General features: G+C 62.5%; 61 protein-coding genes (2 of these 61 cut by a window edge). 41 read left to right on the forward strand and 20 right to left on the reverse strand.

What is annotated here, in order from left to right; all coding sequences use genetic code 11:
• From J2X44_RS04055 to J2X44_RS04130, 16 genes are all read left to right on the forward strand, one after another.
• Positions 1–1034, forward strand: the 3' portion of a protein-coding gene (locus J2X44_RS04055; protein WP_052182494.1) for a Rieske 2Fe-2S domain-containing protein. 379 nt of this gene lie to the left of the window's left edge; only the last 1034 of its 1413 coding nucleotides appear in the window; its start codon lies beyond the left edge, outside the window; the stop codon is at positions 1032–1034.
• Positions 1031–1525: an aromatic-ring-hydroxylating dioxygenase subunit beta gene (locus tag J2X44_RS04060; protein WP_105998637.1), complete on the forward strand. Its 495-nt coding sequence runs from the start codon at positions 1031–1033 to the stop codon at positions 1523–1525. The genes J2X44_RS04055 and J2X44_RS04060 overlap by 4 nt, the downstream gene beginning before the upstream one ends.
• A gap of 49 nt (positions 1526–1574) precedes the next feature.
• Positions 1575–2531, forward strand: coding sequence for a PdxA family protein (locus J2X44_RS04065; RefSeq protein WP_037557633.1), 957 nt, complete (start codon positions 1575–1577; stop codon positions 2529–2531).
• Between the two features lie 72 nt (positions 2532–2603).
• Entirely contained in the window at positions 2604–3209 is a 606-nt protein-coding gene (gene gstA, locus J2X44_RS04070; RefSeq protein ID WP_037557634.1) for a glutathione transferase GstA, read from the forward strand.
• Between the two features lie 188 nt (positions 3210–3397).
• Positions 3398–4228, forward strand: a complete 831-nt coding sequence (locus tag J2X44_RS04075) for an alpha/beta fold hydrolase (RefSeq protein WP_231732772.1) — start codon at positions 3398–3400, stop codon at positions 4226–4228.
• Between the two features lie 19 nt (positions 4229–4247).
• Positions 4248–5171 (forward strand): catechol 2,3-dioxygenase, encoded by a 924-nt coding sequence (locus J2X44_RS04080; protein WP_037557638.1) that lies wholly within the window; start codon positions 4248–4250, stop codon positions 5169–5171.
• 9 nt (positions 5172–5180) lie between these two features.
• Positions 5181–5606, forward strand: a complete 426-nt coding sequence (locus tag J2X44_RS04085) for a heme-binding protein (protein ID WP_037557639.1) — start codon at positions 5181–5183, stop codon at positions 5604–5606.
• On the forward strand, positions 5607–7118 hold the full coding sequence (locus tag J2X44_RS04090) for a 2-hydroxymuconic semialdehyde dehydrogenase (RefSeq protein WP_052182496.1): 1512 nt from the start codon (positions 5607–5609) through the stop codon (positions 7116–7118). It begins immediately after the preceding gene.
• A gap of 2 nt (positions 7119–7120) precedes the next feature.
• On the forward strand, positions 7121–7924 hold the full coding sequence (locus J2X44_RS04095; RefSeq protein WP_037557713.1) for a 2-keto-4-pentenoate hydratase: 804 nt from the start codon (positions 7121–7123) through the stop codon (positions 7922–7924).
• Between the two features lie 27 nt (positions 7925–7951).
• Positions 7952–8887, forward strand: coding sequence for an acetaldehyde dehydrogenase (acetylating) (locus J2X44_RS04100; protein WP_037557641.1), 936 nt, complete (start codon positions 7952–7954; stop codon positions 8885–8887).
• A complete protein-coding gene (gene dmpG, locus J2X44_RS04105) occupies positions 8884–9927 on the forward strand; it encodes a 4-hydroxy-2-oxovalerate aldolase (RefSeq protein ID WP_037557643.1) in 1044 nt (347 codons plus the stop codon). The genes J2X44_RS04100 and dmpG overlap by 4 nt, the downstream gene beginning before the upstream one ends.
• The gene (locus J2X44_RS04110; protein WP_037557645.1) at positions 9924–10694 is read left to right on the forward strand and encodes a 2-keto-4-pentenoate hydratase; all 771 of its coding nucleotides are present in this window, start codon (positions 9924–9926) and stop codon (positions 10692–10694) included. Before dmpG ends, J2X44_RS04110 begins: the two co-directional genes overlap by 4 nt.
• Positions 10694–10900, forward strand: a complete 207-nt coding sequence (locus J2X44_RS04115; RefSeq protein ID WP_037557646.1) for a 2-hydroxymuconate tautomerase — start codon at positions 10694–10696, stop codon at positions 10898–10900. The genes J2X44_RS04110 and J2X44_RS04115 overlap by 1 nt, the downstream gene beginning before the upstream one ends.
• 5 nt (positions 10901–10905) lie before the next feature.
• Positions 10906–11184, forward strand: coding sequence for a 2Fe-2S iron-sulfur cluster binding domain-containing protein (locus J2X44_RS04120; RefSeq protein WP_037557647.1), 279 nt, complete (start codon positions 10906–10908; stop codon positions 11182–11184).
• 14 nt (positions 11185–11198) lie between these two features.
• Positions 11199–12704, forward strand: a complete 1506-nt coding sequence (locus tag J2X44_RS04125; RefSeq protein ID WP_037557648.1) for an aldehyde dehydrogenase — start codon at positions 11199–11201, stop codon at positions 12702–12704.
• A gap of 11 nt (positions 12705–12715) precedes the next feature.
• Entirely contained in the window at positions 12716–13948 is a 1233-nt protein-coding gene (locus J2X44_RS04130) for an NAD(P)/FAD-dependent oxidoreductase (RefSeq protein WP_231732771.1), read from the forward strand.
• Positions 13949–13959: 11 nt separating this feature from the next.
• On the opposite strand, the gene J2X44_RS04135 is transcribed toward J2X44_RS04130, so the two are convergent.
• On the reverse strand, positions 13960–14745 hold the full coding sequence (locus tag J2X44_RS04135) for a 1,6-dihydroxycyclohexa-2,4-diene-1-carboxylate dehydrogenase (RefSeq protein WP_037557649.1): 786 nt from the start codon (positions 14743–14745) through the stop codon (positions 13960–13962).
• Between the two features lie 173 nt (positions 14746–14918).
• Between J2X44_RS04135 and J2X44_RS04140 the strand changes: the two genes are divergently transcribed.
• Genes J2X44_RS04140 through J2X44_RS04150 form a run of 3 tightly spaced genes read left to right on the forward strand, consistent with a single transcriptional unit; the run spans position 14919 to position 17601 of the window.
• Positions 14919–15935, forward strand: coding sequence for a dihydrodipicolinate synthase family protein (locus tag J2X44_RS04140; protein ID WP_037557715.1), 1017 nt, complete (start codon positions 14919–14921; stop codon positions 15933–15935).
• Entirely contained in the window at positions 15932–17107 is a 1176-nt protein-coding gene (locus J2X44_RS04145; protein ID WP_037557650.1) for an aromatic ring-hydroxylating dioxygenase subunit alpha, read from the forward strand. The genes J2X44_RS04140 and J2X44_RS04145 overlap by 4 nt, the downstream gene beginning before the upstream one ends.
• Positions 17104–17601: an aromatic-ring-hydroxylating dioxygenase subunit beta gene (locus J2X44_RS04150; protein ID WP_037557651.1), complete on the forward strand. Its 498-nt coding sequence runs from the start codon at positions 17104–17106 to the stop codon at positions 17599–17601. The genes J2X44_RS04145 and J2X44_RS04150 overlap by 4 nt, the downstream gene beginning before the upstream one ends.
• Before the next feature lie 68 nt (positions 17602–17669).
• Here J2X44_RS04150 and J2X44_RS04155 read toward each other — a convergent pair whose 3' ends face one another.
• Positions 17670–18536 (reverse strand): alpha/beta fold hydrolase, encoded by an 867-nt coding sequence (locus tag J2X44_RS04155; protein WP_037557652.1) that lies wholly within the window; start codon positions 18534–18536, stop codon positions 17670–17672.
• Positions 18537–18704: 168 nt separating this feature from the next.
• Here J2X44_RS04155 and hpaH point away from each other — a divergent pair, with 168 nt between their 5' ends.
• Positions 18705–19505 (forward strand): 2-oxo-hept-4-ene-1,7-dioate hydratase, encoded by an 801-nt coding sequence (gene hpaH / locus J2X44_RS04160; RefSeq protein WP_037557653.1) that lies wholly within the window; start codon positions 18705–18707, stop codon positions 19503–19505.
• Positions 19506–19512: 7 nt separating this feature from the next.
• Here the strand turns inward: hpaH and J2X44_RS04165 are convergent, their stop codons facing one another.
• Positions 19513–19689 carry a hypothetical protein gene (locus J2X44_RS04165; protein WP_310249376.1) on the reverse strand — a complete coding sequence of 59 codons (177 nt, stop codon included), beginning with the start codon at positions 19687–19689 and terminating at the stop codon, positions 19513–19515.
• Between J2X44_RS04165 and J2X44_RS04170 the strand changes: the two genes are divergently transcribed.
• From J2X44_RS04170 to J2X44_RS04210, 9 genes are all read left to right on the forward strand, one after another.
• Positions 19621–20277, forward strand: a complete 657-nt coding sequence (locus J2X44_RS04170) for an aldolase/citrate lyase family protein (protein WP_310249366.1) — start codon at positions 19621–19623, stop codon at positions 20275–20277. The genes J2X44_RS04165 and J2X44_RS04170 overlap by 69 nt on opposite strands.
• Before the next feature lie 133 nt (positions 20278–20410).
• Positions 20411–21034, forward strand: coding sequence for a UbiX family flavin prenyltransferase (locus J2X44_RS04175; protein ID WP_231732769.1), 624 nt, complete (start codon positions 20411–20413; stop codon positions 21032–21034).
• A complete protein-coding gene (locus J2X44_RS04180) occupies positions 21034–21606 on the forward strand; it encodes a hypothetical protein (RefSeq protein WP_052182497.1) in 573 nt (190 codons plus the stop codon). Before J2X44_RS04175 ends, J2X44_RS04180 begins: the two co-directional genes overlap by 1 nt.
• On the forward strand, positions 21603–23156 hold the full coding sequence (locus J2X44_RS04185; RefSeq protein WP_037557655.1) for an FAD-binding oxidoreductase: 1554 nt from the start codon (positions 21603–21605) through the stop codon (positions 23154–23156). The genes J2X44_RS04180 and J2X44_RS04185 overlap by 4 nt, the downstream gene beginning before the upstream one ends.
• Positions 23157–23189: 33 nt before the next feature.
• Positions 23190–24650, forward strand: coding sequence for an aldehyde dehydrogenase family protein (locus J2X44_RS04190; RefSeq protein ID WP_037557719.1), 1461 nt, complete (start codon positions 23190–23192; stop codon positions 24648–24650).
• Entirely contained in the window at positions 24650–26128 is a 1479-nt protein-coding gene (locus tag J2X44_RS04195; RefSeq protein WP_052182498.1) for a non-oxidative hydroxyarylic acid decarboxylases subunit C, read from the forward strand. The genes J2X44_RS04190 and J2X44_RS04195 overlap by 1 nt, the downstream gene beginning before the upstream one ends.
• Positions 26125–26364, forward strand: a complete 240-nt coding sequence (locus J2X44_RS04200; RefSeq protein WP_037557656.1) for a non-oxidative hydroxyarylic acid decarboxylases subunit D — start codon at positions 26125–26127, stop codon at positions 26362–26364. Before J2X44_RS04195 ends, J2X44_RS04200 begins: the two co-directional genes overlap by 4 nt.
• Before the next feature lie 12 nt (positions 26365–26376).
• Positions 26377–27837: an FAD-binding oxidoreductase gene (locus tag J2X44_RS04205; RefSeq protein ID WP_037557721.1), complete on the forward strand. Its 1461-nt coding sequence runs from the start codon at positions 26377–26379 to the stop codon at positions 27835–27837.
• 23 nt (positions 27838–27860) lie between these two features.
• The gene (locus tag J2X44_RS04210) at positions 27861–28202 is read left to right on the forward strand and encodes a cytochrome c (RefSeq protein ID WP_037557657.1); all 342 of its coding nucleotides are present in this window, start codon (positions 27861–27863) and stop codon (positions 28200–28202) included.
• Here the strand turns inward: J2X44_RS04210 and J2X44_RS04215 are convergent.
• The 3 genes from J2X44_RS04215 to J2X44_RS04225 all read right to left on the reverse strand — a co-directional run bounded on the left by J2X44_RS04215 (position 28168) and on the right by J2X44_RS04225 (position 30948).
• Positions 28168–28701 carry a TIGR02444 family protein gene (locus tag J2X44_RS04215; protein WP_058456271.1) on the reverse strand — a complete coding sequence of 178 codons (534 nt, stop codon included), beginning with the start codon at positions 28699–28701 and terminating at the stop codon, positions 28168–28170. The two genes, J2X44_RS04210 and J2X44_RS04215, sit on opposite strands and share 35 nt — an antisense overlap.
• Before the next feature lie 72 nt (positions 28702–28773).
• Positions 28774–29643, reverse strand: coding sequence for an IclR family transcriptional regulator (locus J2X44_RS04220; RefSeq protein WP_152567708.1), 870 nt, complete (start codon positions 29641–29643; stop codon positions 28774–28776).
• Between the two features lie 219 nt (positions 29644–29862).
• A complete protein-coding gene (locus J2X44_RS04225; RefSeq protein WP_235211618.1) occupies positions 29863–30948 on the reverse strand; it encodes a DMT family transporter in 1086 nt (361 codons plus the stop codon).
• 58 nt (positions 30949–31006) lie between these two features.
• Between J2X44_RS04225 and J2X44_RS04230 the strand changes: the two genes are divergently transcribed.
• Complete coding sequence (locus J2X44_RS04230) at positions 31007–32212, forward strand: CaiB/BaiF CoA-transferase family protein (RefSeq protein ID WP_037557658.1); 1206 nt, start codon at positions 31007–31009, stop codon at positions 32210–32212.
• Between the two features lie 74 nt (positions 32213–32286).
• Here J2X44_RS04230 and J2X44_RS04235 read toward each other — a convergent pair whose 3' ends face one another.
• From J2X44_RS04235 to J2X44_RS04265, 7 genes are all read right to left on the reverse strand, one after another.
• Positions 32287–32940, reverse strand: a complete 654-nt coding sequence (locus J2X44_RS04235) for a GntR family transcriptional regulator (protein WP_161786582.1) — start codon at positions 32938–32940, stop codon at positions 32287–32289.
• 191 nt (positions 32941–33131) lie between these two features.
• Entirely contained in the window at positions 33132–34445 is a 1314-nt protein-coding gene (locus J2X44_RS04240) for a site-specific integrase (RefSeq protein WP_231729164.1), read from the reverse strand.
• Positions 34446–34490: 45 nt separating this feature from the next.
• On the reverse strand, positions 34491–35204 hold the full coding sequence (locus tag J2X44_RS04245) for a tRNA (guanine(46)-N(7))-methyltransferase TrmB (protein ID WP_310088095.1): 714 nt from the start codon (positions 35202–35204) through the stop codon (positions 34491–34493).
• Positions 35205–35256: 52 nt separating this feature from the next.
• Entirely contained in the window at positions 35257–36480 is a 1224-nt protein-coding gene (gene metK / locus J2X44_RS04250; protein WP_310088096.1) for a methionine adenosyltransferase, read from the reverse strand.
• 51 nt (positions 36481–36531) lie between these two features.
• Positions 36532–38286 carry an apolipoprotein N-acyltransferase gene (lnt, locus tag J2X44_RS04255; RefSeq protein ID WP_310088097.1) on the reverse strand — a complete coding sequence of 585 codons (1755 nt, stop codon included), beginning with the start codon at positions 38284–38286 and terminating at the stop codon, positions 36532–36534.
• Positions 38287–38319: 33 nt separating this feature from the next.
• Positions 38320–38727: a DUF2141 domain-containing protein gene (locus J2X44_RS04260; RefSeq protein ID WP_310088327.1), complete on the reverse strand. Its 408-nt coding sequence runs from the start codon at positions 38725–38727 to the stop codon at positions 38320–38322.
• Positions 38675–39427, reverse strand: coding sequence for a sterol desaturase family protein (locus J2X44_RS04265; RefSeq protein WP_310088098.1), 753 nt, complete (start codon positions 39425–39427; stop codon positions 38675–38677). Before J2X44_RS04265 ends, J2X44_RS04260 begins: the two co-directional genes overlap by 53 nt.
• Positions 39428–39472: 45 nt before the next feature.
• Here J2X44_RS04265 and crtY point away from each other — a divergent pair, with 45 nt between their 5' ends.
• The 6 genes from crtY (at position 39473) to J2X44_RS04295 (ending at position 44832) form a co-directional block, all read left to right on the forward strand.
• Entirely contained in the window at positions 39473–40630 is a 1158-nt protein-coding gene (crtY, locus tag J2X44_RS04270; RefSeq protein ID WP_310088100.1) for a lycopene beta-cyclase CrtY, read from the forward strand.
• A complete protein-coding gene (locus J2X44_RS04275) occupies positions 40627–42111 on the forward strand; it encodes a phytoene desaturase (protein ID WP_310088102.1) in 1485 nt (494 codons plus the stop codon). Before crtY ends, J2X44_RS04275 begins: the two co-directional genes overlap by 4 nt.
• A 99-nt stretch (positions 42112–42210) precedes the next feature.
• Positions 42211–42792: a TIGR00730 family Rossman fold protein gene (locus J2X44_RS04280; RefSeq protein WP_310088104.1), complete on the forward strand. Its 582-nt coding sequence runs from the start codon at positions 42211–42213 to the stop codon at positions 42790–42792.
• Positions 42792–43751, forward strand: coding sequence for a phytoene/squalene synthase family protein (locus tag J2X44_RS04285; RefSeq protein ID WP_310088107.1), 960 nt, complete (start codon positions 42792–42794; stop codon positions 43749–43751). Before J2X44_RS04280 ends, J2X44_RS04285 begins: the two co-directional genes overlap by 1 nt.
• On the forward strand, positions 43748–44317 hold the full coding sequence (gene pnuC / locus J2X44_RS04290; RefSeq protein WP_310088109.1) for a nicotinamide riboside transporter PnuC: 570 nt from the start codon (positions 43748–43750) through the stop codon (positions 44315–44317). The genes J2X44_RS04285 and pnuC overlap by 4 nt, the downstream gene beginning before the upstream one ends.
• Complete coding sequence (locus J2X44_RS04295) at positions 44317–44832, forward strand: ATP-binding protein (protein WP_310088111.1); 516 nt, start codon at positions 44317–44319, stop codon at positions 44830–44832. The genes pnuC and J2X44_RS04295 overlap by 1 nt, the downstream gene beginning before the upstream one ends.
• A 194-nt stretch (positions 44833–45026) precedes the next feature.
• On the opposite strand, the gene J2X44_RS04300 is transcribed toward J2X44_RS04295, so the two are convergent.
• Positions 45027–46559 carry a class I adenylate-forming enzyme family protein gene (locus tag J2X44_RS04300; protein WP_310088113.1) on the reverse strand — a complete coding sequence of 511 codons (1533 nt, stop codon included), beginning with the start codon at positions 46557–46559 and terminating at the stop codon, positions 45027–45029.
• Between the two features lie 87 nt (positions 46560–46646).
• On the opposite strand from J2X44_RS04300, the gene J2X44_RS04305 reads away from it, so the two are divergent.
• From J2X44_RS04305 to J2X44_RS04320, 4 genes are all read left to right on the forward strand, one after another.
• Positions 46647–47360 carry a response regulator transcription factor gene (locus J2X44_RS04305; protein WP_310088114.1) on the forward strand — a complete coding sequence of 238 codons (714 nt, stop codon included), beginning with the start codon at positions 46647–46649 and terminating at the stop codon, positions 47358–47360.
• A 95-nt stretch (positions 47361–47455) separates the two neighbouring features.
• Positions 47456–48988 carry an acyl-CoA synthetase gene (locus J2X44_RS04310; RefSeq protein WP_310088116.1) on the forward strand — a complete coding sequence of 511 codons (1533 nt, stop codon included), beginning with the start codon at positions 47456–47458 and terminating at the stop codon, positions 48986–48988.
• A gap of 2 nt (positions 48989–48990) precedes the next feature.
• Complete coding sequence (locus J2X44_RS04315; protein ID WP_310088118.1) at positions 48991–49599, forward strand: 2-hydroxychromene-2-carboxylate isomerase; 609 nt, start codon at positions 48991–48993, stop codon at positions 49597–49599.
• A 13-nt stretch (positions 49600–49612) separates the two neighbouring features.
• Entirely contained in the window at positions 49613–50416 is an 804-nt protein-coding gene (locus J2X44_RS04320; protein ID WP_310088120.1) for a crotonase/enoyl-CoA hydratase family protein, read from the forward strand.
• A 105-nt stretch (positions 50417–50521) separates the two neighbouring features.
• Here the strand turns inward: J2X44_RS04320 and J2X44_RS04325 are convergent, their stop codons facing one another.
• Genes J2X44_RS04325 through J2X44_RS04350 form a run of 6 tightly spaced genes read right to left on the reverse strand, consistent with a single transcriptional unit; the run spans position 50522 to position 54296 of the window.
• Entirely contained in the window at positions 50522–51211 is a 690-nt protein-coding gene (locus tag J2X44_RS04325) for an ATP12 family protein (protein ID WP_310088122.1), read from the reverse strand.
• Positions 51208–51444, reverse strand: a complete 237-nt coding sequence (locus J2X44_RS04330) for a hypothetical protein (RefSeq protein ID WP_310088124.1) — start codon at positions 51442–51444, stop codon at positions 51208–51210. Before J2X44_RS04330 ends, J2X44_RS04325 begins: the two co-directional genes overlap by 4 nt.
• The gene (locus tag J2X44_RS04335) at positions 51441–52061 is read right to left on the reverse strand and encodes an FMN-binding negative transcriptional regulator (protein WP_310088125.1); all 621 of its coding nucleotides are present in this window, start codon (positions 52059–52061) and stop codon (positions 51441–51443) included. Before J2X44_RS04335 ends, J2X44_RS04330 begins: the two co-directional genes overlap by 4 nt.
• Complete coding sequence (locus tag J2X44_RS04340; protein ID WP_310088126.1) at positions 52061–53287, reverse strand: RluA family pseudouridine synthase; 1227 nt, start codon at positions 53285–53287, stop codon at positions 52061–52063. The genes J2X44_RS04335 and J2X44_RS04340 overlap by 1 nt, the downstream gene beginning before the upstream one ends.
• On the reverse strand, positions 53284–53664 hold the full coding sequence (gene crcB / locus J2X44_RS04345; protein ID WP_310088127.1) for a fluoride efflux transporter CrcB: 381 nt from the start codon (positions 53662–53664) through the stop codon (positions 53284–53286). Before crcB ends, J2X44_RS04340 begins: the two co-directional genes overlap by 4 nt.
• Before the next feature lie 50 nt (positions 53665–53714).
• Positions 53715–54296, reverse strand: coding sequence for a thermonuclease family protein (locus J2X44_RS04350; RefSeq protein ID WP_310088128.1), 582 nt, complete (start codon positions 54294–54296; stop codon positions 53715–53717).
• A 227-nt stretch (positions 54297–54523) separates the two neighbouring features.
• Between J2X44_RS04350 and J2X44_RS04355 the strand changes: the two genes are divergently transcribed.
• Positions 54524–55354 carry the 5' portion of a MarR family winged helix-turn-helix transcriptional regulator gene (locus tag J2X44_RS04355; RefSeq protein ID WP_310088129.1) on the forward strand. The gene runs 222 nt beyond the window's last position, so 831 of the gene's 1053 nt are visible here — the first part of the coding sequence; it begins with the start codon at positions 54524–54526; its stop codon lies off the right edge, out of view.

Genomic DNA, 55354 nt, shown 5'->3' on the forward strand with positions numbered 1-55354 from the left:
CCTATAATCCCGCGGGCCAACTCCTCGACGTGACAGATGAGGCTGGGGGTGGCTACGCGCCGGGCTTCAAGCGGGAAGACTATGGTCTAGAACATGTTGCGCGCATCGAGATTTACCGGGGCTTCATTTTCGCCAGTCTCAACCCCGAGGTCGTTCCTCTTGAGGACTATCTCGCGGGCGCGAAGACATTCATCGATCTCATGGTTGATCAGTCGGTCGAAGAGAAGCTCGAAGTTCTTCCAGGCGCTACGCGCTACCGCTATCGAGGGAACTGGAAGCTGCAGGTCGAAAATGGCCTCGACGGCTATCATATCGGCACGGTGCACGCGAATTACTTCATGACGGTCGCACGCCGGGTCGACGGGACATCGAAGAACGATACCAGGGCGTTCGATTTCGGTCGCTGGGCTCAGCTCGAGGGCGGCTCTTTCTCCTTCGACAACGGCCATTGCGTGCTCTGGAATGACTATGCAAACTATCAGGACCGGCCGAATTACGAAATCCTGGACTGGTTGAAGCGCGAGCGCGGCGAAGAGCGCGCTACCTGGATGAACGGCCGGATACGCAATCTGGAGCTGTTCCCTAACGTCTTCCTCATGGACCAGACGAGCACCCAGATCCGTATCATCCGGCCCATCTCGGTGGATGAGACCGAGGTGACAACCTACTGCATAGCTCCGGTGGGTGAGAGTGACGACGCCCGCGCCTTGCGCATCCGCCAGTATGAAGATTTCTTCAATGCAAGCGGCATGGCTACGCCGGACGACCTGACCGAGTTCAACAATTGCCAGGTCGGTTTCGGTGGCGGGGCTGGCCGGATGAACGACATGTCGCGGGGATCGACACGGTGGGTGCAAGGCGTCAGCAGCCACGGCGAAGCCCTGGGCGTCGACGCCATCCTTAGCGGCACGGCGGTGGCCGACGAGGGGCTTTACGTCGCGATCCACGACGAATGGATATTGCGCATGCGCGGAGCCATTGCGAGCGAAGAGGCCGAGCGCGCGTTACCCCCGAAGCCGGAGATGGCGAAATGAGCAGCGAAGTTGCGCAATGGACCGCGATCCAGCGATTTCTCGGGCGCGAAGCGGCCGCTCTCGATGCCAAGGATTGGGATAGCTGGATCGATCTATATCATCCCGATGCCGAATATTGGGTCCCCGCGTGGGATGACAGCGGCCGATTGACCGAGGACCCAAGGCGCGAGATTTCGCTGATCTATTATCCGACCCGGGCAGGGCTCGAGGACCGCGTCTATCGCATTCGGACGGGCCGGTCGTCGGCCAGTTCGCCGGCCCCGCGCACTTCCCATATCTTTAGCCTGCTCGCGGTCGACCATGAGGACGACATCATTCGGGCGCGGACGAATTGGTCGGTGACCTCGGTCTTGGAGGATCGGCCGACCGTCTACAGTGGGTCGGCCATTTACGATCTCGAACCGATGGGCGACGCCTTTGTGATAAAACGCAAATATACCGTCGTCATCAACGACCTCGCGCAGACGATGCTCGATGTCTACAGCATTTGAGGTCGGCGTAGCGTCGCAGCAGGCCGGATTCCGGCCCTGCATCGGTACCATGGTCGGCGAGCCGGCAGGCATCGGACCCGAGGTTACCGTTCGCGCCTGGGCGTCAGGCCGCGTGCATGAGGTGTCGGTTCCCCTATTAGTGGGGTCGGCGGCCTCGGTCGAACGAGCGCTTGACCTGACTAAAGTGTCGGCCCGCCTGCGTGTCATGCGTTCGCTCGAGCCGCTCAGCGACGACCCGGCAGTCATCGATATCCTGGATACAGGTGCGCTGGACGACCGCGCGCTCCCCTTCGCGAAAGATACGCTCGAATCGGGCATTGCGACCGCCAAGTGGCTAGCCGAACTCGATGCGCTCGCGCGCGACGGGGTCTTCGCCGGCACAGTGATGGGTCCGATCAGCACCGGATCGCTTAAACTGGCGGGAAAGCTGGATATGGTGATCAGCCCGACGCCGGGCGAGAGTTATCTGCTCCTCCTCACCGGACCGCTCCGTGTCGCCCACCTCACCGATCATATGTCGATTCGGGCGGTCTGCGACCTCATCACGCCCGAGTTGATCGATACCGCCCTACAGCAAATCGACGCGGCGCTTCGAAGCTGGGGCGTCGCCAACCCCAGGATCGTGGTCGCGGGTCTCAATCCTCATGCCATCGGCGATGAGGAAGATCGTGCCATCGGTCCTGGAGTCGCGCGCGCGCGCGCGCGCGGCATCAATGTCGATGGACCATCCGCGCCCGATACCGTCTTTCGCCAATGTATCGAAGGCCGATACGATCTCGTGCTAGCGATGTTTCACGACCAAGGCCACATAGCCGTCAAGACATGGGGATTCTCGGGAAACTGCGTGATCATGATGGGGCCACCCTATCTCCATATGTCGGTCGCACACGGCACGGCATATGACATTGTGGGAACGGGCAAAGCCGATCCATCGATGATGCTGAGTGCCATGCGGACTTGTGGGGTGCTGACCGCCGGAAAGGGCTTTTCCGAGGTGGATCGCTGACGCGCCGGCCCAACTCCGGCGTGAAGCACGGCCATTCGCGCGCTGTGCTCAAGTCGTCCACAAGGATATGAGATGCTCCTTTACTATGCGCCTGGCCTTTGCTCGCTGGCACCGCACATCGCGCTGCGCCGGATAGGGGCAGAGTTCGATATTGAAAAAGTCGACATGCCCACGCGCAGAACCGAGCATGGCGCCGACTTCCGGTCGATAAAGCCTTCGGGAAAAATCCCTGCTCTCCTTCTGGATTCGGGCGAGCTTCTCACAGAGACGATAGCGATCCTTCTCTATGTTGCCGACCTGGCACCGCGCGCGGGGCTCGCCCCGCCGGCCGGAACAATCGCTCGCTACACGCTGACGGACAGCCTGAGCTTCATCGCCTCCGAGCTGCACAAGAGCTTCGTGCCGCTCTTCTCCAAAACCGCGGGGCCGGAGATCCGCGCTGAGGCAAAGCGGGACGTCATGCACCATCTCCAAGCGCTCGACCTGGAATTGACCGACAAGAATTATTGCTTCGGGGACGCCTTCACCGTGGCCGACGCCTATCTCTATTGCATCCTCGGGTGGCCCTCTCGAGTGGAGATCGGTCTCGCGGGCTTCCCCGCTTTGACGCGCTACCGCGCCCGGATGGAAGAGGAGCCCGGTGTCCTCGAAGCCGTGCGAGCCGAGAGCCTGAAGTGACCGGATCAGAGGCGCCGGTTTCATTTACCGGTTGCAAACGCGTTTCCCATGGTGCAAAACATTGTCCCAAGAGGGCTGCGACATGATGGCCCGTGGAACGGAGATTGAGTGATGCTTGAAGCCGTTTGGGGGCAGGTCGCCCGACATGATGATTACATGGTTGCTGGCCAATGAGTTCGGCGCCCGACATGGTCCGGCCCGAAATCGGCAAGACATTCGTCGCTGACGGGATCAAAACCAACTATCATGACACCGGCGAGGGCAGGCCGGTCCTCCTCGTCCACGGTTCGGGCCCCGGGGTCACGGCATGGGCGAACTGGCGGCTTAATATGCCCGAGATTGCTAAGGAATTCCGGGTCATTGCTCCCGACATGATTGGCTTCGGCTACAGCGACTCGGTGGGTCGGATCACCGACAAGGCCATCTGGACCAATCAACTGGTCCGTCTTCTCGACGACCTGGAAATCGACCAGGTCTCGATGGTCGGAAATTCCTTCGGCGGCGGCGTGACGCTCGCCTTCATGATCGCCCATCCCGACAGGGTCGATCGTGCCGTTTTGATGGGAGCGGCTGGACTTGAATTCCCGCTCACGCCGGCGCTCGATTTCGTCTGGGGTTATGAGCCATCCCGCGAAATGATGCATGAGTCGCTGAAGATGCTCGCATGGGACCAGAGCCGGCTGACCGACGATCTGATCGACTCCCGTTATCACGCGAGCATCCGCCCAGGAGCGCATGAGCCCTATCATGCGACGTTCGGCGGTTCCGACCGGCAGGCCAATATTGCTATGCTGTCGAGCCGCGAGGAAGATATCGCCGCGCTTCCCCATGAAGTGCTCGTCCTGCACGGCAAGGCCGACCAAGTCATTCCGCAAGAGGTGTCGCTGCGCCTCGGAAACCTGATCACACACTCAGACGTCCGCTTCTTTGGAGAGTGTGGCCATTGGGTACAGATCGAGCGGATGGCCAGTTTCAATCGCGCCGTGATCGAATTTTTCAGTCACGGCCTAAAATTTTAAATTTCCCGGGAGAGCGGTGATGGCAATTACAGGCGTGATGCGACCAGGCTTTGTCCAGATGCGCGTCCTCGATCTCGAGGAGGCCATCCCCCATTATCGCGACCGGATCGGGCTGGAACTCGTCGGTCGTTCGGGTGACCGGGCATTTTTCCGCGGGTTCGACGAATTCGATCGACACAGCGTCATCCTGCGCGAGGCGGATATGCCCGGTCTTGATCGGATCGGCTTCAAGGTTTGCCGCGACAGCGACCTCGAAATATTCGCAGACCGTTTGCAAGCCACCGGCGTCGACGTCGAATGGATCACCGCGGGCGAGGAAGAGGGCGTCGGACGCAAGCTGCGCTTCGCGGTTCCTACCGGGCATATCTTCGACCTTTACGCCGACATGGAATTATCGGCAGACGGTCCTCCCACAAAGAACCCGGACGTCTGGCACAGTGAGCCGCGCGGCATGCGCGCTATGCGATATGATCACTCGGCGCTCAACGGCATCGATGTCGCGGGATCGGCGCGAATCTTCGTCGAAGCGCTCGATTTTTCCGTTACCGAGGAACTCGTCGACGAAGCGAGCGGCACTCGGCTCGGCATCTTCCTGAGCTGTAGCAATAAGGCTCACGATATCGCGTTCCTTGCAGGCCCCGAGGATGCGAAAATCCACCATACATCGTTCCGCCTGGAATCCTGGAACGACGTCGGAAATGCTGCCGATATCATCAGTCGCTATGATATCTCACTCGATATCGGCCCGACGCGCCACGGTATCACGCGTGGTCAGACCATATATTTCTTCGACCCTTCGGGAAATCGGAACGAGACCTTTGCCGGCGGTTATGATTATTACCCCGATAATCCTCGCCGGTCGTGGGGCGTCGAACAGGCGGGCAAGGCGATTTTCTATTATGAAAAGGCGCTCAACGACCGCTTCATGACCGTCAATACCTGACTTCCTGCGATGGTCGAAAACTACCACACGATTGCACACGGGTCCGCCTTGGAGGCGGTCGCCGCTGCCGTAGGGCATGGCACCGCCGGCGGAACGCCCGTGGTCGCTGCGGTCGTGGGCGCGTCGGGGGAACTGGTCGCGTTCCTGAAAGGCGGCGCGGCTCCCTTTCACTCCGAAAAGATCGCTCAGGACAAAGCCTTCACGGCCGCAAGTTTCAAAGTGCCGACGGCAGCGGTCTACGAACTGGTCTCGGGCTCCGAAGCCTTATGCAACGGCATCGCGCATCAGCCGCGGGTCGTGATGTTCGGCGGCGGTGTCCCGATCATAGTCGATGGGAATTGCATCGGGGGAATTGGAGTCTCGGGCGGCTCCGAGGAGTTCGACATCGCCTGCGCCCGGGCAGCCGCCGCCTCGATTGGTGCGAAGGAGTTCTGAATGGTACAGGTTCAACAGCTTGCGGTCGAACCGGAAGAGAGAAACCGACCTGTCGCTGCGGATATCTTGAACTTTATCGACGGACGGTTCGTAAAGGGCGGCTCGGGGGCGACGTTCCCCAACATCGACCCCGCCACCGGTCGGGAGACGGGGCGCGTTCATGAGGCGACCCGTGAGGATGTGGATCGCGCTGTAGCGGCGGCCAAGCGTGCGCTCACAGGACCTTGGGGCAAAATGACAACAGCCGAGCGCATTCGGCTCATCGCTGCTGTTGCGGATGAGATCGAACGGCGCTCGGAAGACTTTCTCGATGCAGAAGTGGCCGATACGGGCAAGCCGAGAGCGGTCGCGGCGCACATCGATGTTCCGCGCGGCGCGTCGAACTTCCGGATGTTCGCCGACATCGTCACGACCCTCCCGACAGAATCGTTCGGTACCCCGACGCCTGACGGGAGCGGTGCGATCAATTACGCTGTGCGTAAACCGAAGGGTGTCATCGCGGTCGTCTGCCCGTGGAATTTCCCGCTCTTGCTGATGACCTGGAAAGTCGGCCCGGCGCTGGCCTGCGGGAACACCGTGATCGTCAAGCCGTCCGAAGAGACGCCGCGGACGGCAGCCCTTCTCGGCGAAGTGATGGACGCGGTCGGAATGCCCACGGGGGTCTACAACGTCGTCCACGGCTTCGGCCCCGGCGCAGCAGGCGAGTTCCTCACCGCCCATCCGGACGTCGATGCCATCACCTTCACAGGCGAAACCGGCACCGGGCAGGCCATAATGAAGCAGGCTGCCGTCGGCGTTCGCGACATCAGCTTCGAACTCGGCGGCAAAAATCCAGCGATCGTCTTCGCCGATGCCGATCTTGAGAAAGCAGCCGAAGGCATTTCGCGCGCCGCCTTTCTGAATAGCGGGCAAGTGTGCCTGGGGACCGAGCGTGTCTATGTCGAGCAATCCGTCTTCGAACCTTTCGTAGCCAAGCTTGCCGCTGCCGCTCGCGCACTGAAACCCGGGAACAAGGGTGATCCGCATTACCTCGGGCCGATGATCAGCGAAGAACATCGGCAGAAAGTGCTCGGATATTATGAGCGGGCGATCGCCGAAGGGGCAATCGCCGTTACGGGCGGCGGGGTACCCAACGTCGATGCCGCGGCGGCGGGCGGGTTCTGGGTCGAACCCACAATCTGGACCGGCCTCGCTCATGATTCGACCGTCATGCGGGAGGAGATTTTCGGTCCTTGCTGCGGGATCATTCCCTTCGACACCGAAGACGACGCGATAAGTTGGGCGAACGACACGGATTATGGCCTGTGCGCTACCGTCTGGACAGAAAATCTCTCTCGAGCTCATCGCGTCGCGGCGGCAATGTCCGTCGGCGTGTGCTGGGTGAACTGCTGGTTCCTGCGCGACCTGCGCACGGCATTCGGCGGTTCGGGGCAATCGGGAATAGGCCGCGAGGGCGGAGCGCACAGCCTCGAATTCTACACCGAGCTCGAAAACATCTGCGTGAAGATATGATCATGTCCGAACAAAATACACTTGACCCTGACATCATTGAAGAAGCAGCGATCGCCCTGCGAACGGCGGCCGAAAAGCGCTCGCCGATCCCCCCGCTTCGCGAAAGCCTCAGCGGCGGTGGCGTCGCGGCGGCCTATGCGGTGCAGGAATTGAACACCCGCCACGCACTCTCCTCGGGGCGCCGTCTCGTCGGACGCAAGATCGGGCTTACCTCGCGGGCGGTCCAGAAGCAGCTCGGCGTGGACCAGCCCGACTATGGCATGCTCTTCGCTGATATGGATGTGCCCGAGGGCGAGCCGATCGGGCTCGGGCGGGTCATCCAGCCAAAGGTCGAAGCGGAAATCGCGATCGTGGTCGGGCGCGACCTCCTTCAGCCCGACCTTACGATCGCCGAACTGATCCGGGCGGTCGAATATGTCGTGCCCGCGATCGAGGTCGTGGACAGCCGCATCGCCAATTGGGACATCCGGATCTTGGACACCATCGCCGATAATGCTTCGAGCGGTCTGTTCGTGCTTGGCGCCGTTCCGCGCAAGCTCGACGGGCTCGACCTACGCGCGTGCGGGATGGTGATGGAATGCCGCGGCGAGCCTGTTTCTGTCGGCGCGGGCGTCGCCTGTCTTGGCAGCCCGATCAGTGCCTCCTTGTGGCTGGCGCGCGTCATGGCACGCGAAGGCCGTCCGCTTCTTGCCGGAGATGTTCTTCTGTCGGGCGCTCTCGGACCCATGGCAACCGTCGCGGCCGGCGACGTCGTCGAGGCCAGAATCAATGGAGTCGGGACCGTCAAAGCGGCGTTTGCAAGCTGAGGCGATCAACCGGAAAGGGATAAAGAGATGGCGAAGACGAAATGCGCGATCATCGGATCGGGCAACATCGGCACCGATCTCATGGTCAAGATATTGCGGGGCTCGAGCGAACTCGAACTTGCCGTTGTGGTAGGAATAGATCCCGCCTCCGAAGGCCTTGCGATGGCGCGCGCGCGCGGCGTAACCACGACCCACGAAGGTATCGATGGACTGCGCGCGCTTACGAATTACCCTGACATCGAGCTCGTTTTCGACGCGACCTCAGCCTATGCGCATGTCGAACATGCCAAGGCCCTCGCAGCGGATGGAAAGCTTGTCGTCGATCTGACGCCCGCCGCGCTCGGCCCTTTCGTGGTACCGCCGGTCAACGCAGCGGTCTCCTCGGGCGCTCGCAATATCAATATGGTCACGTGCGGCGGACAGGCGACGATCCCGATTGTCGCTGCGGTGTCGAGCGTCACGCCGGTCCATTATGCGGAAATCGTCGCGTCGGTTTCGTCCCGGTCGGCCGGACCCGGTACAAGGGCCAATATCGACGAGTTCACGCGCACCACGGCCAAGGGCATCGAGGTTGTTGGGGGAGCGGCCAAAGGCCGCGCGATCATCATTCTCAATCCGGCCGACCCGCCGATGATCATGCGCGACACGATCTTCACCCTGACCGACTTGGTTGACGAGAGCTTGGTCTGCGATGCCGTCAAGGCGATGGTCGCCGAGGTCCAGCGTTATGTGCCAGGGTATCGATTGAAGCAGGACATTCAGTTCGAACGGTTCGGATCGAACCGGCCGCTAAAGATCCCGGGCTATGGCGAATTCGAAGGAATGAAGACCAGCGTCTTCCTCGAGGTCGAAGGCGCCGGCGACTATTTGCCAAAATATGCCGGCAACCTCGATATCATGACCGCTGCGGCAAAGGCTGCCGCCGAAGTCCTCGTGCGTCAGACGGGGAGAATCGCAGCATGACCTTCGATCCATCCAGCCAGTCGCTTTACATCCAGGATGTAACGCTCCGCGACGGGATGCATGCCATCCTTCACATGTATGGCACCGACAGCGTGCGAGCCATTGCAAAGGCGCTCGACGCAGCCGGGGTCGATGCCATCGAAGTCTCGCATGGCGACGGCCTCAACGGGACATCCTTTAATTACGGGTTTGGGGCCCACACCGATTGGGAGTGGATCGAGGCAGCGGCTGATGTCATCGAACATGCGGTGCTGACGACGCTTCTGGTTCCGGGCATCGGAACGGTCGAGGAACTGAGGCGCGCGCACAGTCTCGGCGTCCGCTCGGTGCGCGTCGCTACCCATTGCACCGAAGCCGACGTTGCAAAGCAGCATATCGGGATTGCGCGGGACCTCGGCATGGACGTCTCTGGCTTCCTGATGATGAGCCATATGATCGATCCCGAAGCGCTCGCGCAGCAAGCCTTGCTCATGGAGGGATATGGCGCCCATTGCATCTATGTAACCGACAGCGGCGGAGCCCTCGACATGGACGGCGTCCGGACCCGCTTCGAAGCTTACGATCGGGTCCTCAAGCCCGAAACGCAGCGCGGGATGCATGCGCATCACAATCTCTCGCTCGGCGTCGCAAACTCGATCGTCGCGGCGCAGGCCGGCGCGGTGCGCATCGACGCCAGTCTCGCCGGCATGGGTGCCGGGGCGGGCAATGCCCCCCTCGAGGTTTTCATCGCCGCCGCCGATCGCAAGGGCTGGAAGCACGGGTGCGACGTGATGGGCTTGATGGACGCCGCGGAAGATATTGTGCGGCCACTGCAGGACCGCCCGGTGCGCGTCGATCGCGAGACTCTCAGCTTGGGCTATGCAGGCGTTTATTCCAGTTTCCTGCGCCATGCCGAAAAGGCGGCCGAACAATATGGTCTCGATACCCGCCAGATCCTGGTCGAGCTCGGCAGGCGGCGGATGGTCGGCGGCCAGGAAGATATGATCGTCGATGTCGCCCTCGACCTCGTTCGGGACCAGGAACTGGCGGTGTCGCAATGAGCGATTTGGCAAGTCTGGCCGAAATCCTGGACCGGGCCGCGCACGAACGCGTGGCTACGCCGCAGTTGACCCATGCCCGACCCGAGCTGACGGTTGAGGACGCTTATGAAATCCAGCGACTGTCCATCGATCGTCGCCTCCAGCGCGGCGAGCGGCGTGTCGGCGTCAAAATGGGTCTCACGAGCCGGGCCAAGATGCAACAAGTGGGCGTCGACCAGATGGCTTGGGGCCGACTCACCGACAAGATGCTGATCGAGGAAGGGGGCAGCCTTGCGCTCGCTAACTTCGTCCACCCACGCATCGAGCCGGAAATCGCCTTCCTGATGTCGGCTCCCCTCGCCGGTAGGGTTACGATGGCCCAGGCGCTCGCCGCGGTTGCCGCGGTGGCGCCTGCGATGGAGGTGATCGACAGCCGATACGAGAATTTCAAGTTCGCGCTCGCCGATGTCATCGCTGACAACAGTTCTTCCTCGGGCTTTGTCGTCGGAAGCTGGAACGACCCGCACCAGGATATCTCGAATCTCGGGGTCATTCTCGAAATCGACGGCGAAGTCGTCGAAGTGGGGTCCAGCGCCGCCATATTGGGGCATCCGCTACGATCGCTCGTTGCGGCCGCGCGCATGGTGTCGGAGGGCGGCGAGCGCATCGAGGCCGGGGATATCGTCCTGGCGGGCGGGATCACAGCTGCTCCGACCCTTGCCAAGGGTCAGTCGATCCGCACGACTGTCCAGAATCTCGGATCAGTTTCGATCAGGGTTGATGCCTGATGCCGATTATCGAGGTCACCTTGCTCGAGGGACGAACGCCGGAGGCGAAGGAAGCTCTCGTCGCGGCGCTGACCGACGCCGCCGTATCCGCCGTCGGGGCGCCGATCGAGTCGGTTCGCGTCATCCTGCGTGAGGTTCCCGCAGCACATTTCGCAGTTGGCGGCCAGTCGTTCGCCGCGCGGCGCGCGCGCGAGTCCGGGGGATAGTCGCTATGCGCCCGCATCTCGTGGAAATCGTGGGAGGCAGCGCCTTTCCATGCCCGGACGGGGAGCGCGTGCTCGTTGCCATGGAGCGCAGCGGAGCGAGCGATATCGGCGTCGGATGCCGGGGCGGCGGCTGCGGAATCTGCCGGGTACGGGTTATCGAAGGCGCGCATCGGCTCGGCAAGATGAGCAAGGCGCATGTATCGGACGCGGAGCTCCAGGCGGGTTATGCCCTTGCTTGCCGGCTCTATCCTCTCGGTCGTCTGACGATCGAAGTTGTGGAATAAGGTGGAGAAGCGACATGTCGACAAATCTGAAGGCGATTGAAAGCAACTATGGCATTCGCGACGAATATGGCCATCTGATTGGCGGAGAATGGGTCGGGGGCGCCAGCGGCAAGACAATCGCGCTGCTCAACCCTGCTACGGGTGAGACGCTCGCCCGAATTCAAGCTGGGAACGCCGCCGATGTTGGTCGGGCCGTGGCGGCGGCAAAAGCGGCCTTTCCCGCATGGTCCCAGAGCAGCGCGGCGGAGCGGCAGGACCTTCTTTACGAAATTGCGCGCCGCCTCAAGGCGCGCCTTGAAGAATATGCCGTCCTCGAAACGCTGAACAACGGTAAGCCCATCCGCGAGTCGCTGTATTTCGACCTGCCCAACGCGATCGGCCAGTTCGAACTCTTCGCGGGTGCCGCCTACGGCCTGCATGGCCAGACGCTGGACTTTCCCGATGCGATCGGCATCGTGCACCGCGAGCCGCTGGGCGTCTGCGCCCAGATCATACCGTGGAATGTTCCCCTGCTCATGATGGCGTGCAAAATCGCGCCGGCTCTGGCGGCGGGCAATACGGTGGTATTGAAGCCGGCCGAAACGGTATGCCTCTCGGTGCTCGAATTTTTCGTGGAGATGGCCGATATTCTGCCGCCGGGTGTGGTGAATGTCGTCACGGGTTATGGGGCCGACGTCGGAGAGGCGCTCGTAACCCATCCCGACGTGCGCAAAGTCGCTTTCACGGGATCGGTCGCGACCGCGCGCCGCGTGATCCAATATGCCTCGGCGAATATCATTCCGCAGACGCTCGAACTCGGCGGAAAATCGGCGCACATCATTTGTGCCGATGCCGATATCGACGCGGCTGTCGAGAGCGCAACGATGTCGACCGTCCTTAACAAGGGCGAGGTGTGCCTCGCCGGGTCGCGCCTCTTCCTTCACGAGGCAATAGAGGAAGAGTTTCTCGAGAAATTTCGTGATGCGCTCGGCAACATCAGGCAGGGCGATCCGCTGGACCCTGCCACGCAGCTCGGAGCGCAGGCTTCGACTATGCAAATGGAGAAGATCGAATCCTACCTCGCGCTCGCGATCGAGGAAGGGGCGACGGTCTTTGCCGGCGGCGCGCGTTCGGCGGATGCCGGGCTCGCGAAAGGGCATTTCGTCCAGCCGACAATCTTCACCAAGGTCGCAAACGACATGCGAATTGCGCAAGAAGAGATCTTCGGTCCTGTTACCACAGTGCAAAGCTGGCGCGACGAGGACGAGATGATGGCGCGTGCCAATGACACGAGCTTCGGCCTCGCCGGCGGCGTGTGGACCCGCGACCTCGCGCGCGCGCATCGCATTGCAAGGAAGCTTGAAACCGGGACGGTATGGATCAACCGATATTATAACCTCAAACCAAACATGCCGCTCGGCGGATACAAGCAGAGCGGGTTTGGCCGGGAGTTTAGTCACGAGGTGCTCAACCACTATACCCAGACGAAGTCGGTGATCGTGAACCTCGACGAGGGCAAGCTTGGAATGTTCGATCAATAGGGTGACCAATAGTGATCAATAGCATTGCGGTCGTCGGCGCAAACATGGCCGGCGCAAGGGCGGCGGAATCACTGCGCAGCGCAGGTTATGACGGCCATATTCATCTCATCGGCGAGGAGCCGTGGCGCCCTTACGAACGGCCGCCGCTTTCGAAGGAGTTTCTGTGGGAAGGCGGAACGCCTTCTGGAAGCTTCTATCTTCATGACGAGCATTGGTACGCCTCGAACAAGGTCGAGCTCCGCCTGGGCGTGCGAACAACGGCGATCGACCTGCGCGCCGGCGCGCTGAGGCTCGCGTCCGGCGAAGCGGTTCAGGCGGACCGCATTCTCCTGGCAACGGGCGGCGCCGCTCGCCGCCTGCCTTTGCCAGGGGCCGAGGCTGCCAATGTGCACCATCTTCGCACCCTTGGCGACGCCGCCGGCCTTGCCGCCGATCTGCGGCCCGGCGCGCAGATCGTGATCATCGGAATGGGCGTCATCGGCGCCGAGGTTGCTGCCAGCGCGCGGCGAATGGGCTGCAATGTTACCGCTGTTGAGCCGTTCGCTTCGCCGATGATCCGGGCACTCGGGGACCATTTTGGAGCTTGGCTCGGCGAGCATCACCGGATGCAGGGCGTTCGTGCGCTCTACGGCCGATCGGTCAAAGGTCTTCGCCTGAGCGGCGCGAAAGTCTGCGCCGTCGAGCTCGATGATGGCGAAGAACTTGCCTGCGACGCAGTTGTTGTGGGTATCGGGATCGTCCCGGCCGTCGAACTGGCAGCGGATGCCGGCCTGATCGTCGGCAATGGGATCGTAGTCGACGCGCAATGCCGTACCAGCAATCCCGTCATCTTCGCCGCGGGCGACGTCGCCGAGCAACCCGACTTCTTCGGCGGCCGCGTGCGAATGGAGACCTATCAGAATGCAGCCGAGCAGGGCGCAGCTGCAGCGGCCGCCATGCTCGGTCAACCCGTCGAATATTGCCGCCCGTGCTGGTTCTGGAGCGACCAATATGATCTGAACATACAAGTGACCGGGCGCATCGACGCGCAGCAGCAGCTCATCATGCGCGGGAGGGTGGAGGATGATGCCTTTTGCGCATTCTTCCTCGCAGGAGATCTCGTCATGGGCGCGCTGACCGCGAACCGGTCGGCAGATATGGGAGTCGCCAAGCGCCTTGTCGAACGCCGCGCGCGCGTCGGACCGGCGGAGTTGGCCGATGTCGATGTCCCGCTGCGCGAAATATTGAAGAAGTCTGCTTCCTAGGTCCCCGAACTTCAGCCTATCCCGCCTCCGGCAACATAGAGCGTCTGTCCGGTGATGTAGGAGGCCTCGGGGGCGCCGAGAAAACAGATGGCGGCAGCTATCTCGTCGACCTCGCCAAAGCGCGCCATCGGGGTATCGCGCAGCGTCTGCCTTACGACAGCCTCGAACCCTGCCTTGTCTGCCTCGGTGGGCTCGGCCGGATTTCTGGGTGTGACTCTCGTGACGTTCACGCCGCCTGGCGCCACGCAATTGACCCGAATGGGCCTGTCTTCGAGATCCTGGGCAAGCGCCACGGTCAGCGCAGCAACGCCGCCCTTCGCTGCGGCATAGGGCAAGCGGTTGATCCCACGCGTCGCGACCGAGCCGACGTTGACGATCGCACCCTGGCCCGCCGCCAAAAGATGCGGGAGCACGGCATGACAGCACCAGATCGTAGGCCAGAGCGAACGGTTGATCTCAGCCTCTATCTCCTCCGCGCAATAGTCCCAGAAGGGCTTGGCCCAGATCGTGCCGCCGACATTATGGACCGCGACATCGACGCGCCCATGCCGCTCGATCACATTCCCGTAAAGCGAACAGGCGCCGTCTCTTTTCTCAAGGTCGTGAATTTCACCATAAGCGTCGAGCCCGTCGGAACGAAGGCCCGCAACGGCCGCCATCGTGGCGTCCTCGGCGCGGTCAGCGATGGTCACTGTCGCGCCTTCCCGGGCCATTCGGGTCGCAACCGCCAATCCGATGCCTTGGGCTCCGCCCGTAACCACGGCAATTTTATCGGCATATCGCCCGGAGGAAATCATCGTGAGCTCTCCATTATTGCGCAACTAAAATTGATAAATATCAACTGGATAGAATTGTTACGCAATGGTTGATTCAGGAATTACATGTCGCAGCTTGCAAACACAAGGAGTAATGCATTACACTATGAACAACGAAAGGGCCGTGATTCTGCAGGTCCAAAAGGAGAGGGATGATGCGCAGCCGGCTGCTCCGACCCGATGATATCAAAGGCGCCTGGGCCATCGTGCCGACGCCCGCTACCGAAAACGCCTCGGACTGGCGCTCAGAGAACACGGTCGACCTGGATGAAGCCGCGCGGGTGGTGAACGGGCTGATCGACGCTGGAATTGACGGCATTCTCAGCATGGGAACTTTGGGAGAGGCGGCAACGCTCACCCACGGCGAAAAGCTCGATTATATGCGAGCGATTGTCGATGCGGCCGGCGGCCGCGTTCCCGTGTTCGTGGGCACGACCTGCCTTAACACGCGCGATACGATCGCCCTGACCCGGGAAGCGCTTGCGCTTGGCGCCGACGGGACCATGCTTGGCATTCCGATGTGGTGCGCGCCCGCGCTCGACGTTTCCGTGCAATTCTATCGCGACGTCGCCGAGGCCGTCCCCGAAATGAATATCGCCATTTACGCCAACCCCGAAGCGTTCAAGTTCGATTTTCCGCGGGCATTCTGGGCGCAGGTCGCGGAAATTCCCCAGGTCGTGACCGCGAAATATATCGGGGTCGGTACGCTGCTGGCCGATCTCGCGGCCGTGAAGGGCAATATCAAGCTACTCCCCATCGATTTCGATTATTATGCGGCGGCGCGGATGGTCGACGAGATCGATGCCTTCTGGTCCAGTGGCGCCGTTTGCCATCCGCTCGTGACGACGAGTTTGCGCGATATTGTCGCGAAGGCGAGGGCAAGCGGCGACTGGGCGGCCGCGCGGGCGCTGCAGGCGCGTCTGGGCCCCACCGCCGCGCCCCTGTTCCCGAATGGGAGCTTCAAGGAATTTTCAACGTATAACATCGGCCTCGAGAAGGCCCGAATGGACGCTGCAGGGTGGATGAAAGCGGGACCAGTTCGGCCGCCCTATCATCTCGTACCCGAGCCGTTTCTGGCCGGGGCGCGCAAATCCGGCACGATGTGGGCCGATCTGGGACGCGAGCTGGAACGCGAGCAATCCACGCCATTATCATTGGAGGCAATCCCATGACGAAGCTAGATTTGGACTGGCCTCACAATTTCAATGAGATTCCGAAGGAAGTTTTTGTACGCAAGGACGTTTACGACACCGAACTGCAGCGCATTTTTCATGGCGAGGAGTGGCATCCGGTTTGCCATGAGAGCGAGATCCCGGAACGGGGGGATTTCAAGACGTTTCGTCTCGCCGGTATTCCCCTGCTGATCGCGCGCGGCGATGATGGTATCGTTCGCGCCTTCTTCAACGCCTGCTCGCACCGCGGGAACCAGCTCGAAACCGCTCCGATGGGTAACAAGCAGGAATTCGAATGCCCATATCATCGCTGGCTGTTCAGCACGCGGGGGGACCTGGTCGGGTGTCCGAACCAGCGCGAGTTCGTGCCTGGCTTCAACCGCTCCGACTATCCCTTGGCCCAACCCCGGATGGAGAGCGTCTACGGCGTCGTGTTCGTCACCATGTCCGCTCGAACCGAACCCCTTCTCGAATGCCTCGGATCGATCGTGGAAACGCTCCGCGAGCTCGTGGGGGGGGACGGCCGCCTCAAGCTGCTCGGCTACCAGAAGGTCCGGTACAACACGAACTGGAAGTCCTATACCGACAATGACGGCTATCATGCACCGCTCCTGCACCAGGCCTTCAATCTCCTAAACTGGCAGGGCGGTAAGGGGCGCCAGTTCACCAGCACGAAACGGGGCCATATAGGCTTTGAATCCGAGCTGTCGGTTGCCCGTGGCGATACGATGCTCGAAGATCCGTCGATCATCGAGTTCAAGGGGCAGGACCCCTCCGTCGGATCCCGGATCGTCAGCCTCTTTCCGACCTTCGTTGCAACGAAGCATTTGGACGTTATCAACCTGCGGTTCGCGACGCCCATCGATCATGAGCGGGTCGAAGTGCATTACGCTTATTTCGCGCATGCCGATGACGATGAGGAGATGGTGCGGCACCGCTTGCGCCAAAGTTCGAACCTCTTGGGTCCGAGCGGCCTGATCAGCATGGAAGACGCGTCGATTTTTCACCGGATTCATATCGGGAACCACACGCCCGGCGCGGCCATCTTTCAAAAAGGTGTCCGTGACAAAGAGAAGATCGAGGACGAGTTCCTTCAGAACGACGAGAGCGGAAATCTTCCGAGATGGGAATATTATCGGGAAATAATGGGTTTCGAAAGGCGCGCAGCATGACCTTGGCGCCCGAAAACTTTAATCGCGCGCTCGACGACTTGCTCGTCGCGGACGCGGACGCACTCGACAGCAAGGATATGCAGCGCTGGCTATCCAACTATGTGGAAGAGGACGACGCATCCTATATCTGTCTGTCGCGTGAAAATGAGGAACAGGGGCTCGCGCTGGGCTTCATGTACGACGACTGCCACGCGCGCCTGCTCGACCGAGTGACCTATATCACGAAGATATGGGCCGGGACATTTCAGGACTATCGAACTCGGCATTTCGTTCAGCGCGTCGCGGCGGACCGAATTGATGATAACACCTGGAAAGCGCGGTCCAACTTCAGCGTGTTCATGACGCCCGAAGACAGCGGCGTGTCCGAAGTCCTCGCGACGGGGCAATATGAGGATCTCGTTCGAGAAGGCGCGGATGGAGATCTTAAGCTTCTTTCCCGTCGCACCCTCCTCGATACGACGGTACTACCCCGCTATCTGGTCTATCCGATCTAGTCACACCTGGGAGCGATGGTGAGAGCCAGCGCCCTTGGATATGTACGTCATCGGGGTGACAACGGCCCTCAGGCCGTCGTCCAGTCGCGTGCGCCAAAATGGCGTTCGAGCATCGGGCGCATGATGTCCCATCGCTCAAGCTGGCTCCAGTGTCCCGACCTATCGAGAACATAGAGTTCGGCATGCTGGAGATGCTCAAGCAGATAGAGGCTCGTATCGAGAGGGACGATCCGGTCCTGCCTGCCGTGAAAAATCAGCACGTCGTGCGGAAGCTTGCCCAAGATCGACGGCGGCATTGCAAGCGTTTCGATCCCGACCTTCATCGAATCGATCATCTTCGACGCGATGGACATGACAGCGGGATCGGTCGCAATTTGATAGCGCGACGATACGATCTCTTCCATTCCTTCGAACTTGTCAGCGTCATAGGCGAAGCTGTGCATCAGCTGGCGATATCGCGCTGGGCGCGGATCGGAATAAAAGGAGAGCAGCCGAACCAACTCCGGCGTCCGCGGCGCCGGGGCACCTATCGACCCCATGAGAATGACCTTATCGAATCGTTCGGGCGTTTCGCTCAGAAGCTGCAGTGTCAGCGCGCCGCCCATCGAATTTCCGACGATATGGGCGCTGTCGATCTCAAGCGCGTCCATCAGTCCGAGGCATTGTTCGACGCGGACACCGATCCACGCCATGACATTGTCCGGGAACGGATCCGGTATGGTGGACTGGCCAAATCCGATCAGATCGGGTGCGATCACGAAGAAATTTTCGGCGAGATCGGGCATTAGGTGGCGCCAGTTTGATGCGGCGTGCGCACCCGGCCCGGCGCCATGCAGAAGTAATATGGCAGGCTTCTTGGGATCGCCGGCGATCATCGTGTGCGACGTAAGCCCGCGTCCTTCGATTTTCTCTTCCCGGATGACATCCGAACCCATGAAATCTCTCCCTTCCGTCTTATCGATGGCATTCCATCCGACCTGGACATTGCACAATGGCTATCGTGTTGTCCATTGTAAACTCTAGCGACCTGCCGACTGGACTCTCATATCTCATTGTGCAATGCATTTGCCAGATAAGCAATTGTGGGACGGGGAGTAGCCGAGATGGACGACGAGACTGTTGCATCGCTCGCGCGTGAACTGGATGTCGCCGAGGCGAGCCAAACACCCGTCCGGCAGCTGTCGCTTCGCTTCCCTCAGATGACGATAGAAGATGGATATCGCATCGCCCGCGCGTGGGTTGAGCTCAAGAAGGCGGCGGGACGTCGGTCCATTGGCCGCAAGATTGGTCTGACATCGCGTGCGATGCAGGCGTCTGCTGGTATCACCGAGCCCGACTATGGCACGTTGCTCGATGACATGGCGTTCGAGGAGGGGAGCGAAATTCCCATCGATCGCTTCATCAATCCGAAGGTCGAAGTCGAATTGGCCTTCATTCTCTCCCGGCCGCTGGGTGGTCCCGATGTGACGACACGGGCTGTTCTCGCTGCCACTGAATATGTAGTGCCCGCCGTGGAGATCATCGACAGCCGCGTTCAGCCGATCGACGCGGAGACCGGCAGCGCCCGGAAAATCCAGGATACGATTGCCGACAACGCGGCGAATGCCGGGATCGTCCTCGGCGGCCGGCCCATCCGGCCGGACGCCATCGACCTGCGATGGGCCGGCGCCATATTATCTCGCAATGCCGTCATCGAGGAAACAGGAATTGCGGCTGGCGTGCTAAACCATCCAGCGCGAGGGGTCGCGTGGTTGGCAAATCGCTTGTCGCAGTGGGGAGAAGAGTTGCAGGCGGGCGAAATCCTGCTGGGCGGTTCTTTTACCCGCCCGGTCCCTGTGTCGCGCGGCGACGTGATATCTGCGGATTATGGCAGGCTCGGCTCGATCGCGATGCGGTTTGTCTGACATGTCGTCAGCAAATCCTCCCAACCATTTCAAAGTCGCGCTCGCCGAAGGGCGGACGCAGATGGGATTCTGGCTGGCGCTGGCGAACGCCGACATCGCCGAAATCTGCGCCGGACTGGGGTTCGACTGGCTCCTTGTCGATGCCGAGCACGGACCGCAAACTCTGCCCGGGATAATCGAGCAATTGCGGGCAATAGCGTCCTGCCCGCCCTGCGCTGCCGTCGTGCGCGTGCCTTCATCAGACCCCGTCGCGATCCGTCAAATCCTCGACTTGGGAGCGACGACCCTCATGGTTCCGATGGTCGAAACGGCTGAGCAGGCCTTCCGGTTGGTCGAAGCATGCCGCTACCCCCCATCGGGCAGCCGAGGCATCGGCGGTGCAAGGGCATCGCGCTGGGGCGGCATTGCGACCCATGTTGCCGATGCCAACGAGCGGCTTTGTCTGATTGCGCAAATCGAGACGATTCAGGGTGTCGAGAATATCGAAGCAATCGCCGGCGTCGACGGGATCGACGCGCTGTTCATCGGTCCAGCCGATCTGGCAGCGTCGGCCGGGCTCTTGGGAAGCGCCAACCGGGAGCGGGTGCGCGAGCTCACGATGGGCGCGTTGTCCCGCATCCTTGCCGCGGGAAAGCCAGCGGGAATTCTGTCGCGCGATCTCGCGCTTCTCGATGCACATCTCGCCGGCGGCGCAAGCTTCGTCGCTGTCGGAATAGATGCGTTCGCCCTCGCCGATGCGGCACGCGGGCTGCTCGATCGATTCCGCCAGTGACCGCGATCCGCGCGCCGGTTTTGGCCTTGCACAATAAGCAACGGATTGTATGCTGTGTCCAAATAGGAAATCGGGAGCGGGCTATGCTAGTGCCGAATCGACCGGATACAGGCGGCCTCCGCCGGCGGGGGCGATGACGTTGCAAAAGATCGTGATCGCGATCACCGGCGCGACAGGATCAATCTACGGTCTGCGTCTGCTGGAAATGCTGCGTGAAGATCCGAGCTGCGAAACGCACCTCGTGGTCTCCCAGGCAGCCGTGCTCAACATCCGCGAGGAACTGCCGCTAACGCTGAAAAAATTTGAAGCGTCGGCTGACGTGGTTCATAACATACGGAATGTCGGCGCCAGTATCGCGAGCGGATCGTTTCTCTGTGACGGCATGATTGTCGCGCCCTGCTCCATGCGCACCCTTGCGGCGATCGCCAATGGGCTCTCCGACAATCTGATCACCCGAGCTGCCGACGTCATGCTCAAGGAGCGTCGTCCATTAACGCTCATGGTGCGAGAGACGCCCCTGAACCTTGCCCATCTTCGAAACATGGCAGCCTGTACCGAAATGGGGGCGATAATTTTCCCACCCGTCCCGGCGTTCTACGCTCGGCCATCGTCGATCGACGAAATCGTCGACCATAGCTGCATCCGGGTCCTCGACCAGTTCGGCATCCATCGGGCCGCCGATCGCCGATGGACCGGACTGAAGGGCGCAGAAGTGATGCCTCTGGCGCAGGCGGATAAATCGGAAAGGACAATTTGATGGCGGCAGTGCTGATGCGCCGGGAGCTATTGGGCGCCGGGGTTTTTTGCGCGGGTCTGGTTGGAGCCTCCCGCTTCCGGTCAGGAAGTGCGGCGGACGAAGAGGCCGTTCTCGTCGTCAGCCAGCCAAGGGTTGAGGAAAGCGAGCGTTTTGCCGCGTCCCTCATATCGTCTTCGAAAAAGTCTCTCGCGCTGGATGTCGGAAGCGGGCTGGATGAGTTGCTTGGCGACTGGCCCCGCGGCGCGCAGGTGATTGCAGGCCTGACCTCCGACCCCGCTGCAATGATTGCGGCCCAGTTGCTCATCGAGAGTGGAGCGGAGCCTTTGCTTCGATGGGAACATTCCTATGAGGCGGGCCGCTGGACACACCGCATCGGCGCCGCCCCCGGCTTGGGCGCGCTCCCGCAATATACTTGGCCCGCCGTCGTTGCGCAGAAAGTTCGCGATGAGCTGGACGGCCACAAATCATCACCGCGCCGGGCCGCGTGCATTTCGGGGGAATGTGCACTCGCCTCGAATAGCCCCGGCCTACTTGTGACCTGGGCCTTTCGGCTTGCCGGAGAAACGCGGTGAGGCCGCCGCTGCCCGAGGGAATTGCGGCGGCCGACTTTTCACGGGCCCTCGATGAACTCGCAGGCGTCGTCGGCAAAACCTGGGTTTTCGTCGACGAGCTTCCGCTGTCGACTTACCGCGACGCGTATTCGCCGCTTGCCGATGGCACTCTGCTTCCTTCTGCCGCCGTCGCTCCGGAAAGCGTCGAACAGGTGCAGCGGATCCTTGCCATCGCCAACAGCTTCCGATTGCCGATCTGGACCATCGGGACTGGACGGAACTTCGCATATGGCGGGCCGGCACCCCGCAAATCCGGATATCTTGTCCTCGATCTGAAACGGATGAACCGGATCATCGAAGTCAACGAAAAATATGGATATGCGCTGGTCGAGCCGGGCGTTTCCTACATGCAGCTTTATCGCCACCTGCAGCGGATCGGCAGCAAATTGTGGATCGATCCGGCAGCGCCCGCCTGGGGCGGCGTCATGGGGAACGCGCTCGAGCATGGCGCCGGCTACACGCCCTATGGCGATCACTTCATTATGCAATGCGGGATGGAAGTTGTGCTTGCCGATGGCCAGGTCGTTCGCACGGGCCAGGGAGGCATCTCTAACAGCAAGCATTGGCAGATCAGCAAACATGGGCTCGGACCGCAGTTCGATGGCATGTTCACCCAGTCGAATTTCGGCGTCGTCACCAAACTCGGCATCTGGCTGATGCCGGAGCCGCCCGGTTACAAGCCGTTCATGATCACCTTTCCACGCGAAGAGGATCTCGAGCAGATTTTCGAGATCACGCGCCCGCTCAAGGTGAATCAGGTGATCCCTAACGCAGCGGTCGCGGTCGACCTATTGTGGGAGGCCTCGGCGAAGACCACGCGGCGACATTATTATGACGGCAAGGGGCCGCTCCCGCCGTCGATCCGGACGAAGATCGCCGCGGACCTCAATCTCGGGATGTGGAATTATTACGGCGCCCTCTACGGACCACCGCCCATGATCGAGAATAATTGGAAATTGATCGAGGAGGCATTCAGCAACATTCCGGGCGCCAAGTTCCACTTCGCGCGCGAGAATGATCCTGCGTGGGATTATCGCGTTAAGCTCATGCGCGGCGAACCCAATATGACCGAGTTCAGCATCATGAACTGGATCGGCGGAGGGGGACACGTCAACTTTTCCCCGATTTCCGCGCCCGACGGGGCGGAAGCCTTGGCTCAATATAATCTGATCAAGAAACGCTGCCACGAATTCGGCTTCGACTACATCGGGGAGTTTCTGGTCGGCTGGCGGGACATGCATCACATTTTGATGATCATGTACAATCGGGCCGATGAAACGATGCGCAAGAGCGCCCACGATCTCTTCAGTCTCCTGGTGGATGAGGCCGCGGCGGCGGGGTTCGGCGAATATCGTACTCATCTCGCCTTCATGGACCAGATTGCTGGAACCTATCGTTACAACGACGGGGCGCTTTGGGATCTCCATCACCGCCTGAAGGACGCTCTCGATCCCAACGGCATTCTTTCGCCCGGAAAGCAGGGCATATGGCCGAAGTCGGCGCGTCCCTGATGCCACGCGACCCACGCTCCCAGGAGATTCATGATGCGTAAGGACGAAGTGAGGGGGCTTGACCACTGGATCGGCGGGTCACCGGTTGCCCCTGGCGACGGCGCTTATTTCGAAAGCCTGAACCCGATTGACGACAGTCTCTATTCCCGGGCGGCTGCCGGGACTCCGGCCGACGTCGATCGAGCAGTTGAGGCGGCCGACACGGCCTATCGCCGGAACCGCGACCTTTCCGCAGCCGCGCGCGAGGGATGGATGATAAAGGCTTCGGCTCTCATGGAGCGTGACGCATCGCAATTTGCCGACACGCTCGTTGATGAAATCGGCTCGCCGATCGCAAAGGCCGGTTTCGAGACCCGGTTCGCCACGAGCTTCTTGCGCGCGGCCGCAGGCGTTCCCCGGCGCATTCGCGGCGAGACTATTCCATCCGATGCGCCCGGCCGCGTCAGCATGAGTTTTCGCGAACCGGTCGGAGTCGTTGCCGGCATTACGCCGTTCAACGTCCCGCTGATCAAGGGGATCAAGCAGTCGGCCATGGCGCTCGCGACGGGCAATGCCTTCGTCCTGCTTCCGTCGGAAGCGGCACCGCGCGTGGCCGATCAACTCGCGCGCCTCTGGGAGGAAGCAGGCGTGCCCGAAGGCCTGTTCAACATTGTATATGGGGACGGCGCCAAAATCGGCGATGCGCTTACTGGCCATCCCAAGGTTCGCGCGATCACCTTCACGGGCTCGTCCCGGGTCGGGCGGCATATCGCGCGCATCGCAGCTGAAGGCTTCAAGAAATATACCCTCGAACTCGGCGGGAAGAGTCCTCTCGTCGTCTGCGCCGACGCCGACATCGAAAAGGCCGTGGCGGCCGCGATCTTCAGCATCTTCATGTATCAGGGCCAGGTGTGCATGGGGGCGTCGCGTATCTATGTCGAACGTCCGATCTTCGACCGGTTCTCCAAGGCTTTCGCTGCTGCAGCTGCGAAACTCTCATCCGGCGATCTGCGCGATCCCGCAACGATGCTGGGTCCTATCATTTCCGGGCGTCAGCGCGCGCGCGTGCGGCAGCATATCGATGACGCCCGCGGCAAGGGAGCCGAAATACTCGCCGGGGGCGAATGGACGGGCCATGTGTGCCATGCGACCATCCTCTCCGGTGTCCAGCCCGGGATGGAGGTAGCGGCCCAGGAAACCTTCGGGCCGGTCACGTCGCTCTATCCGTTCGATGACCTCGATGAAGCCCTCCGGCTTGCCAACGACACCGAATATGGCCTGAGCGCCGCGATCTTCACGCGCGACATCGACAAGGCGCTTCGGTTCGCTCGCGAAATCGAGTCCGGGATGGTCCATGTCAACGCGCCCACGTTGCACGACGAGCCTCACGTGCCGTTCGGCGGTTCCAAGGCTTCCGGATTTGGCCGCGAGGGCACCGAGGCCGATCTTGAAATCATGACCGAGTGGAAATGGGTGAGCATCCAGACCGACGCGGCCGTTGGGGGAGCACACTGATGTCTCAAGGAAAGTCATCCATTCGCGCCAACCTCGCCGATCGCGCAAGAGGCGTCGGATCGCTGCGCGATTTTCTGGAGCTCCTCGAAGAATATGGGCAGGCCATTACCTGGACGGACCGGATCATGCCCGAGCCCGACCTGCGCAACATTGCCGTGGCCGCCTCGCGCGATGTCAACCATGCTCCTGCGATCCTGTTCGACAATATAGCGGGCTACCCCGGGAAACGCACGGTTGTCGGGGTGCACGGCTCTTGGGATAATATCGCGCTGCTCCTGGGTCAGCCAAAAGGCACCACAATCCGGGATATGTTCTTCGACATAGCCGGGCGCTGGGGCGATGCCTCTGCCCAGATCAGCCGCGTTTCCGAGGGGCAGGCGCCTGTCCATGAGTGCCGGCACGAGGAGAATATCAATCTCTACGACCTGCTGCCCGTGTATCGCATCAACGAGTTTGACGGGGGTTTCTATTTGGCCAAGGCGTCGGTGGCTTCGCGCGATCCGTTGGATCCGGAAAATTTCGGCAAGCAGAATGTCGGCATCTACAGGCTTCAGATCCAGGGTCCCGATCGCTTCAGCCTGATGACGATCCCGTCGCATGACATGGGACGCCAGATCCTCGCAGCGGAACGCGAAGGCCTGCCGCTCAAGATCGCCGTCATGCTCGGCAACCATCCCGGCGTCGCGTTGTTCGCAGCAACACCAATCGGCTACGACGAGTCCGAATATGCTTATGCCTCGGCGATGATGGGAGCGCCGATCCGGCTGACGAATTCCGGCAACGGTATCGACATCCTCGCGGATAGCGAGATCGTCATCGAAGCCGAGCTCCAGCTTGGTGAGCGCGTCTTCGAAGGGCCGTTCGGTGAATTCCCAGGATCCTACAGCGGCGTGCGACGCGCCCCTGTCTTCAAGGTGACCGCCGTCTCGCACCGAAAGAACCCTATATTCGAGAATATCTACATCGGTCGTGGCTGGACGGAGCACGACACGTTGATCGGTCTTCATACGTCGGCGCCCATCTATGCACAGTTGCGCCAGACCTTTCCCGAAGTCACCGCGGTGAATGCGCTGTACCAGCACGGACTGACAGCGATCATCGCGGTCAAGAACCGGATGGCGGGCTTCGCAAAATCCGTGGCGCTCCGCGCGCTTGGTACGCCCCATGGCCTCATGTATCTGAAAAATCTGATCATGGTCGATGGCGATATCGATCCCTTCGATCTCAACCAGGTCATGTGGGCCCTGTCGACCCGGACGCGCGCGGAGGACATCATCGTCCTGCCGAACATGGCGATGGTCCCGATCGACCCCGCTGCCGTGACGCCGGGGAAGGGGCACCATCTGATTATCGACGCAACAAGCTATCTCCCGCCCGATCCGGTGGGCGAGGCACATCTGGTCACCCCGCCCACCGGCCAGACTATCGATGACCTCGGCAAACGGATCCAGGCGATGCAACGAGGCGAGACGCTATGACTGCACCCCATTGCCCGCGATGTGGCTCCGACGCTTCGATCCCTGATTTCCGCGGCGTCGATGGCGAGAAAACGATTTGGACAATCCATCGCTGCACGGCCTGCTGTTTCTCTTGGCGCGACAGCGAGCCGGCGAGTGCGATCGACCCGCGTGTGCGCGCCGAGGAGTTCGCGATCGATGTTTCGGAGCCGGATCTTTTTCCGATCGTCCTGCAACCTTCGACCATGCGGAAATAGGGGGTGATCAAGATGGACGCAAATCGCCAAGCCGCCGCGCTCGACGCGCTAGAAGCACTGGTCGGTGCCGATGGGGTAACGCGCGATCCGGCGGCGCTCGCACCCTTCCATTCCGGAGTCGCCCTGCCCCTGGGTATCATCGCGCCGCGCGACACCGAGCAACTTGCCAAGGTCCTCGCGGTGGCGAGCGAGGCCGGAGCGGCGCTTCAACCTGTGTGCCGCGCGGTCGCAGGTCAGGAGGTGGCGGCACGCGACAAGATCATATTGCTCGATCTTGGCCGCATGAATGAGATTCTCGAGATCAATGAGAACTTGGCTTACTGCCTCGTCGAGCCAGGCGTCACCTTTCGGCAACTCTCCGAACAGATAGGCGAGCGGGGGCTCAAGCTCTGGGTCGATTGCCCGGGTGAGCCCGACGAATCGGTGGCGAGCGCCTTTCTGAAGCGGCGCGTGGGCTATACCCCATATGCCGATCATTATCTTATGCAATGCGGGCTTGAGTTGATGCTGGCCGACGGCCGCAGTGTCCGGACAGGGATGGGTGCTATGCCCAAGAGTACCTGCTGGCAGCTCTTCAAATTTGGTTACGGGCCCTGGATCGACGGGCTCTTCACACAATCCGATCTTGGCGTCGTGACCAAGCTCGGCCTCTGGCTCATGCCCCAGCCCCCGGCAGCGCAATCCTTTGCTGTCACGGTGCCGGACGAAGACGATCTTGGCAAACTTCTCGATGTACTGGGCCCGCTCAAGACCAATATGGTCGTCCCCAATGGCGTGGCGGTGGCAAATGCGCTGCACGAAGCAGCGCGTTCGGGCAAGGTACGCCGCGACTTCGGCGGCACCGGCCCAATGTCCGCCGGCGAGGTTCGAAAAGCCGGGGAGTCGATCGGGCTTGGCTACTGGACTCTTTACGGCTCGCTTTACGGGCTCCCCGACAATGTTCGCATCGCTTGGTCGATGGTCCAGGACGCGTTCGCATCGATCAAAGGCTCGCGGGTGCTGGCCGCTCCCGCAGCCGGGATGGAAGGACTGTGGGCGTGGCGAAAAGGCATGATGCTTGGTTCGGTCGGTAATGCACTTGGCCGCCCTTCGGCCTGGGCCGGAGGATCCTCTCTCGACATCGGCCCCATCAGCCCGGTTGATGGCAAGGAAGGGCTTCGCCTTTATGACTTGTCGCGCGATATTTCCGGCCGGCACGGTTTCGATTTTGTCGGAGAAACGAATGCCGTCTGGCGCTCTGCCCAGCATCGGCAGTATTTGTGCTTCGATGGCAGTCCCGCGGGCAGTAAACGGGCGAGAGACTGCGCTATCGAGCTGATCGATGCGCAGGCAGGTGCCGGATTTGGACAGACGCACGTCGAGCCGGCGCTCGCCGCCTCTGCTAGGGCGACCTATGAAAGCGGCGCGATAACTCAACTGCACGCGCGCGTGAAACGCGCGCTCGATCCCGCGAACCTCTTTCTGTCGGCCTGACCTCAAACAAGGGAATCGAAAGCATGAAGATGGGATTGCTGGCGGTCGCTCTGCTGATGCTAACCGCTTGTTCGAAATCGTCAGATGCGGACAAACCGGACGGTGCAGAATTATATGCCCTGAACTGCGCGGGTTGTCACGACCCGGGCCCGGGTCATCCCGCCACTATGCTGCTTGAAGAGATGGAGCGACCCGTTGCGCCCCTCATTGGCCGCAAGGACCTCGACAAGGACTATGTCCACTCGGTCGTCCGAAACGGGCTGATCGAAATGCCGCCATTCCGCCCAACCGAGCTGACAGACGCCGATGTGGATCTTGTATTCACCTACATCAAGACGGCAAAGGGTCCTTCGAACGCTCCTTGACGACGAGGCGCGCAAGGCTTTGCAAGGCATCGGCAGCGTCAGTCTCGTTAACGATCCGCGTATAGGCCGTCAGACTGAGGTTTGCGGCGTTCATTCGGTCCGCGCAGCTCTCAGCTCCAAGCGCACTCGCCGCGCTGATTAGCAGGTGCTGCGCCAGCCGTTCCCCTTCGAGTTCGGCCATCTTTACGAGGCGCCGGACACGCTGCGCCTTGGCAGCCGAGGCCCCGCTGGTACTGGCGGGAGCTTTCAGCCACCGGCGGGCCTGACGCAGTGGCCCGATGACTTCTGAATTTGTCGCCTCAATTTCTGCGAGGAGAAAACGCAATTCCGTCTCGCTAAGCACGATCGACCGCAGCTGCGCTAACCAGCAGCACAGAAGCAGGAGGTTGACATCGAAGCCATGGTCGTCCTGCAAGCTGAGGCAAATATCCGCTACACCGGGCTGCGCATAAGCTGATACCGAGAAACGCCAGAAGGTGTCGGGATCGAGTGGCTTCACGTCCTGCCCCCGAAATCCCCTCGCATGCCAGCGCCCGGGAGGCTCCCGTTTATGGCGATCGCACCAAGCGGGTCAGGAATCCCCACGCATCTCCTCCGGCTGCCAGCCCATTGCGTTGCTGGCTTTGAGAGCGGCGGCCTGGACTTTGTCGATATTGCTCTGGCAAAAGAATTTTTCGTCGGTCATCCGGCCAAGTACGCCAATCACCGCGATCAGCTTTTCCTGCATGTCGAATACCGGGACTGAAATGGCAGCGAGCCCCGGTACCACTTGGCCGTCCACCTTGGCGTAGCCTTGCCTCCGGATCTCCGTCAGCATAGCTTGCAGCTCGATTTCATCGATGGACGTCCGCGCAGCGCGCTCACGTTCAAGCAGCCGCTTATAGGCAGGGAGTGGCTGGAAAGCCATGAAAACTAGCCCTGCAGACGAATGCTGAATGGGAAGGACCGATCCGACGTGCAAAGACGTCGCAATTGGAACGCCGCCATCGAGCCAACGGATGATCGTCGGCCCATAGTCACCCCATATCGAGAGCAGACCAGTGGTCTCGAGATCATCCGCAAGCTGCCGCAGATAGGCGGTGGTGATGCGAATAACGTCGAGCCTCGACAAGGCCGAGAGTCCGATCTTGAGGGCGGTTGGACCGAGAGAATAGCGACCGTCCGCAGGCTCCTGCTGGACCAGCCCAGTATTAATGTAGGCCTGGAGATATCGGTGCGCCTGGCTGCGCGACATCTCGGCTCCCGCGGCGATATCGCGAAGGGGTGCGCAGCCGCCGGGACAAGATATCAGCGCTTCGAGCACGCGGACCCCAGTCTCTACCGACTGGATACTCTTGCGAGGCTTTTGCGCAACATCGCGCGGCGATTTGGAAGAGGCGGACATATCGGAGTGATCGTCTTCAAGCTCTGTCACTCTCACGCTTTTTGCCTGACGTTCCAAACTTCTTCCATTCTCTTATTTTGTCCCTTTTGCAGGGATACGAGGGTTCTAGGAAGCAACAACAGATACAATTCATATCTCAAGATGCAAAGTCGTTTCTTGTGCAACTGCCCGCGCGGCATTCCTATGCAATGGCAGATTGCGCCCTGTTGCCAGCCATTCGCGCGTATCCGCTCTCCTGCCGTGTGCCAGTGTCCGCCGGCAAATCGAACGTGAAAATTAGCGCGGCGAGGATGCAGCCTCGACGGCCACAGTTTCGACGCGGCCTGCTGCTGGCGGCTCGTCCTCGCGGCGTGTCGCCATGAACACCCCTGCACCGACAAGTGCCGCGCCCGCAATGTGAAAGGGAGCGAGATGTTCTCCAAGCAGGAGAATTGCAAGCGCAACCCCAAAGACTGGGGGCAGATTCATATAGATACTCGCGCGAGCGACACCGATCAAATCCACTGAACGGTTGAAAAAGAAATATGCAAGGAGCGAAGGGAAAATTCCGACATAAAGGATGGCGAGCGGAACCTCAATCCTCGCCGCCATATAATGGCCGTGCGCAATCTCCAGAAGATACGGGATGGCAATGCTTGCGGCCCCGACCGCGAACAGCGTTACGAGAAAGCTGAGCTGATGTATGGCGGGTTTCTTCCGCAAAAGGGTCGAGTAGAGCGAGTAGAGAAAAACGCCGAAAAGGGCGGCGGCATCTCCGCGGTTGAACGTCATGGCCAGAATATTGGCTAGGCTTCCTTGCGCGACGATGACGAGCAAACCGGCCAGTGATACGAGCGTGCCTGCCAACTGACCGATCGTAATTCGGTCTCGAAAGATCACTGTCGAAAGCAGGAGTATCATCGAAGGCATGGCGCCCTGCATCATCAGGTTATTCGTCGCCGTTGTATATTGAAGGCCCCAATAAACCACGAGGGCGAACGCTCCGATCCCAAGCGTTCCGAGAAACGACAGCATTTTCCAATTCTGCAGAATTGCGCGACGATCCGCGACAAGATGCGGCCAAGCGAAAAGTAAGCCTACCCCCATTGCTACGACCCATCGCCAAAAGGCCATGCCGAGGGGGGTAACGAGGTGGTGAACTGCGCGCGCAACAATGGGGTTGAGGGCCCAAAAAAGCGAGGCTGCACAAAGCAATAAGCCAGCAGAACCCCAGGCTCGCTGAAATATTGGAAATCGATGCGTCAATGGATGCCCCTTTTGGTCAGTTTGCCGATCTGGTGCGCCGCCCTGCGCTTCTTCTGGCTCGCAAAATTTGGCTTGAACCATGATCCGATCTGCGTCATCGCGTTGCACATAGTGCATCACATTTTTCTAAATGCAATAAGGAAGCGCATAAGGTGGCGCTCGCTGGAGGGGCACCATGACCCGAATGTTAGAAGGAATTCGGATTCTTGACCTCAGTCGGGTCCTTGCTGGACCTTGGGCAACGCAGCTCATGGCCGATTTGGGCGCCACAGTTATCAAGGTCGAACGCCCGCTCGAAGGGGACGACACGCGTCGTTGGGGGCCGCCTTGGCTTTATGCCGGCGGAGAGGCAACGTCTGCCTATTATCTGTGCGCAAATCGGGGAAAGGAAGCGATTGCCGTCGATTTCACCGACGCCGAGGGACAGCAGATTATTCGAGATTTGGCGGCCGGTTGCGACGTTGTCGTTGAGAATTTCAAAGTCGGGACGCTCAAGCGCTACGGGCTCGACGCTGCGAGGCTGCGAGAGGCCAACCCGGCCCTGGTCTATTGTTCCGTGACGGGCTTTGGCCAAGACGGCCCCTATAGCGGCCGGCCCGGTTATGATTTTATCGCGCAGGGCATGGGCGGATTAATGAGCGTCACGGGTTCGCAGGAAAGTGGCCCGATGAAGACGGGCGTTGCCCTGTCTGACATCATGACGGGTCTCTACTCGGCGATCGCGATCCTGGCAGCTCTTGTCCGGCGGGGAAATACCGGCGAGGGCGCTCATCTCGACGTGTCGTTGCTCGATGTCACCGTTGCCACCCTTGCAAATCAAGCCTTTAACTTTTTCGCCACGGGGGAGAATCCGCCCCGTTATGGCAACGCTCACCCCAACATCGTGCCATACCAGTCTTTCCCGACAGCCGACCGCGGGATCAATCTCGCAATCGGGAACGACTCTCAGTTTCGTCGGCTGTGCGACGCAATTGGGCGGAGTGACCTTGCTGACGACCCACGCTTTGGCACCAATGGTTCGCGGGCCGGAAACAAACAGGCGCTGGAAGATGAGTTGGCGCCGATCTTTGTAGGCGCGGGCGCAGCTTCATGGATAGAACGGCTCGACGCCGCCGATGTCCCGGCTGGTCCGATCAATGAAATTTCGGACGTCTTTAAGGACGCTCATGTTCTGCACCGTGGAATGAAGATTTCGCTCAACCACAAGGAATTGGGTGATCTTCCAGGCATAGCCAGCCCCATCAAAGTCGATGGCGAGCGCGCGGTTGCCTCCACACCACCACCGCTCTTGGGCGAGAATACTGATTCCGTTCTGCGGAGAGAGCTCGGACTGGGCGACTTAGAAGTAGTGGGGCTAAAGACAAGAGGAGTAATAGGGTGATCCTCATCGACCGCACCGAGCGACGATGGAGCCTCCGATCATGCCCTTCCTCACCATGCTCTCATGAATATTAGTTAGGCGGCGGCGCGATGTTTTCGCAGGCCCGCCAACGCCGACGAGGCGACCGCGCCGATGTGTGATTCTGCCAGCCCGCGCGCGCGGGCAGGAGATTTGGAAGCGATCGCCTCAATGATTTCATCATGTTCACGTGCGGTATCGGCCATGAAATGATTGAAACCACCGGCTTGGTTGATGAAGAAATCAGACATGTCAAAATTGCTGTTCTGCCGCGCGTCGAGAAAGGGCGACTGAGCCATATCGTGGATGAGCTGATGGAAGGCACGGTTGAGTTCGCAATAAATTACCGCGCTGCGCGGCTCGTCAAAGTCGATCGTGAGAATACGTGCTTGCAGCGCGCGCAAATCGCGCGTTTGCGAATCGGTCCGACGCGCTGCCGCCAGTTCCGTCAGCAGTCCCTCGAGCCTTTCAAACATGATATAGAAATCTGCGATCTGGTCATAGCTTGGATTTATCACCTCGCAACCGACCTGCGGAATTATGCGAACAAATCCTTCCGAACTCAAACGGTTGAGCGCGGCCATGATCGGCTGGCGGCTCGCTCCGGTATCGCTCACAAGATCCTTGACCGACAGCCGCTGGCCAAAATTATATTGCGCGCCAACCATTCGGCTAACGAGAAGATCGTAAATTTCATCCTTCTTGTTCACTCGAATTGTCTCCAACTTTGGCGCTGCTACGCACGCCGCGAATATCCCCCTTGATTCAGCAAGAACGCAAGAGTCAGTCGTTGGCGAACGGATCCGGCTGCAAGAGCTGTTCGCAACGGAAATCGACAGATTCACTCTGCATATTTTGTTCGGCGCAATCGATCGTGGACAGCAAGTCTTTTTATAAGCGCTTACCATGCGCGATCACGCGCCATATTCGCCAAACGAATGATCGCCGCCAGATGATCGTTCCAACTCTTCATTGCTTCGCGCTTCTCGTCCTTCCAGTCGTGGCGCTGGTAGATACCGGCGACGCCCGCGCGGGAACCTCCGACGTGATTGAGCACAGCTTCGGTCACTTCAAATCGAACGCCTAGCCGTTGAAACCCGGTTGCAAGAGTTCGTCTCAAGTCATGCAGTCGCCAGTCCGGTAACGGTTCGCGGCCGTCTTGCGACATAAGCAGGTCGAGCTTGATCTTGCCTTTGCTATATCCGGTGAACCTTCCGCCCCTGGAGGTCGTGAACATCCTGCCGCTACGCGGCCAGATAGCCGACCCGGCAACCTCGTCGAGGATCGCAACTGCAAGTTCGTTGAGCGGAATTCGGTTGGGCTCGCCATTCTTTGCCCGTTCGCCGGGCAGGGTCCATAGGAGATCTTTACGGTTGAGTTCCTCCCAACGCAGCGACGAAACCTCCTCTCGTCGCTGACCGGTGACGATCAGAAGGCGGATGATGGGTCCGAAACAGGAATGCGTGTTTGGCGCCGCCATCCAGATGCGGCCAAGCTCCTCGTCTGAAAGCCAGCGATCGCGAGGTTTGACCGGGGGCGGGGTTTCCATGCCTTCCATCGGACTCCGATCGATATCTCCCCGGCTGACGGCCCAGCGCAAAAGGCGGCGCAAAACAGCGAAGACGTTACGGATATTTGCGATCTGCGCGCGCGGCATGCGGTCGAAGACGGCAACGATGTCGATTCGCGTAAGATTGGGAAGGGGCTTTGATCCCAAGACCGGCTTTACATGCAGCTCGAGGCTGCGCTTGACGAGGCGCCTCCAGCCTTCTCCAACGCAGGCCTCAGCGAAGCGATCAGAGTAATTATCGAAGGCTAGATCGACCGACTCTCGCCGTCGTTGCCGCTCTGCTTCGCCTGGATCGATTCCCTGGGCGATCAGAATAGCCAGTCGCTCCGCTTCGGCTCTGGCGGTGGCTGGCGTCCATGGCGAGCCATGGCTGCCTATCGTGTAGCGACGCGTCTTAGATTCGCGACCGCCCATTCGGAATTGCAACACGTAAGACACGGCGCCAGCTTTGGTTCGCTTTGCGCCAAAACCCTTTATGCTATCATCCCAAAGAATGTCATGTTGCCCGCTCGAAATGAGAGCATCGACCGACCGTTTTGTGATCTTTCCGCTTGCCATAAATTGGTCTCCCAATACGGCGTTTCCAGCAATCACCCGGCAATCACCGTGGCGGAAATTGCCGCGTAATTGGGGAAAAGATAGCATAGGGAGTGGCTATAAAAAACTAGCCTTTTCAACCCTATAGCACTCCTATATACGCCTCCAGCGAAAATACCAGACCTCGTGGCCCAGTCGGCGGGCTTTCGCCTCATAGCGCGTTTCGGGCCAGCCACCGGGGCGGTTCTGGAAATCCTGGGCGTCCTCTGCCAGCCATTCGAACTGGTGGCGGTGGCGCCGCATGACCATCAGCGCATGATGCAAATAGATCGGGTGGTCGGTGCCGAAACGAAACTCGCCGCCGGGTTTGAGCTTCGCGGCGATCAGGTCGAGCGGGCCGTCATTCATCATTCGCCGCTTGGCATGGCGCGCCTTTGGCCAGGGGTCGGGGTGGAGCAGATAGGCAAAGCTCAGCGCGCCGTCGGGGATGCGTTGCAGCACTTCCAGCGCGTCGCCATGATGGATGCGGACATTGCCCAGCGGCAGTTTCGCGCCATGATCCCCGGCGATATGGACCAGCGCCTGCGCGACCCCGTTGATAAACGGCTCGGCCCCGATGAAACCATGATCGGGCAGCATGTCGGCGCGCGCCGCCATATGCTCACCGCCACCGAAGCCGATCTCGAAATGAAGCGGGCGGTCATAGCCGAACAGGCGCTCGGCGGTGACGTCGCCGTCGGTCGGCACCGCGATTTGCGGCAGCAGCGTGTCGACGAGATCCTGCTGCCCGGCCCGCAGCGGCTTACCCTTGGAGCGGCCGTAGAGGCGGTTGATCGTCGTCGGATCGCCGGGTTTGTGCGCAGTCATGCCGCGCCCCCTAGCCGCGCAAGGCGGGGGCGGCAAGCGCCCCCGGCACCGGTCAGGCGGCGAGCGCCGCCTTCAGCTTGTCGGTGAGGTCGGTGCGCTCCCATGGGAAGGCGTCGCCGGTCGCAGTACGGCCGAAATGCCCATAGGCCGCGGTCTGCTTGTAGATCGGCTTGTTGAGGCCAAGGTGGGTGCGGATACCCTTGGGCGTCAGGCGCACGAGCTGCGGGATCGCGGCTTCGATACGGCTTTCCTCGACCGTGCCGGTGCCGTGCAGATCGACATAGATCGACAGCGGCTCGGCGACGCCGATCGCGTAGGAAAGCTGGATCGTGCAGCGGCGCGCGAGGCCCGCGGCAACGATATTCTTAGCCAGGTAGCGGGTGACATAGGCGGCGGAACGATCGACCTTGGTCGGATCCTTGCCGCTGAACGCGCCGCCGCCGTGCGGGCTGGCGCCGCCATAGGTGTCGACGATGATCTTGCGGCCGGTCAGTCCGGCGTCGCCGTCGGGACCGCCAATCTCGAAACAGCCGGTCGGGTTGATGTGATAGACGGTGTTGGCGGTCAGCAGCTCGGCGGGCAGCACATCGGCGATCACGCCAAGGACATATTTGCGCAGTTCGGTGTATTTCGCTTCGTCGCCGTCGCCGTTGTGGAAGAAATAGCCCGGGGCATGCTGGGTCGATACGACGATCGCGGTCGCTTCGACCGGGCGTTCGTTGGCGTAGCGCAGCGTGACCTGGCTCTTGGCATCGGGTTCGAGGAACGGCGCGGTCCCGGCCTTGCGGTCGGCGGCCATGCGCTCGAGGATCTTGTGGCTGTAATCGAGCGTCGCGGGCATCAGATCGGGGGTCTCGTCCGACGCGTAACCAAACATGATGCCCTGATCGCCGGCGCCTTCGTCCTTGTTCTCGCCAGCATCGACGCCCTGCGCGATATGCGCCGACTGCGGGTGCAGATTGTTTTCGAAGCGGAAGGTCTGCCAGTGGAAACCCGACTGTTCATAGCCGATTTCGCGGACCGTCGCGCGCACCGCGGCTTCGACTTCTTCGGGCACGCCGGGCGCCCAATTGCCGTCCTCGTCCATGATCCCCTTGCCGCGAATCTCGCCTGCCAGCACGACAAGCTGCGTCGTGGTCAGCGTTTCGCAGGCGACGCGCGCTTCGGGATCCTTCGACAGAAACAGGTCGACGATCGAATCGCTGATCTGGTCGGCCACCTTGTCGGGATGTCCCTCGGACACGCTTTCGGAGGTGAAAAGGAAGCTGTTGCGCATGGGGGAGCCTTCTTGAAACGGATATAAAGGATGCTTTATGTGCCGGTGCTGTTAGCGTCCGCGGCGGCGAAAGGCAATGGCCGCCGCGAGCAGCAGCAGCGCAAATCCGACCGGCAGTATATTGCCATGGCGTGCGAACAACGTCGGCGCGTGCGCGGGTGGGATGACGGTATCGATCCGTCCCGCGGCGTGCATCGGCAGCGATTCGCGGATGCGGCCGTCGGCGTCGATCACGGCGCTGATCCCGGTCGGGGTGGCGCGGACGACCGGCAACCCTTCTTCGATCGCGCGCAGCCGCGCCTGTGCCAGATGCTGCGGGGGACCCCAGCCGCCGAACCATGCGTCGTTCGACGGGTTGAAGAGAAAATCGGGCCGGTGGGTGCGGTCGACAACCTGCCCAGAAAAGATGATCTCGTAACAGATTTGCAACCCCGCGCGGCCGAAAGCGCCGAGGTCGATCGTCCGCGGCCCGGGCCCGGGCCAGAAATCGATATCCCCGGGGGCGAGCCGCGACAGGCCGATCGCCGACAGCACCGGGCGCAGCGGCAGATATTCGCCGTAAGGCACCAGATGGGCCTTGTCGTACCGCGGACCCAAGGTGCCGTCGGCGTGGACCGTCATCACCGCATTGCGCGCGCCGACAACATCGCCGGTCTTGTCGAGCTCCAGTTTGAGCGCGCCGAGCAGCATCAGGTCTTGCGGGTTCATCAGGGCAGTGAGCCGCGCCCGCGCGGCGGCTGGCGAGCGGTCGTAATATGGGATCGGATACCCCACCTCGAGATAATCTGGCACCGCGGCCTCGGGCCACAAGATCAGCCGCGGAGTGTCGTCCTTTGGCGCGGTCAGTCGCGCGAGCTTGGCGAAATTGGCGTCGGCCTTGGCACCGACCCATTTGTCGGCCTGGCCGACATTGGGCTGGACGACGGTTATGGGGATGGCTTTGGGTGACGGTGTGTCAGCCGAGTTGAGAGCGGTTTCCGCCACATTGCCGACTGCGCTGGCTTGAGCAAACACCAGCGCCATGCCTAGCATTCCGACCAGCAGACCGCCGAGGATGATCGTCGGAAACGTGCCATCCTTGAGCGACGGACCGAGCGCGCGTCGCCAGGCTGGCAGCCATTGTATGGCTTGTACGAGGATAAATCCGGCCGCCAGCATAACGATGGCCGACATCCCATAAGTGCCAACCAGCCGCGTTGGCGAGAGCATCGGCGTCATCGGCGCGATGATCGCACTCAGTGGGTTCCATGCAAAGCCGGTGAACACCCAGCTACGCAGCCATTCGGTCAGTGTCCACAGCGCGGCGAAGGCGAGGATGAAGGATAACGTCGCCCCCGCGAAGGGTGGCGGGAGGCGCGTGACTCCCGACACGGCCGCAGTCAATCTTTCATCACGCTGCGGCTCCAACGCTCCAGCGGCCCCCGCCTTTGCGGGGGCGACGAATTTGGTAACCGCCCACGCCCCCCACGCCGCCAAGGCCGGATACACGGCGAGATATAGCGCCAGCAGCACCACCGCGATCCACCCCAGCCAAGCGGGCATCGCCGCCTGATAGGTGAACGCAGTTGCGATCCAGTTCAGCCCGACGACGAAATGGCCGACCCCAAATGCCCAGCCGATCCCGAACGTCCGCCATCCCCGCGGGCTACGCGCGACGAGCGTCATCCAGCCCGCGAGCGCGAGCAGGGTTAGCGGCCAGAGATGGAGCGGCGCAAAGCCCGTCGCCGAAACGGCGCCCAGCGTCAGGGCGATCAGCTTGGGCCAGCGGTGGGCGAAAGCGGCGATGCGGGGGGATAGCGCGGTCACGCGCGCTGCTTTAGCCGCGCGCCGCGATGCTCACTAGAGCATATATTTCATCTTGATCGCCTGATGCGTGTCGCCGGTGACGGCGAAGCTCGCCGATTTGAACTTGGGCGCCCCCATGCCGATCGCGGGATTGCGCGAAAAGCCGAAGCCTTCCTTCGGCATGAACAGCGCCATATCCATCTTGTTGTTGCTGTTTTCGTCATGAACGACCGCGACCGCATAGGTGCCATCGGCGGGCGCGGCGACGGTGAAGCGTCCGGCGTTGGCGGCCTTTACCGCCATCCGCACCGATGCCTTATCCTTGCTGCAATCGGGAAACGCCTTGGGGTTGGCGGTCAGGCAGACCAGCACCTGCCCCTTGGTGCTGCGCAGGCCGGTGACGCTGACCTCAACGCTGGGGGTTGGCGGCGGCGCGGCGGCGGTGAGCAGCGGCAAAATCACCAAGCCCAATATCGGTGCCGCAAATCTTGTCCCAGAAACGGAAATAAAGCCCATAATTCCCCCGATACGCGGCGTGATGCTGTTCATGGTGGGTCGCCGTTATCAGCCAGCGCCCGACTGGTCCATGAACAAGCGGGCGCGGAAACATCTCCCAGCCCATATGATTGCCCACCCCCATCACGGTCATGATCGTCAGCACCAGCCCCAGCACCGCGACATGGATCGGGATCAGGAACACCAGTGCGGGAATGACGACGGCGCCGGTGATCGCCTCGACGGGATGAAAGCTCATCGCCGCCCAAGCGGTTGGCGGGCGGCTGTCGTGATGGACGGCGTGGGCGATGCGGAACAGCGCGGGCCGGTGCATCCAGCGGTGGGTCCAGTAAAACCAGGTGTCGTGGAGAAGCAGATAGGCGAGCAGGCTGACCGGCAGATACCACAGCGGCAAGGCGTCGACGTCGGTGTAGATGCGCGTCCAGCCATGGGTCTGCCACCCCCACGCCACGATCCCGGCAGGAATCCCGTATATCGCGGCGCTGGCGAGGCTCCAGCCGATCTCGCGCCGCATTTGCGGCTCCAGTCCCCGATAGAGGCCCGGGTGCTTGAGCCGCGTCGCCAGCGCAAAGCCGCCGCTGCTGAGCAGGTAACGGACGCCGACGATCGCGGTCATTGCCAGTGCTGAGAAAATGATCGCCGCCATGCGACCCCTCTAGCGGGCCGCGCGCGCGGGGGCTAGGGCGAGGCGATGACTGCGGCCGAACCCGATTATTGCGACATTGCCATCGTCGGCGGCGGGTTGGCCGGCGGGCTCGCGGCGTTGGCGCTCGCGGCGAAGCGGCCAAAGCTCGACGTGCGGTTGATCGAACCCGATGCGATCGGCGGCAACCATATCTGGTCCTTTTTCGACAGCGACATCGCCAAGCGCGATCGCTGGCTCGTCGCGCCGCTCGTGCGCTATCATTGGGACCGCTACGACGTCGCCTTTCCGGAGCGCGAACGGCGGGTGCGGATGGGCTACAAGAGCATCACCGGTGAAGCACTCGCCGAAGCGGTGGCCGCAGCGCTGCCGCCGGGGCGGATCATCGCCGACCGGGCCAAGCATGTCGCGCCCGACCATGTGCTGCTGGCGCGCGGCGGGCGACTGTCGGCCAAGCATGTCATCGACGCGCGCGGCACCGGCAAGACGTCGATGCTCGACTGCGGCTGGCAGAAGTTCGTCGGGCAGGCGCTGACCGTCGAGGGCGGGCATGGCATCGAACGGCCGGTGGTGATGGACGCGACGGTCGAGCAGCTCGACGGCTATCGCTTCGTCTACCTGCTGCCCCTTGATGCCGAGACGATCTTTGTCGAGGATACCTATTACAGCAATGACGCGGTGTTGGACGTGGCCGCGGTGCGCGACCGGATCGCGACTTATGCGGCGCGGCGGCAATGGAATGTGACGGCGGTGACGCGCGAGGAAACCGGGGTGCTGCCGGTTGTCGTAGCGGGCGATTTCGACCGACTGTGGCCCGCGGCCGACCGCGTAGGCCGCATCGGGGTGCGCGCCGGGGTGTTTCACGCGATGACCGGCTATTCGCTGCCCGATGCGGTGCGGACTGCGGCGGCGCTGCCGGCGCTGATCGATCGCGGCGATCTGGGGCCGCGGCTCCGCGCCCGCGCTGCGGCGGCGTGGCGGCGCCAGCGTTTCTATCGGATGCTGGGCGCGATGCTGTTCCGCGCCGCCGATCCGGGCGAGCGTTACCGGATTTTCCAGCGTTTCTACGGCCTGGCGCCGGGGCTGATCGCGCGTTTCTATGCCGGGCGGTCGAACGCGGCCGACAAATTGCGCATCCTGGCGGGCAAGCCGCCCGTATCTGTCCGCCGCGCACTTGCGGCGCTTTCAAAACTGGACTGGAAATGACTCGCACTGCACTCGTTATCGGAGCCGGTTTCGGCGGCCTCGCGCTCGCCATCCGGCTGCAATCGGCGGGGGTCGCGACGACGATCGTCGAGGCGCGCGACAAGGCGGGGGGGCGCGGCTACCACTGGCAACGGCAGGGGTTCACCTTCGACGCCGGGCCGACGGTGATCACCGATCCGCCGTGCCTGGAGGAATTATGGGCGCTGAGCGGGCAGGACATGGCCGACGACGTGACGCTCGACCCGGTGATGCCGTTCTACCGGCTCAACTGGCCCGACGGGACGAATTTCGATTATTCGAACGACGAGGCGGCGCTCAACGCCGAAATCGCGCGGCTCAACCCCGCCGATGTCGCGGGCTATGAGAAATTCCTGACCTATTCGAAGGGGGTGTATGAGGAGGGCTATGTCAAGCTCGGCTCGGCGGCCTTCCTCGACTTCGCTTCGATGATCAAGGCGGCACCCGCGCTAATGAAATATCAGGCGTGGCGCAGCGTCTATTCGATCGTGTCGTCCTATGTGCAGGACGAGCGGCTGCGGCAGGCGCTGTCGTTCCACACCCTGCTGGTCGGCGGCAATCCGATGAACACCAGCTCGATCTACGCGCTGATCCACACGATCGAGAAAGAGGGCGGGGTGTGGTTCGCGCGCGGCGGCACCAACAGGCTGGTCGCGGGCATGGTGGCGCTGTTCGAGCGGCTGGGCGGGACGATCCGCCTTGCCGATCCGGTGACGAAGATCGAAACGCAGGGCGATCGCGCCACTGCGGTGCAGACCGCGAGCGGTTGGCGCGGAGAAGCCGACATGATCGCGTCGAACGGCGACATGATGCACAATTATGCCGCGCTGCTGAGCGATCATCCGCGTGGACGAAAAGCGGCAAAATCGCTGAAGCGCAAACGCTGGTCGCCGTCGCTGTTCGTCGTCCATTTCGGGGTGAAGGGCGACTATCCGGGCATCGCGCACCACAGCATATTGTTCGGACCGCGCTACAAGGGGCTGCTCGACGATATCTACAAGAATGGCGTAGTGCCGGACGATTTCTCGCTCTACCTCCACCACCCCACTGCGACCGACAAGGCGATGGCGCCCGATGGTTATTCGACCTTCTACGTCCTCGCCCCCGTCGCGCATTTGGGCAAGGCGAAGGTCGATTGGGACGGCGCCTTTGGCCAGCAATTCGCCGATGCGATTCTCGACGAGGTCGAGGCGCGGGTGCTGCCGGGGCTGAAAGCCAATCTCGCGACCAGCTTTCACTACACCCCCGCCGATTTCGGCCGCGACCTGTCGGCGCATCTGGGCAGCGCGTTCAGTCTGGAGCCGGTCTTGTGGCAAAGCGCGTGGTTCCGGGCGCATAATCGCGACGATGTGATTTCCAACCTGTATTTCGTGGGCGCTGGGACGCATCCCGGGGCGGGGATTCCTGGGGTGGTTGGGAGCGCCAAGGCGACCGCAAAGCTGATGCTGGAAGGCTTGGACTAACAGAAGCCGTTCGCTTCGAGCAAAGTCGAGAAGGCCATCCGTCAGGAAATGACGCTGGGTGTCTCGACTTCGCTCGACACGAACGGGTAAGGGGAAGTTATGAAACGTCTTGCCGTCTATTGCGGGTCCGCGACCCCTGCCGATCCGATCTATATTGAAACCGCGCGCCATGTCGGGCGCACGCTGGCGCAGCGCGGCATCGGGGTCGTTTATGGCGGCGGACGCCTCGGGCTGATGGGCGCGGTCGCCGATAGTGCGCTCGAAGCGGGCGGCGAAGTCATTGGGGTGATCCCCGACGCGCTGGTCGGCACTGAAGTTGCGCACCGGGGCTGCACCGAATTGCACGTCGTCAGCGGCATGCACGAACGCAAGAAGATGTTCACAGACCTCTCCGACGGTTTCCTCACCATCCCCGGCGGGGTCGGGACGATGGACGAATTGTGGGAAGCGATCAGTTGGGCGCAGCTGGGTTATCACAGCAAGCCGGTCGGGCTGCTCAACGCCGCCGGATTCTACAACGACCTGATCGCGTTCAACCGGAATATGATCGACGTCGGCTTCATCCGCCCCGCGCACGCCGGGATCATGATCATCGATGCCGGGCTCGACGACCTGCTCGACAAGATGGCGACCTATGAACCCCATGCGCCGATCTTTGCAATGAAGGCCGACGATCTGTAATGGATGCAGCGGGGGTCTACGACGCAAACACCCTCCACGGTTTTGCGCACGACAGCATCGCGCGCGGCTCGAAAAGTTTTGCGCTCGCCAGCCAATTGTTCGATCGCGAAACCCGCGAGCGCGTCTGGTTGCTCTATGCGTGGTGCCGCGCCGCCGACGACCTGACCGACGGGCAGGATCATGGCGGCGCGATGTCGCAGGATCATGATGCGCAGGCCGCGCTCGCCCGCATCCGCACCCTGACCGATGCCGCCTTTTCCGGGCAGCCGACGGGCGACAAAGCGTTCGATGCGCTTGGGTTTCTGCTCACCGAGGTCGCCATCCCGCGCGCCGTCATCGACGACATCATAGCCGGCTTTGCGCTCGACGCCGCCGACTGGCGCCCGCGCAGCGAGGCCGATTTGCTCCGCTATTGCTATCATGTCGCGGGCGCGGTCGGGGTCGCAATGGCGCTGGTGATGGGGGTCGATCCCGCCGACGAAGCGACGCTCGACCGCGCCTGCGATCTTGGCATCGCCTTTCAGCTCGCCAACATCGCGCGCGACGTCGCCGAGGATGCCGCGGCCGACCGCTGTTACCTGCCGATGGAATGGATGGTCGAACTCGACATTCCGCCGGGCCAACACATGCACCCCGCCTTTCGCGGGCGGTTGTCGGTGATGGCCAAATGGCTGGCCGAAATGGCCGAGGAATATGAGGCATCGGCGCGCTGGGGCGCGCGCAAATTGCCGCCGCGCAGCCGCTGGGCGGTGCTCGCCGCCGCGGGCATCTATGGTGACATTGTACGCGAAGTGCGCGCCCGCGGCGATCATGCGTGGGACCACCGCGCCAGCACGACGCGACTGGCCAAGCTGGGCTGGGTTGCCCGCGCCGGCTGGTCGGTACTGCGCCGTCCGCCAGGCCGCCGGATCAGCCGCGACGGGCTGTGGACCCGTCCGCGTTTGGTACCGGCGGTATGAGCCAGGTCGAATGGCTGGCGGCGGCGCTGGTCCTGATCAACGTCGCGCTCGTCGCGCTGCGTAGCGTGTGGAACTATCCCTTCGCGCTGGTCGCTGTCAGCCTCTACGCGGTCGTTTTCTACGACGCGCGGCTTTACAGCGACATGGTTTTGCAGGGGGTTTTCTTTGCGCTCAACCTGTATGGCTGGGCGAGCTGGCTGCGCGCCAAGGACGATAGTGGGATCCCCGTCGGCTGGATGGACGCGGGGTTGCGGCAGCGCTGGGCGGCGGCGACGATCATCGCGTGGGCGGGGTGGAGCTTTGCGATGGACCGTTACACCAATGCCGCCGAGCCATGGATCGACGGGGCGATCGCGATGCTCAGCATTGCCGCGCAATGGCTGCTCGCGCGGCGGCGGGTCGAAAGCTGGTATCTGTGGATCGTCGTCGATCTGATCGCGATCCCGCTGTTCGCCTCGCGCGGCCTCTATGCAACCAGCGCGGTCTATGTCGTGTTGCTCGGCCTGTCGATCGACGGGCTGATCCAGTGGCGCCGTGCGGCGGCAACGGGCAGGGTGGCGTTGTGATGCACCATATCTGTTTCCACGGCGCCGAAAGCACCGGCAAATCGACGCTGGCCCCGCGCCTTGCGCTGCGACTGGGGGGACTCGTCGTTCCCGAATATGGCCGCACCTATGCCGAGGCGAACGGCACCGACCTCGACGACATTGACCTGCTGGCGATTTTCGACGGTCATATCGCGGCCACCCACGAAGCGATGGCGCAGAACCCCGACTGGCTGATTTCCGACACCGACGCGCTGATGACGCAGGCGTGGGCGATCATGCTGCTCGGTCGGCGCCTGCCCGAAATCGATCTGTGGACGGATACCGCCGACCTCTATCTGGTCCCGGCGATGGACCTGGAATGGCAGGAGGACGGCACCCGCCTGTTCGGCAGCGATCTGGCGCGGCGGCAGTTCATGGACGTCGCGATCGGCGAGCTGGAGCGGCGCGGCCTCAAATGGGCCTGGGTCGCGGGCGAGGGCGATGCGCGGTTGCAAAGCGCGCTGGCGGCGATTGCTGCGGCGGGGTTGGGGTGATCAAGTTGCGACGGCGGTTGGATGTCGGCTTTGGGGTGTGAGCGGCTGTTGCCCACCCTCGTCACCCCGGACTTGATCCGGGGTCCATGACCCCTTGCGCCGCCGTAATCTTGAGAGGGCAGATGGATCCCGGATCGAGTCCGGGATGACGAAGTTAAAGGTCCGCTATCGGTCGTTAGTTGCCGATCCGGCCGTCACGCCGCGTAAGCGTCGCGCAATTCCCGCTTCAACACCTTGCCGATCGGGCTGCGCGGTAGCTCGTCGACGACCGTAATCGCACTCAGCCGCTGAGTCTTGCCGACCTTGGCGTTGCAATCGGCGCGCACGCTTTCCGCATCGGCGCCATCCTTCAGCACGACAAACGCTACCGGGGTTTCGCCCCATTCCTCGCTCGGCATCCCGACCACCGCCGCTTCGACGACGCGATCGTCGGCGAGCAATATGCCTTCGAGATCGCTGGGGAAGATGTTGAAGCCGCCGGAGATGATCATGTCCTTGGCGCGGTCCATCAGGGTCAGGAAGCCGTCCTCGTCGATCCGGCCGATGTCGCCGTGGCGATAGAAGAGATTGCCGTCGGCATCGTACCAGTGCATCGCCCTGGTCGCGTCGGGGCGGTTGTTATAGCCGGTCATCATCGCCGGCGAACGCCCGACGACTTCGCCGACCGATCCCTGCGGCAGTTCGTTACCGTCCTCGTCGATCACTTTTGCGATATGCCCGGGCGCCGGGCGGCCGACCGTATGCAACTTGTCGGGGAATTGATGTGCCTCGAGAATGAACGCTGCGCCGCCCTCGGTCATGCCGTAGATTTCGACCAGGCCGCCTGGCCAGCGCGCCAGCACATCGGCCTTCAATGCGGCGGGGAAGGGCGCCGAGGTGCAATATTTGACGACGAAGCTGGTGAGGTCGAAGCTCGCAAAGTCGTCGAGCGCCATGATGCGGCGATATTGCACCGGGACCAGCATGATGTTGGTCGCGCGCTCGCGCGCCGCCAGTTCCAGAAATGCGCGCGCGTCGAATTTCTTCATCAGGACGGTTTGCCCGCCCGACCCGACGGTCGGCATGAAACTGGCCATCGTCGTGTTCGAATAGAGCGGGGTCGACAGGATCGTCACCGCGTTCGGACCATAAGCGGGAGCGCCGCGGATGATATGTTGCCAGCGCATGGCATGGCTGTGGACGATGCCCTTCGGCGTGCCGGTGGTCCCCGACGAATAGATGATATTGAAACCGTCCTCGGGCCGGATATCGACGTGGGTCGGATTGACGCCCGCCAGCGCCAGCCAGGCGTCGAGGGGTATCCCCGCATCGCTGCCGTCCATCGCGATCAGGTCGCTCGCGGTGATCACCTGTCCTTCCAGGCTCGCCTTGGCGGCGGCGTCTAGGAACAAATGCCGCGCGCCGGTGTCGGCAATCATCGCCGCCATCTGCTCGCCGGTCGCGCTGTTGGTGACCAGCCCCGCGACGCCGCCGGCGCGCAGCGTGCCGAGGATCACCGCCATTTGTTCGACGCTGTTCAGCCCGGCAATCGCGGTGCGATCGCCTTTCTTAAAGCCATCCTGCTGCAATCGTGCTGCGATTCGGTCGGTCAATTGATCCAGTTCGGACCAGCTCAGCCGCCGCACTGCGTCGGCAGCCGCTACGGCATCGGGACGTTCCGCGGCGTGGGCACGGACAAGGTCGGGCAGGGTGGCGAAGGCGCCGTCAAGCATTTCGATACTGGTCATGCCTATCGGTTAGCACAGCCGAAAGGTGGTGCAATGCCGGTGGGGCGGCGGCGCGACAGGATGTTGCGACGACGACGGGAGGTGCGGATGGCATCATCGGGGCCGACCGGCACGGGCGACAGGATGTTGCTGATTGCCCTCTATCATCCGCGGACGGCGCGCGCGGCGGAGCTGTGCGACGCGATCGAAGCCGCGGGACATGCGGCGCGGATACTGCCGCCGCAGGTCAATGGGCTGCGGCACTGGGTCGATTGCTGTTTCGATCTGCTGCTGATCAACCCGTTTCTCGACTGGCAGGAACCCGCAGAGTTTGTGCGGCTGGCGCGGTCGATCGCCGGACGGCGGCCGTTGCTGATCGTTTCGGACCGCGACGCGATGAACGAGCGAATGGCGGCGCTGGGGGCCGGCGCCGACGATGCGGTCGGGTGGACCGGCAACCTGCCCGAGGTGATGGCGCGGATCGCCAGCCTGCTCCGACGCAGTCGCATCGCCGCGGGACAATTGGGCGAGGGCGAATTGCGGATCGACCTGATCGACCGGCGGGTCGAGCGCGCCGGTCGCTTGATCCGCCTGCCGCTGCGCGAATTCGATCTGCTCGCCAATCTGGCGCGCGTCCCCGACCGGCCGATGTCGCGCGACGCGCTGCTGCGTGCGGTGTGGCGGCTCGATTTCGACCCCGGCACGAATCGCGTCGAGGTGCATATGTCGCGGCTGCGCGCCAAGGTGGACCGGGGTTTTGCCTGGCCGATGCTGCGCACGGTGAAGGGCAGGGGCTATGCGCTGCGGTCGCGGCCGGATTAGGTCCGGTCGCCAGCCCGCCCTTGCTTGACCAAAAGTTTCAGCTTGCTACTGATCCCGGACATAAACAAACCAACGATTCCCGGAGACGATAACCGATGCACCCCTCAGTTCACGCGCGCAGCAATCCCGAAAAGGCGGCGATAATCGTCGCCGAGACGGGCGAGGCGATCAGTTATGGCGAACTTGATGCGGCGTCGAACCGCGCCGCGCAGCTGTTCCGCGCCCATGGGCTGGGGCATGAGGATGTCGTCGCCTTCATGCTGGAAAACACCGCAGATTATTATGGGCTGACGTGGGGGGCGCAGCGTTCGGGGCTGCGCTATGTCTGCATCTCGTCGCGGCTGACGCAGGACGAAACCGATTATATCCTCGAAAATTCGGGCGCGAAGATGCTGGTCGTGTCGGCCAGTCTGGGCGATGCTGCGCAGCAGCTGACGACAACGATCACCCGCTTTGCGATGGGCGGCGACATTGCCGGCTGGGCCAGCTGGGAGGATGCGGTCGCGGCGATGCCCGCGACGCCGGTCGCCGACGAGCGCGCCGGGGTCGATATGCTCTATTCGTCGGGGACGACGGGCCGGCCCAAGGGGGTGCGCGTGCCGCTGCCCGAGGAAGCCGCGATCGACGCGCCGAACAGCCTCGTCATGCTCGCCTCGGCGGTGTTCCAGATCAATGCGGACAGCATCTATCTGTCGCCCGCGCCGCTCTATCATGCCGCGCCGCTGCGCTGGTCGATGACGATCCACCGGCTCGGCGGCACCGTCGTGCTGATGAAGAAATTCGATCCCGAAGCGGCGCTGGCGCATATCCAGACATATCGCGTCAATTCCAGCCAGTGGGTGCCGACGCATTTTGTGCGGATGCTCAAGCTGCCCGAAGAGGTCCGCACCCGCTACGACACGTCATCGCTGAAGGTTGCGATCCACGCGGCGGCGCCGTGTCCGGTGCCGGTCAAGCAGGCGATGATCGACTGGTGGGGGCCGGTGCTGTTCGAATATTATGCCGGGTCGGAAGGCAATGGCATGACCTTCGTCTCCAGCCCCGACTGGCTGACCCACAAGGGCACCGTTGGACGCCCGATCCTCGGCGCGGTGCATATCATGGGCGAGGATAATGAGACCGAGCTTGGCGCCAACGAAGAGGGCACGGTCTTCTTCGAAAGTGAAAATGTCTTTGAATATCATGATGATAGCGAGAAAACGGCGTCGAGCCGCAACAGCAAGGGCTGGTCGACCCTCGGCGACGTGGGCAAGGTCGACGACGAAGGCTTCCTGTACCTCACCGACCGCAAGAGCTTCATGATCATCACCGGCGGGGTGAATGTCTATCCGCAGGAAATCGAGAATCATCTCGTCACGCATCCCAAGGTCGCCGACGTTGCTGTGGTCGGCGGGCCGCACGACGAGATGGGCGAGGAGGTGATCGCGGTGATACAGCCGGCCGACATGGCCGACGCGACCGACGAATTCCGCGGCGAACTGATTGCCTATGCCCGCGAGAAGCTGTCGGGGGTGAAGATCCCGCGCCGCATCGACTTCATGGAGGCGCTGCCGCGTCACGACACCGGCAAGCTCTACAAGCGGCTGCTGCGCGATCAATATTGGGACAAGGCGAAGGCGGAGGCCTGAGCATGACCGCGCGCGTCGAGTTCTTCTTCGACCTGTCCAGCCCGTGGACCTGCCTCGCGTTTCACAATCTGCCGGGCGTGCTTGAACGCACGGGCGCGACCGCGACGTACCGGCCGATCTTGGTCGGCGGGGTGTTTAACGCGGTGAACCCCGCCGTCTATGCGGCGCGCGAGCAGGCGGACAATCGGCGGCTCCAGCATAGCTGGAAGATACTCAAGGACTGGGCGCGGCTGGCCGGGGTGCCGATGAACTTCCCGTCGCAATGGCATCCGGCCAAAAGCATCGCCGCGATGCGTTTCTGCTGCGCGCTCGAGGATGATCAGGCGTCGCTCGTGCGTTTTGCGGGCGGAGCGTTTGCCAGCTATTTCGATCGGCAGGAAAATCTCGACGACCCCGCAGTGCTCGCGGCGGTCGCCGATGCTGAGGGGCTTGATGGCGCCGCGCTCGCCGCGGCGGCGGGCAGCGAAGCGGTCAAGGCGCGGTTACGTGCGAATACCGATGAACTCATCGCGCGCGGTGGTTATGGATCTCCGACGATCTTTGTCGATAGGGACGATATGTATTTCGGCAACGATCAGCTTCCGCTCGTCGTAGCCGCTTTGAAACGCTGAAAGGGACGCTCCCGTGAAAAACCGTATTTCGATCACCATGCTGGACGGCGGCATCGCCGACGTGCGCCTGATCCGCGCCGACAAGATGAACGCGCTCGACCCCGCGATGTGGGCGGCGTTGACCGAGGCCATTGATACGCTGAAGGCGACGGCGGGGCTGCGCGTCGTCGTCCTGTCGGGGGAGGGGCGCGCCTTTTGCGCCGGACTCGATCTGTCGAGCCTTGGCGGAGAGCGAGAACCCGGGACGAGCAGCACGGGCGGCAGTCTGAACGAACGCGCGCACGGGATTGCAAACGGTCCCCAATATGCCGCATGGGGCTGGCGCGAAATCCCGGTGCCGGTGATCGCCGCGGTGCATGGGGTGGCATTCGGCGCGGGCAGCCAGATCATGGCCGCCGCCGACATCCGCATCGTCCATCCCGACACGCGGATCGCGATCATGGAAATGCGCTGGGGGCTGGTTCCCGATGTCGCGGGCATGGCGCTGTGGCGCACGCAGGTCGCCGACGATGTGCTGCGCGAGATGATCTATACCAACCGCGAATTCAACGGGTCGGAAGCGAAGCTGCTCGGCTTTGCGACGCATGTCTCCGACGATCCGCTGGCGAAGGCGATGGAACTGGCCGCGGTGATCGCCGACAAGAACCCGCATGCGATCCGCGGCGCCAAGCGGCTGTGCAACATGCTGGCCGATGCCAGCGATGCCGAGATTTTGCAGGCCGAAAGCGACGAGCAGGTGAAGGTCATCCGCACCCCGAACCAGATGGAGGCGGTGATGGCGGGGATGCAGAAGCGGCGGCCGAATTTCGTGGATTGAGTGCAATCAAGATTCCGTTCGCATCGAGCGAAGTCGAGATGCGTCGGGCGCCGCGCTGGCGTGTCTCGACTTCGCTCGACACGAACGGGTTGAGCGGTAGGTTCTTTAGATGAGCCCCAAGAACCGCACTGCATTGTCCCAGTCGCGCTTGTGCCCGGCGCGGGTTTTTTGTGCTTCGCTGTCGGCGCCCCAGCGGCGTTCCTGATAGAGTTCGTCGAGGCTGACGGCTTCCCACATCCGTTCGGCGTCGAATGCCTGTTCGATACAGGCGAGCCCGGCGACCAGCGATCCGCCAATGGTGACGAGCGGGGTCAGCGCGGTCATTCGCCACGGATCGACGGCGAACACCGCATCGCGCAGCGCGGCAACGGTTGCGGGGGGCTGGTCGATCGGCAGAATCCCCTTGGTGAGCGTAAATTCGACGCCGAAGCGGTCTTCGGCCCAGGCGAGGATAGGGTTCCACGACGCCGCCTGCTCGGCCTGAAGCACCGCATCGCGGTCGTCGCGGTAACACAGCAGGTCGGTCGCGGCATAGGCGGCGATCGGTTGGGCAAAGGCCGCGGGGTCGGGCGATGCGATGTCGATCGCGGCGTTGCTGAGCCCCGTCGTCGGCATGACCGCGGGATCGATGGTTTCGCCCACGGCCCGCCATTCGGCGGCGACTGCTTCGGCGAGCGCGGGGTTCGGCACGGCGAGCGGCGCGCGCTGCGGGGTGCGGACGGGACGCCCGTCGAGCGCGATGCCCCAGCCGTCGTCACCCGCGACGACGGCGACGTCTTTCCAGAACCGCTTCACGGATTCTTGGGCGAGCGCCAGCGACGCGCGAGCAGCAGCGGCATCACCGCGAAATCGAACGCGCCGACCAGCACGATCGCGGCACCGATCCAGCGGTCGGTCGGCTGGCCCGCGAGCGAGAAGCCGCCGCTGATCAGAATGAAGCCGATCGCCACGAACGCCGCGCCCATCAGGCGCATGATCGTGATGGCAAAAAAGCGTTTCTTGGCGAGCGCGTCGTTGGCCTGGTTCATGCGCCCTCCCTATCGCCGCCGAGGTGGCGCATCAACTGCGCGAGCGCGCCGTGGCCGCTTGCTTCAACGCCTGCGATGACCCTGTTGCGCTCATCGGCGGGCTTGTTCTGCGACAGCTTGATCGTCGGTCGCCATGCGGTGATCCGCAGCTCGAAGCCGGTGATCGCGCCGGTCATCTTGCTGAACAGCGCCGGGTTCATCTTGTCGCGGGTCCAGGGCGGGTTGGCGCCGACGCGCGCTTCATGACTGGCCGACAGCATGTCGAGCTGCGCGATCAGCGCGGCACCGCCCAGCTTGCTGACGGTGCCTTCCATCTCGATCGCGACATAGTTCCAGGTCGGCACCTGGTCGGGCGTTTCGTACCAGCTGGCGCTGACATAGGCGTCGGGCCCCTGCACGACGGCGAGCGCGGTTCCGCCATCGAGGTGCCGGGTCAGCGCGTTGCCGCGCGCGAGATGGAATTGCAGCGTGCTGCGATCGTCGCTGAGCACCACCGGCGCATGCGCCACGCGCGGCCCGTCGGGGGTGGCGGCAAAGATCGCGGCAAAGCCAATCTCGCGGACCAGCAGTTCGGCCAGGTCAACCTGCCGGGGACGAAAAGCGCTGTTCGGATGCATCAGCTGGCTTTGGGCGGGCGCGCCGGGTGCTTCTTCGCGCTCGGTTTCTTGCCCACGGGCTTCGTCGTTTTGGGCTTTCCGGGCTTGGCCGTTTTGGGCTTCGGCTTGGGCTTGCCGACAAAATCGGTGGGCTTGCCTTCGGCGGTGCGGCCGCGCCGTTCGCCGCGGCGGGCCTTGCGGATCTGCTTGCTGTGCGCCTTGGCGGCGGCTTTCGCGGCGGCCTTGGGCGGCGGGCCTTTGGCCACGTCGTCGGTCCCGATCTCGCCGAGCAGCAGGTCGAAGCCGAGCGCGTCGAGGCTGGCGGCGAAATGGTCGGGCACCTCGGCGCTGATGTCGATCGCGCCGCCGTCGGGGTGGTCGATGCGGAGGCGGCGACTGTGCAGGTGCATCTTGCGGCTGATCGTCCCGGTCAGGAAGGCGCCCTTGCCGCCATATTTGCCGTCGCCGACGATCGGATGGCCGATCGCCGCCATATGGACGCGCAGCTGATGGGTGCGCCCGGTCAGCGGTTGCAGTTCGACCCAGGCGGCGCTGTTCCCCGCCCGCTCGATGACGCGGTAGCGTGTTTTCGACGCCAGACCGTCGTCATGGACGTGCATCTTTTCGCCGCCCGATCCGGGTTGCTTGGCGAGCGGCAGGTCGATTTCGCCCTGCTGGATGTCGGGCACCCCGACGATCAGCGCCCAATAGGTCTTGCGCGCGCTGCGGTTCGAAAAGCTCTTGGCGAAATAGGCCGCGGCCTTGGGCGTGCGCGCGATCAGCAGCGCGCCCGACGTATCCTTGTCGAGCCGGTGGACCAGCTTCGGCCGGGTCGGGCCGTCGAATTTCAGCGCATCGAGCAGGCCATCGACATGCTGTTCGGTCTTGGTGCCGCCCTGCGTCGCGAGGCCGGGCAGCTTGTTGAGCACGATCGCGCTGGCGTCGCGGTGGATCATCATGCCGGTGGCGAGGTCTATATCGGCATCGGTCAGCGGGCGGCCCTTACGCGCCGGGCGCGCCGCGGTTTCGACCGGCGGGGTCGGCATCACCAGTTTCTGCCCGGTCGCGATGCGGTCGGACACATCGGCTTTCTTGCCGTCGAGGGTCAGCTGTCCCGATCGCGCCCAGCGCGCGAGCAGCGCGTGCGGGGTGCCTTCGCGGTGGCGTTTGAACCAGCGATCGAGGCGGATGCCGTCGTCTTCCTCGGCGATGGTGGCGCCGTCGAGCTGTGATTTGGGTTCGCTCATGCCGGTACCTGCCGCATGATAAAGAGGCCGAGCCCGCAGGCGGCGATCGCGCCGATGACCGAAGCGAGGACATAGGCGGCCGCTTGCGCGGTTTGGCCGCGTTCGAAAAGCATCCAGAATTCCATACTGAAGGAGGAAAAGGTGGTGAAGCCGCCGAGGATACCGACGCCGACGAACAGTCGTGCGGCATCGCTGCCACCGTCGCCGCGCGCGAGCGCGCCGATCAGCAGACCCATGAGCAGGCCGCCGACGATATTGATCGTCAGCGTCCACCAGGGGAAGCCGGGGCCGAGCCGCGCCAGCATCGCCTGTCCCACCAGATGGCGGGCGCCGGCGCCGATCGCGCCGCCGATCATGACGGGAAACAGGCTGTTCATATCGCCCGCCCTAGCCCGAAAAGGCGGCGAGGCATAGCGGCTGCGTTTCGTCAGGCGTCGGGAGCGGCCAGCGCGGTCGACGGGCGGTCGTGCGCCGCGCGCCAATCGGCAGGGCGGACGAATTCGCCATGCCAGATGCCGCGCCGCTGCGCCTGCGCGTCGGCTTGCTCGACCAAATAAGCGTCGCTGGTCGCCACCGCCCAGCCCAACCGCACCATTTCGGCGCCCAGGTCGATGCCATCGGGGAAAGGGCGGGTGCGGCACGCGGCGAGGGTGCGGTCGTAGCGGTCGCGCGCCGCGACCTCGCAATGCAGCGGGCCACGGCCGGTGAGTTTCTCCAGTGCCGTCCGCGCTTCGCGCCCGCACGGCCAGCGGCTGGCGTCGCGGCGCGCGCAATCCTGGCGATATTCGGCGGCGTCGATGCCGGTCAGGCGGATTGTCACCGACGCGCCGTTCTGCCGCACCGTCAGGCTGTCGCCGTCGATCACATGGACCAGCGGCACGACGTGGACGGGTTCGGGCAGCCAGATCCACGCGGCCATCGCCATCCCGCAAAGCAGCAGCAGCGCGACCAGCGACCGATAGCGGCGCCGCCAGCGCAGCCGCGTGAGTGAGGAGGGGGCTGCGGCCATCGGCTTCGCCTGACGGCGCGGGCTCAAATTGGCAAGGGTGAATTATCGATTGACGATGAGAACAAACCATGTCCAAATAGGAGCAATTTCATTCCGCCCGATCGGGTCCGACTCGTGCAATCGCCATCGCTTGGGTCCATATCGGCGGCAAATGGGAACGAACAAAAGGTGAATAACGCCGCAATGACGACATAGTGCCGCCAAGGTGGAGCGATGGAACGGGGACGATGAGCATGATGGACCATGAAGTGCCAACGCGGCTGGACAACGCGGCCCTCTCTTTGCGCGGTTACGACTCAAGCGGCGTCTGGACGCCGCCGCCGATCGGCGGGCCGACGCGCGACGGTGCGGCTTCGCCGTTCCTGTTCATTGGGCCGCCATCGGCGCTGCCCGACACCGCGCGACTGGCCGAGGTGCGGCTGGCCAATATGCTGCCTGCGGCGCGGGCGGCGGGCTATATCCGGCACAGCGGCCTGCTGGACATCGTCTGGCTGGCGGCGGCGGACACCGTCGAGGGTGCGATGTTCGCCGACATCTGCGCCGCGGTGGGCGAGCAGGGGTGCCACCTGATCTGCGAAACGTCGCTGACCGCACTCGACCGGGTGGTGGCGGCGGTGCCAGCGTCGCTGCATGTTCAGTTCCTGGTCGATGCCGACCCGACCGAAAGGTTGATTGCGCTGGCGGCGGCGCGGCGTACCCGGCAGCAGGTGGTGCACGACATCGCGCGCGACGATGCGATGGAAAGGATCGACCGGCTGCAGGACGAGGTGGCGCGGATTTCGCGGCTGCTCGGCGATCTGGCGGGGCAGCGGGGCGGGTTGGCGGGAACCCCGGCAGGCTTTGCACCGCGCGGCGACGATCCGGACGACTATCCGGGACAGGTGCGGTCGCCGGTGCGCGACTATGCCGCGATCCCGCGCAGCTTCGTGCCCGAAGAGCGGACGATCGACCGGCAGCGCGCCAAGGCCGTGCGCCGGATGCTGCGCCAGCGGCGGATGCGCGAGCAATATTTCCCCGCCGACCTGTTCGCCGATCCGGCGTGGGACATGCTGCTCGAC

It is taken from the genome of Sphingopyxis sp. BE259, from assembly GCF_031457495.1.
Lineage (GTDB): Bacteria > Pseudomonadota > Alphaproteobacteria > Sphingomonadales > Sphingomonadaceae > Sphingopyxis.

Bases quoted from the DNA above. Each gene is read 5' to 3' on its own strand.
- J2X44_RS04060 (WP_105998637.1), top strand. From the start codon at position 1,031: ATGAGCAGCGAAGTTGCGCAATGGACCGCGATCCAGCGATTTCTCGGG.
- J2X44_RS04065 (WP_037557633.1), top strand. From the start codon at position 1,575: ATGGTCGGCGAGCCGGCAGGCATCGGACCCGAGGTTACCGTTCGCGCC.
- gstA (WP_037557634.1), top strand. From the start codon at position 2,604: ATGCTCCTTTACTATGCGCCTGGCCTTTGCTCGCTGGCACCGCACATC.
- J2X44_RS04075 (WP_231732772.1), top strand. From the start codon at position 3,398: ATGGTCCGGCCCGAAATCGGCAAGACATTCGTCGCTGACGGGATCAAA.
- J2X44_RS04080 (WP_037557638.1), top strand. From the start codon at position 4,248: ATGGCAATTACAGGCGTGATGCGACCAGGCTTTGTCCAGATGCGCGTC.
- J2X44_RS04085 (WP_037557639.1), top strand. From the start codon at position 5,181: ATGGTCGAAAACTACCACACGATTGCACACGGGTCCGCCTTGGAGGCG.
- J2X44_RS04090 (WP_052182496.1), top strand. From the start codon at position 5,607: ATGGTACAGGTTCAACAGCTTGCGGTCGAACCGGAAGAGAGAAACCGA.
- J2X44_RS04095 (WP_037557713.1), top strand. From the start codon at position 7,121: ATGTCCGAACAAAATACACTTGACCCTGACATCATTGAAGAAGCAGCG.
- J2X44_RS04100 (WP_037557641.1), top strand. From the start codon at position 7,952: ATGGCGAAGACGAAATGCGCGATCATCGGATCGGGCAACATCGGCACC.
- dmpG (WP_037557643.1), top strand. From the start codon at position 8,884: ATGACCTTCGATCCATCCAGCCAGTCGCTTTACATCCAGGATGTAACG.
- J2X44_RS04110 (WP_037557645.1), top strand. From the start codon at position 9,924: ATGAGCGATTTGGCAAGTCTGGCCGAAATCCTGGACCGGGCCGCGCAC.
- J2X44_RS04115 (WP_037557646.1), top strand. From the start codon at position 10,694: ATGCCGATTATCGAGGTCACCTTGCTCGAGGGACGAACGCCGGAGGCG.
- J2X44_RS04120 (WP_037557647.1), top strand. From the start codon at position 10,906: ATGCGCCCGCATCTCGTGGAAATCGTGGGAGGCAGCGCCTTTCCATGC.
- J2X44_RS04125 (WP_037557648.1), top strand. From the start codon at position 11,199: ATGTCGACAAATCTGAAGGCGATTGAAAGCAACTATGGCATTCGCGAC.
- J2X44_RS04135 (WP_037557649.1), bottom strand. From the start codon at position 14,745: ATGATTTCCTCCGGGCGATATGCCGATAAAATTGCCGTGGTTACGGGC.
- J2X44_RS04140 (WP_037557715.1), top strand. From the start codon at position 14,919: ATGCGCAGCCGGCTGCTCCGACCCGATGATATCAAAGGCGCCTGGGCC.
- J2X44_RS04145 (WP_037557650.1), top strand. From the start codon at position 15,932: ATGACGAAGCTAGATTTGGACTGGCCTCACAATTTCAATGAGATTCCG.
- J2X44_RS04150 (WP_037557651.1), top strand. From the start codon at position 17,104: ATGACCTTGGCGCCCGAAAACTTTAATCGCGCGCTCGACGACTTGCTC.
- J2X44_RS04155 (WP_037557652.1), bottom strand. From the start codon at position 18,536: ATGGGTTCGGATGTCATCCGGGAAGAGAAAATCGAAGGACGCGGGCTT.
- hpaH (WP_037557653.1), top strand. From the start codon at position 18,705: ATGGACGACGAGACTGTTGCATCGCTCGCGCGTGAACTGGATGTCGCC.
- J2X44_RS04175 (WP_231732769.1), top strand. From the start codon at position 20,411: ATGACGTTGCAAAAGATCGTGATCGCGATCACCGGCGCGACAGGATCA.
- J2X44_RS04180 (WP_052182497.1), top strand. From the start codon at position 21,034: ATGGCGGCAGTGCTGATGCGCCGGGAGCTATTGGGCGCCGGGGTTTTT.
- J2X44_RS04190 (WP_037557719.1), top strand. From the start codon at position 23,190: ATGCGTAAGGACGAAGTGAGGGGGCTTGACCACTGGATCGGCGGGTCA.
- J2X44_RS04195 (WP_052182498.1), top strand. From the start codon at position 24,650: ATGTCTCAAGGAAAGTCATCCATTCGCGCCAACCTCGCCGATCGCGCA.
- J2X44_RS04200 (WP_037557656.1), top strand. From the start codon at position 26,125: ATGACTGCACCCCATTGCCCGCGATGTGGCTCCGACGCTTCGATCCCT.
- J2X44_RS04205 (WP_037557721.1), top strand. From the start codon at position 26,377: ATGGACGCAAATCGCCAAGCCGCCGCGCTCGACGCGCTAGAAGCACTG.
- J2X44_RS04210 (WP_037557657.1), top strand. From the start codon at position 27,861: ATGAAGATGGGATTGCTGGCGGTCGCTCTGCTGATGCTAACCGCTTGT.
- J2X44_RS04225 (WP_235211618.1), bottom strand. From the start codon at position 30,948: ATGCACTATGTGCAACGCGATGACGCAGATCGGATCATGGTTCAAGCC.
- J2X44_RS04230 (WP_037557658.1), top strand. From the start codon at position 31,007: ATGACCCGAATGTTAGAAGGAATTCGGATTCTTGACCTCAGTCGGGTC.
- J2X44_RS04240 (WP_231729164.1), bottom strand. From the start codon at position 34,445: ATGCTATCTTTTCCCCAATTACGCGGCAATTTCCGCCACGGTGATTGC.
- J2X44_RS04245 (WP_310088095.1), bottom strand. From the start codon at position 35,204: ATGACTGCGCACAAACCCGGCGATCCGACGACGATCAACCGCCTCTAC.
- metK (WP_310088096.1), bottom strand. From the start codon at position 36,480: ATGCGCAACAGCTTCCTTTTCACCTCCGAAAGCGTGTCCGAGGGACAT.
- J2X44_RS04265 (WP_310088098.1), bottom strand. From the start codon at position 39,427: ATGGCGGCGATCATTTTCTCAGCACTGGCAATGACCGCGATCGTCGGC.
- crtY (WP_310088100.1), top strand. From the start codon at position 39,473: ATGACTGCGGCCGAACCCGATTATTGCGACATTGCCATCGTCGGCGGC.
- J2X44_RS04275 (WP_310088102.1), top strand. From the start codon at position 40,627: ATGACTCGCACTGCACTCGTTATCGGAGCCGGTTTCGGCGGCCTCGCG.
- J2X44_RS04280 (WP_310088104.1), top strand. From the start codon at position 42,211: ATGAAACGTCTTGCCGTCTATTGCGGGTCCGCGACCCCTGCCGATCCG.
- J2X44_RS04285 (WP_310088107.1), top strand. From the start codon at position 42,792: ATGGATGCAGCGGGGGTCTACGACGCAAACACCCTCCACGGTTTTGCG.
- pnuC (WP_310088109.1), top strand. From the start codon at position 43,748: ATGAGCCAGGTCGAATGGCTGGCGGCGGCGCTGGTCCTGATCAACGTC.
- J2X44_RS04295 (WP_310088111.1), top strand. From the start codon at position 44,317: ATGCACCATATCTGTTTCCACGGCGCCGAAAGCACCGGCAAATCGACG.
- J2X44_RS04300 (WP_310088113.1), bottom strand. From the start codon at position 46,559: ATGACCAGTATCGAAATGCTTGACGGCGCCTTCGCCACCCTGCCCGAC.
- J2X44_RS04305 (WP_310088114.1), top strand. From the start codon at position 46,647: ATGGCATCATCGGGGCCGACCGGCACGGGCGACAGGATGTTGCTGATT.
- J2X44_RS04310 (WP_310088116.1), top strand. From the start codon at position 47,456: ATGCACCCCTCAGTTCACGCGCGCAGCAATCCCGAAAAGGCGGCGATA.
- J2X44_RS04315 (WP_310088118.1), top strand. From the start codon at position 48,991: ATGACCGCGCGCGTCGAGTTCTTCTTCGACCTGTCCAGCCCGTGGACC.
- J2X44_RS04330 (WP_310088124.1), bottom strand. From the start codon at position 51,444: ATGAACCAGGCCAACGACGCGCTCGCCAAGAAACGCTTTTTTGCCATC.
- J2X44_RS04335 (WP_310088125.1), bottom strand. From the start codon at position 52,061: ATGCATCCGAACAGCGCTTTTCGTCCCCGGCAGGTTGACCTGGCCGAA.
- J2X44_RS04340 (WP_310088126.1), bottom strand. From the start codon at position 53,287: ATGAGCGAACCCAAATCACAGCTCGACGGCGCCACCATCGCCGAGGAA.
- crcB (WP_310088127.1), bottom strand. From the start codon at position 53,664: ATGAACAGCCTGTTTCCCGTCATGATCGGCGGCGCGATCGGCGCCGGC.
- J2X44_RS04350 (WP_310088128.1), bottom strand. From the start codon at position 54,296: ATGGCCGCAGCCCCCTCCTCACTCACGCGGCTGCGCTGGCGGCGCCGC.